61 protein-coding genes, 1 tRNA gene and 2 pseudogenes (2 of these 64 only partly in view) are annotated in these 56,176 nt (G+C 47.1%); 7 read left to right on the top strand and 57 right to left on the bottom strand.

Annotated elements, in window-relative coordinates; translation table 11 throughout:
* The 18 genes from moaA to PGS38_RS04985 all read right to left on the bottom strand — a co-directional run.
* Window positions 1-524, bottom strand: partial view of a GTP 3',8-cyclase MoaA gene (gene moaA, locus PGS38_RS05070; protein WP_119188494.1) — the 5' portion only. 448 nt of this gene lie to the left of the window's left edge; only the first 524 of its 972 coding nucleotides appear in the window; its start codon is at window positions 522-524; its stop codon lies off the left edge, out of view.
* Between the two features lie 3 nt (window positions 525-527).
* On the bottom strand, window positions 528-1,553 hold the full coding sequence (locus PGS38_RS05065; RefSeq protein ID WP_117802062.1) for a molybdopterin-binding protein: 1,026 nt from the start codon (window positions 1,551-1,553) through the stop codon (window positions 528-530).
* A gap of 29 nt (window positions 1,554-1,582) precedes the next feature.
* On the bottom strand, window positions 1,583-2,428 hold the full coding sequence (gene yqeB, locus PGS38_RS05060) for a selenium-dependent molybdenum cofactor biosynthesis protein YqeB (protein ID WP_117802061.1): 846 nt from the start codon (window positions 2,426-2,428) through the stop codon (window positions 1,583-1,585).
* Between the two features lie 151 nt (window positions 2,429-2,579).
* A complete protein-coding gene (locus PGS38_RS05055) occupies window positions 2,580-2,951 on the bottom strand; it encodes a winged helix-turn-helix domain-containing protein (RefSeq protein ID WP_055227948.1) in 372 nt (123 codons plus the stop codon).
* 15 nt (window positions 2,952-2,966) lie between these two features.
* Window positions 2,967-3,203, bottom strand: coding sequence for a putative Se/S carrier protein (locus PGS38_RS05050; RefSeq protein WP_022462466.1), 237 nt, complete (start codon window positions 3,201-3,203; stop codon window positions 2,967-2,969).
* A 57-nt stretch (window positions 3,204-3,260) separates the two neighbouring features.
* Window positions 3,261-4,409: an aminotransferase class V-fold PLP-dependent enzyme gene (locus PGS38_RS05045; protein ID WP_117509365.1), complete on the bottom strand. Its 1,149-nt coding sequence runs from the start codon at window positions 4,407-4,409 to the stop codon at window positions 3,261-3,263.
* On the bottom strand, window positions 4,406-5,020 hold the full coding sequence (gene yedF, locus PGS38_RS05040; RefSeq protein ID WP_082424948.1) for a sulfurtransferase-like selenium metabolism protein YedF: 615 nt from the start codon (window positions 5,018-5,020) through the stop codon (window positions 4,406-4,408). Before yedF ends, PGS38_RS05045 begins: the two co-directional genes overlap by 4 nt.
* A 26-nt stretch (window positions 5,021-5,046) precedes the next feature.
* Entirely contained in the window at window positions 5,047-6,090 is a 1,044-nt protein-coding gene (selD, locus tag PGS38_RS05035; RefSeq protein ID WP_055220516.1) for a selenide, water dikinase SelD, read from the bottom strand.
* Window positions 6,091-6,111: 21 nt separating this feature from the next.
* The gene (locus tag PGS38_RS05030; protein WP_117804729.1) at window positions 6,112-6,627 is read right to left on the bottom strand and encodes a MogA/MoaB family molybdenum cofactor biosynthesis protein; all 516 of its coding nucleotides are present in this window, start codon (window positions 6,625-6,627) and stop codon (window positions 6,112-6,114) included.
* A gap of 3 nt (window positions 6,628-6,630) precedes the next feature.
* Complete coding sequence (gene moaC, locus PGS38_RS05025; RefSeq protein WP_022462471.1) at window positions 6,631-7,119, bottom strand: cyclic pyranopterin monophosphate synthase MoaC; 489 nt, start codon at window positions 7,117-7,119, stop codon at window positions 6,631-6,633.
* 25 nt (window positions 7,120-7,144) lie between these two features.
* Window positions 7,145-7,930 carry a selenium cofactor biosynthesis protein YqeC gene (gene yqeC, locus PGS38_RS05020; protein ID WP_118640353.1) on the bottom strand — a complete coding sequence of 262 codons (786 nt, stop codon included), beginning with the start codon at window positions 7,928-7,930 and terminating at the stop codon, window positions 7,145-7,147.
* 190 nt (window positions 7,931-8,120) lie between these two features.
* On the bottom strand, window positions 8,121-8,855 hold the full coding sequence (locus tag PGS38_RS05015) for an immunoglobulin-like domain-containing protein (protein ID WP_118640352.1): 735 nt from the start codon (window positions 8,853-8,855) through the stop codon (window positions 8,121-8,123).
* A gap of 5 nt (window positions 8,856-8,860) precedes the next feature.
* Window positions 8,861-9,562 (bottom strand): polysaccharide biosynthesis tyrosine autokinase, encoded by a 702-nt coding sequence (locus PGS38_RS05010; protein ID WP_055227943.1) that lies wholly within the window; start codon window positions 9,560-9,562, stop codon window positions 8,861-8,863.
* 15 nt (window positions 9,563-9,577) lie between these two features.
* Window positions 9,578-10,321 (bottom strand): YveK family protein, encoded by a 744-nt coding sequence (locus PGS38_RS05005; protein ID WP_055228010.1) that lies wholly within the window; start codon window positions 10,319-10,321, stop codon window positions 9,578-9,580.
* 19 nt (window positions 10,322-10,340) lie between these two features.
* Window positions 10,341-11,069 carry a CpsB/CapC family capsule biosynthesis tyrosine phosphatase gene (locus PGS38_RS05000; RefSeq protein WP_055227942.1) on the bottom strand — a complete coding sequence of 243 codons (729 nt, stop codon included), beginning with the start codon at window positions 11,067-11,069 and terminating at the stop codon, window positions 10,341-10,343.
* Between the two features lie 189 nt (window positions 11,070-11,258).
* Window positions 11,259-12,440 (bottom strand): MerR family transcriptional regulator, encoded by a 1,182-nt coding sequence (locus tag PGS38_RS04995; RefSeq protein ID WP_118640351.1) that lies wholly within the window; start codon window positions 12,438-12,440, stop codon window positions 11,259-11,261.
* A 59-nt stretch (window positions 12,441-12,499) separates the two neighbouring features.
* Window positions 12,500-13,522 carry a dTDP-glucose 4,6-dehydratase gene (gene rfbB, locus PGS38_RS04990; protein ID WP_022461570.1) on the bottom strand — a complete coding sequence of 341 codons (1,023 nt, stop codon included), beginning with the start codon at window positions 13,520-13,522 and terminating at the stop codon, window positions 12,500-12,502.
* 148 nt (window positions 13,523-13,670) lie between these two features.
* Entirely contained in the window at window positions 13,671-14,510 is an 840-nt protein-coding gene (locus PGS38_RS04985) for a MerR family transcriptional regulator (protein WP_055227940.1), read from the bottom strand.
* A 184-nt stretch (window positions 14,511-14,694) separates the two neighbouring features.
* On the opposite strand from PGS38_RS04985, the gene PGS38_RS04980 reads away from it, so the two are divergent.
* Window positions 14,695-16,041 carry an MATE family efflux transporter gene (locus PGS38_RS04980; RefSeq protein WP_118640350.1) on the top strand — a complete coding sequence of 449 codons (1,347 nt, stop codon included), beginning with the start codon at window positions 14,695-14,697 and terminating at the stop codon, window positions 16,039-16,041.
* 58 nt (window positions 16,042-16,099) lie between these two features.
* On the opposite strand, the gene PGS38_RS04975 is transcribed toward PGS38_RS04980, so the two are convergent.
* From PGS38_RS04975 to PGS38_RS04960, 4 genes are all read right to left on the bottom strand, one after another.
* Window positions 16,100-16,354: a DUF6171 family protein gene (locus PGS38_RS04975; protein WP_117813736.1), complete on the bottom strand. Its 255-nt coding sequence runs from the start codon at window positions 16,352-16,354 to the stop codon at window positions 16,100-16,102.
* A 61-nt stretch (window positions 16,355-16,415) separates the two neighbouring features.
* On the bottom strand, window positions 16,416-17,918 hold the full coding sequence (locus PGS38_RS04970) for an alpha-N-arabinofuranosidase (protein WP_118595035.1): 1,503 nt from the start codon (window positions 17,916-17,918) through the stop codon (window positions 16,416-16,418).
* A 200-nt stretch (window positions 17,919-18,118) separates the two neighbouring features.
* Window positions 18,119-18,192: transfer RNA gene (locus PGS38_RS04965), tRNA-Arg, on the bottom strand.
* A 153-nt stretch (window positions 18,193-18,345) separates the two neighbouring features.
* Window positions 18,346-18,861, bottom strand: a complete 516-nt coding sequence (locus PGS38_RS04960; RefSeq protein WP_055220692.1) for a transcription repressor NadR — start codon at window positions 18,859-18,861, stop codon at window positions 18,346-18,348.
* Between the two features lie 220 nt (window positions 18,862-19,081).
* On the opposite strand from PGS38_RS04960, the gene sigG reads away from it, so the two are divergent.
* Window positions 19,082-19,867 (top strand): RNA polymerase sporulation sigma factor SigG, encoded by a 786-nt coding sequence (sigG, locus tag PGS38_RS04955; protein ID WP_055220491.1) that lies wholly within the window; start codon window positions 19,082-19,084, stop codon window positions 19,865-19,867.
* A gap of 10 nt (window positions 19,868-19,877) precedes the next feature.
* Here sigG and PGS38_RS04950 read toward each other — a convergent pair whose 3' ends face one another.
* The gene (locus PGS38_RS04950; protein WP_117509373.1) at window positions 19,878-20,681 is read right to left on the bottom strand and encodes an AraC family transcriptional regulator; all 804 of its coding nucleotides are present in this window, start codon (window positions 20,679-20,681) and stop codon (window positions 19,878-19,880) included.
* Between the two features lie 130 nt (window positions 20,682-20,811).
* Here PGS38_RS04950 and PGS38_RS04945 point away from each other — a divergent pair, with 130 nt between their 5' ends.
* Both PGS38_RS04945 and PGS38_RS04940 read left to right on the top strand, forming a co-directional pair.
* Window positions 20,812-21,942 carry a glycoside hydrolase family 27 protein gene (locus tag PGS38_RS04945; RefSeq protein ID WP_118640349.1) on the top strand — a complete coding sequence of 377 codons (1,131 nt, stop codon included), beginning with the start codon at window positions 20,812-20,814 and terminating at the stop codon, window positions 21,940-21,942.
* Window positions 21,942-22,133, top strand: coding sequence for a hypothetical protein (locus PGS38_RS04940; RefSeq protein ID WP_022461561.1), 192 nt, complete (start codon window positions 21,942-21,944; stop codon window positions 22,131-22,133). The genes PGS38_RS04945 and PGS38_RS04940 overlap by 1 nt, the downstream gene beginning before the upstream one ends.
* 64 nt (window positions 22,134-22,197) lie before the next feature.
* Here PGS38_RS04940 and PGS38_RS04935 read toward each other — a convergent pair whose 3' ends face one another.
* The 24 genes and pseudogenes from PGS38_RS04935 to PGS38_RS04820 form a co-directional block, all read right to left on the bottom strand.
* Window positions 22,198-23,040, bottom strand: coding sequence for a metallophosphoesterase (locus PGS38_RS04935; RefSeq protein ID WP_158583742.1), 843 nt, complete (start codon window positions 23,038-23,040; stop codon window positions 22,198-22,200).
* Window positions 23,041-23,116: 76 nt separating this feature from the next.
* Complete coding sequence (locus PGS38_RS04930) at window positions 23,117-24,127, bottom strand: glycosyltransferase family 2 protein (RefSeq protein WP_118640347.1); 1,011 nt, start codon at window positions 24,125-24,127, stop codon at window positions 23,117-23,119.
* Window positions 24,114-24,902 (bottom strand): glycosyltransferase family 32 protein, encoded by a 789-nt coding sequence (locus PGS38_RS04925; protein ID WP_118640346.1) that lies wholly within the window; start codon window positions 24,900-24,902, stop codon window positions 24,114-24,116. Before PGS38_RS04925 ends, PGS38_RS04930 begins: the two co-directional genes overlap by 14 nt.
* Window positions 24,892-26,187, bottom strand: a complete 1,296-nt coding sequence (locus PGS38_RS04920) for an ABC transporter ATP-binding protein (protein WP_117804738.1) — start codon at window positions 26,185-26,187, stop codon at window positions 24,892-24,894. Before PGS38_RS04920 ends, PGS38_RS04925 begins: the two co-directional genes overlap by 11 nt.
* A 10-nt stretch (window positions 26,188-26,197) precedes the next feature.
* Window positions 26,198-27,067 carry an ABC transporter permease gene (locus PGS38_RS04915; protein WP_118600888.1) on the bottom strand — a complete coding sequence of 290 codons (870 nt, stop codon included), beginning with the start codon at window positions 27,065-27,067 and terminating at the stop codon, window positions 26,198-26,200.
* Between the two features lie 16 nt (window positions 27,068-27,083).
* Window positions 27,084-28,295: a Coenzyme F420 hydrogenase/dehydrogenase, beta subunit C-terminal domain gene (locus PGS38_RS04910; RefSeq protein WP_118600889.1), complete on the bottom strand. Its 1,212-nt coding sequence runs from the start codon at window positions 28,293-28,295 to the stop codon at window positions 27,084-27,086.
* 12 nt (window positions 28,296-28,307) lie between these two features.
* Complete coding sequence (locus PGS38_RS04905) at window positions 28,308-29,459, bottom strand: glycosyltransferase WbsX family protein (protein ID WP_118600890.1); 1,152 nt, start codon at window positions 29,457-29,459, stop codon at window positions 28,308-28,310.
* Window positions 29,446-30,438, bottom strand: coding sequence for a glycosyltransferase family 2 protein (locus PGS38_RS04900; RefSeq protein WP_118640345.1), 993 nt, complete (start codon window positions 30,436-30,438; stop codon window positions 29,446-29,448). Before PGS38_RS04900 ends, PGS38_RS04905 begins: the two co-directional genes overlap by 14 nt.
* 3 nt (window positions 30,439-30,441) lie before the next feature.
* Entirely contained in the window at window positions 30,442-31,221 is a 780-nt protein-coding gene (locus PGS38_RS04895) for a glycosyltransferase family 32 protein (protein WP_118600892.1), read from the bottom strand.
* On the bottom strand, window positions 31,218-32,288 hold the full coding sequence (locus PGS38_RS04890) for a glycosyltransferase family 2 protein (protein WP_118600893.1): 1,071 nt from the start codon (window positions 32,286-32,288) through the stop codon (window positions 31,218-31,220). Before PGS38_RS04890 ends, PGS38_RS04895 begins: the two co-directional genes overlap by 4 nt.
* A 13-nt stretch (window positions 32,289-32,301) precedes the next feature.
* Entirely contained in the window at window positions 32,302-33,318 is a 1,017-nt protein-coding gene (locus tag PGS38_RS04885; RefSeq protein WP_055220466.1) for a glycosyltransferase family 2 protein, read from the bottom strand.
* The gene (locus PGS38_RS04880; RefSeq protein ID WP_118600894.1) at window positions 33,311-34,417 is read right to left on the bottom strand and encodes a polysaccharide pyruvyl transferase family protein; all 1,107 of its coding nucleotides are present in this window, start codon (window positions 34,415-34,417) and stop codon (window positions 33,311-33,313) included. Before PGS38_RS04880 ends, PGS38_RS04885 begins: the two co-directional genes overlap by 8 nt.
* A 2-nt stretch (window positions 34,418-34,419) precedes the next feature.
* On the bottom strand, window positions 34,420-35,619 hold the full coding sequence (locus tag PGS38_RS04875; protein ID WP_118600895.1) for a glycosyltransferase: 1,200 nt from the start codon (window positions 35,617-35,619) through the stop codon (window positions 34,420-34,422).
* A complete protein-coding gene (locus tag PGS38_RS04870) occupies window positions 35,616-36,314 on the bottom strand; it encodes a glycosyltransferase family 32 protein (RefSeq protein WP_199671268.1) in 699 nt (232 codons plus the stop codon). Before PGS38_RS04870 ends, PGS38_RS04875 begins: the two co-directional genes overlap by 4 nt.
* A 26-nt stretch (window positions 36,315-36,340) precedes the next feature.
* Window positions 36,341-37,171, bottom strand: coding sequence for a glycosyltransferase family 2 protein (locus PGS38_RS04865; RefSeq protein WP_118600897.1), 831 nt, complete (start codon window positions 37,169-37,171; stop codon window positions 36,341-36,343).
* Window positions 37,168-38,184, bottom strand: coding sequence for an EpsG family protein (locus PGS38_RS04860; protein ID WP_158579550.1), 1,017 nt, complete (start codon window positions 38,182-38,184; stop codon window positions 37,168-37,170). Before PGS38_RS04860 ends, PGS38_RS04865 begins: the two co-directional genes overlap by 4 nt.
* Before the next feature lie 118 nt (window positions 38,185-38,302).
* A complete protein-coding gene (locus tag PGS38_RS04855; protein ID WP_118640344.1) occupies window positions 38,303-39,403 on the bottom strand; it encodes a glycosyltransferase family 4 protein in 1,101 nt (366 codons plus the stop codon).
* A 180-nt stretch (window positions 39,404-39,583) separates the two neighbouring features.
* Window positions 39,584-40,207, bottom strand: a complete 624-nt coding sequence (locus tag PGS38_RS04850) for a sugar transferase (RefSeq protein ID WP_118640343.1) — start codon at window positions 40,205-40,207, stop codon at window positions 39,584-39,586.
* Complete coding sequence (locus PGS38_RS04845) at window positions 40,204-41,706, bottom strand: polysaccharide biosynthesis tyrosine autokinase (RefSeq protein ID WP_158576264.1); 1,503 nt, start codon at window positions 41,704-41,706, stop codon at window positions 40,204-40,206. Before PGS38_RS04845 ends, PGS38_RS04850 begins: the two co-directional genes overlap by 4 nt.
* Before the next feature lie 16 nt (window positions 41,707-41,722).
* Complete coding sequence (locus tag PGS38_RS04840) at window positions 41,723-43,126, bottom strand: polysaccharide biosynthesis tyrosine autokinase (protein ID WP_158576263.1); 1,404 nt, start codon at window positions 43,124-43,126, stop codon at window positions 41,723-41,725.
* Window positions 43,127-43,137: 11 nt separating this feature from the next.
* Window positions 43,138-44,013: an immunoglobulin-like domain-containing protein gene (locus PGS38_RS04835; RefSeq protein WP_118640340.1), complete on the bottom strand. Its 876-nt coding sequence runs from the start codon at window positions 44,011-44,013 to the stop codon at window positions 43,138-43,140.
* Window positions 44,014-44,039: 26 nt separating this feature from the next.
* Window positions 44,040-44,828: a tyrosine-protein phosphatase gene (locus PGS38_RS04830; protein WP_118640339.1), complete on the bottom strand. Its 789-nt coding sequence runs from the start codon at window positions 44,826-44,828 to the stop codon at window positions 44,040-44,042.
* Window positions 44,791-45,903: pseudogene (locus PGS38_RS04825) on the bottom strand (UDP-N-acetylglucosamine 4,6-dehydratase family protein); the annotation flags it as partial. The gene PGS38_RS04830 and the pseudogene PGS38_RS04825, both read right to left, overlap by 38 nt.
* Window positions 45,904-45,966: 63 nt before the next feature.
* Window positions 45,967-46,407, bottom strand: coding sequence for a hypothetical protein (locus PGS38_RS04820; protein ID WP_147399293.1), 441 nt, complete (start codon window positions 46,405-46,407; stop codon window positions 45,967-45,969).
* A gap of 422 nt (window positions 46,408-46,829) precedes the next feature.
* Between PGS38_RS04820 and PGS38_RS04815 the strand changes: the two genes are divergently transcribed.
* The gene (locus PGS38_RS04815; protein WP_158565867.1) at window positions 46,830-47,228 is read left to right on the top strand and encodes a LytTR family DNA-binding domain-containing protein; all 399 of its coding nucleotides are present in this window, start codon (window positions 46,830-46,832) and stop codon (window positions 47,226-47,228) included.
* Between the two features lie 110 nt (window positions 47,229-47,338).
* On the opposite strand, the gene PGS38_RS04810 is transcribed toward PGS38_RS04815, so the two are convergent.
* The 5 genes and pseudogenes from PGS38_RS04810 to PGS38_RS04790 all read right to left on the bottom strand — a co-directional run bounded on the left by PGS38_RS04810 (window position 47,339) and on the right by PGS38_RS04790 (window position 50,527).
* Window positions 47,339-47,998, bottom strand: coding sequence for a YkgJ family cysteine cluster protein (locus PGS38_RS04810; protein ID WP_118640337.1), 660 nt, complete (start codon window positions 47,996-47,998; stop codon window positions 47,339-47,341).
* A gap of 20 nt (window positions 47,999-48,018) precedes the next feature.
* Window positions 48,019-48,159 (bottom strand): annotated as a pseudogene (locus tag PGS38_RS04805) (glycoside hydrolase family 2 TIM barrel-domain containing protein); the annotation flags it as partial.
* A 114-nt stretch (window positions 48,160-48,273) separates the two neighbouring features.
* Complete coding sequence (tsaA, locus tag PGS38_RS04800) at window positions 48,274-48,969, bottom strand: tRNA (N6-threonylcarbamoyladenosine(37)-N6)-methyltransferase TrmO (protein ID WP_118640336.1); 696 nt, start codon at window positions 48,967-48,969, stop codon at window positions 48,274-48,276.
* A gap of 207 nt (window positions 48,970-49,176) precedes the next feature.
* Complete coding sequence (locus PGS38_RS04795; protein ID WP_118640335.1) at window positions 49,177-49,596, bottom strand: hypothetical protein; 420 nt, start codon at window positions 49,594-49,596, stop codon at window positions 49,177-49,179.
* Between the two features lie 319 nt (window positions 49,597-49,915).
* Window positions 49,916-50,527, bottom strand: coding sequence for a DedA family protein (locus tag PGS38_RS04790; RefSeq protein WP_118640377.1), 612 nt, complete (start codon window positions 50,525-50,527; stop codon window positions 49,916-49,918).
* A gap of 576 nt (window positions 50,528-51,103) precedes the next feature.
* Here PGS38_RS04790 and PGS38_RS04785 point away from each other — a divergent pair.
* Window positions 51,104-52,564 carry a DUF1846 domain-containing protein gene (locus PGS38_RS04785; protein ID WP_118640334.1) on the top strand — a complete coding sequence of 487 codons (1,461 nt, stop codon included), beginning with the start codon at window positions 51,104-51,106 and terminating at the stop codon, window positions 52,562-52,564.
* 86 nt (window positions 52,565-52,650) lie between these two features.
* Here PGS38_RS04785 and PGS38_RS04780 read toward each other — a convergent pair whose 3' ends face one another.
* A complete protein-coding gene (locus tag PGS38_RS04780) occupies window positions 52,651-53,082 on the bottom strand; it encodes a cytidine deaminase (RefSeq protein ID WP_117760908.1) in 432 nt (143 codons plus the stop codon).
* Window positions 53,083-53,123: 41 nt separating this feature from the next.
* Window positions 53,124-53,900: a uridine phosphorylase gene (udp, locus tag PGS38_RS04775; protein WP_055220432.1), complete on the bottom strand. Its 777-nt coding sequence runs from the start codon at window positions 53,898-53,900 to the stop codon at window positions 53,124-53,126.
* 206 nt (window positions 53,901-54,106) lie between these two features.
* On the opposite strand from udp, the gene PGS38_RS04770 reads away from it, so the two are divergent.
* A complete protein-coding gene (locus PGS38_RS04770; RefSeq protein WP_118640333.1) occupies window positions 54,107-54,994 on the top strand; it encodes a DegV family protein in 888 nt (295 codons plus the stop codon).
* Between the two features lie 75 nt (window positions 54,995-55,069).
* On the opposite strand, the gene PGS38_RS04765 is transcribed toward PGS38_RS04770, so the two are convergent.
* The 3 genes in view from PGS38_RS04765 to PGS38_RS04755 are tightly spaced (at most 5 nt apart) and all read right to left on the bottom strand, a layout consistent with a single transcriptional unit that may run on beyond the window.
* Entirely contained in the window at window positions 55,070-55,642 is a 573-nt protein-coding gene (locus tag PGS38_RS04765; RefSeq protein ID WP_117509397.1) for a VanZ family protein, read from the bottom strand.
* Window positions 55,643-55,647: 5 nt separating this feature from the next.
* The gene (locus tag PGS38_RS04760; protein ID WP_022462342.1) at window positions 55,648-55,902 is read right to left on the bottom strand and encodes a helix-turn-helix domain-containing protein; all 255 of its coding nucleotides are present in this window, start codon (window positions 55,900-55,902) and stop codon (window positions 55,648-55,650) included.
* Window positions 55,902-56,176 carry the 3' end of a PP-loop family protein gene (locus tag PGS38_RS04755; RefSeq protein WP_118640332.1) on the bottom strand. 925 nt of this gene lie beyond the right edge of the window, so the window shows 275 of its 1,200 coding nt (coding positions 926-1,200); its start codon lies off the right edge, out of view; the stop codon is at window positions 55,902-55,904. The genes PGS38_RS04760 and PGS38_RS04755 overlap by 1 nt, the downstream gene beginning before the upstream one ends.

The following is a 56,176-nucleotide window of genomic DNA, read 5'->3' as shown; positions in this document are numbered from 1 at the left end:
AATTCAATCAGTTCCTGCGCATGCAGTTCTTTTCGATGCACCGCATTCAGCTTCACTAAAAGACCCGCCTCTTTGGCCGCGCAGATGCCCTGCTTTACCTGCTCCAGCGCATCGCGTCCGGTAAGCGCCGCAAACTCTGCCGCATCCACTGTATCCAGGCTCACATTCACACTGTCACAGCCGGCCGCCTTCAGATCCCTCGCACACGATGCCAGGCGCACGCCATTCGTCGTGATCCCAACGGATGCGGTGCCCGGCACTGCTTTTATTTTCTGCACCAGCTCCACGCACTCTTTTCTTACCAGCGGTTCCCCTCCGGTAATCCGGTAATGCGTGATGCCAAGCCCAGCCGCGGCGTGCACAATCTTCAGCATCTCTTCGACGGTAAGCGGTGGATTCTGTTCCGCCTGCTCCAGTGCACAGCCCGCCGCACTCTCCGGCATACAGTACCGGCATCTCAAATTGCACGCGTCCGTGATGGAAATCCGCAGGTAATCTATCGTTCTGTCATACTGATCCTTCATCGTTTATCTGCCTTTTCCAAAACCGCAGTTCGGGAAGGTGCAGACCTTGCAGTTCAGGCAGAGACCGCCCTCGCCAAGACCGGCCAGCTCCTCCGCTGTCACCTCATCATCTGCAATGAGGCGCGGCAGGACAAGATCGAAAATCGTCCGTTTCGAATACATGACGCATCCCGGCAGGCCGACGATCGGTGTTCCGTTTTCGGCATACGCCAGAAGGAACATGGCTCCCGGCAGCACCGGCGCGCCGTAAGAAACGATGCGTGCTCCGGTATTTTTGATCGCCAGCGGCGTCTTGTCGTCCGGATCCACACTCATTCCTCCGGTGCAGAAGACAAGATCGGCACCCGCTTCCATCGCGCGTCGGCATCCGTCTGTGATCTTCGATGCATCATCATCGTAAACCTCATGAAAGATCATCTCCGCGCCGAATTCTGCCAGCTTTTCCTGGATAACCGGTGTGAAGGTGTCCTCGATCCGATGGTAATACACTTCATTTCCCGTTGTCAGAACCGCAAATTTTTTCTTGTGGAACGGCTTTAAGGTCAGGATCGGCCCGTCGGAACAGACTGCCTGTGCCGTCTCCATCTTCTCTTTTTTGATGACGAGCGGAATAATTCTCGTCCCCGCCAGTTTGTCGCCTTTTTTCACGTATGTATCACCGTGGCGCGTCGCAATCATCATCTCGCCGAGGCTGTTTACTTTTTTCAGCTTCTCGCGGTCCACTTTCAAAAGACCGTCGCAGTCCGCGATCAGTTCAATTTTTCCTTCTTTGACATCGGACGGATGCATGTGATCGTTTTTACACATATCGTAAAGAATCTGTGCCGCCTCATTTTCATGCAGCATTGTATCGTCCTTTTCCCAGATGTAAATGTTGTCCTTTCCGACACTTAACAGCACCGGAATATCTTCTTCTGTAATGATGTGGCCTTTGCGGAATACCGCATCTTTTGTCACACCTTTGATAATCTGTGTAATATCGTGGCAGAGCACCTGGCCTACCGCGTCTTCTGTTTTCATCAGTTTCATCTGAAACGCCTCACTTTTTCTATTTGAATCTATTCCAGTTCCCCGCAGATCACTTCCAGCACGCTTCCGGCGATGCACCGCGCCTTATCGGAAATCGTGAAGCAGTTCTGCAGTTCTTCTTTCCGCGGATCGATGTCCGCAATCTTAAATCCCTTCGTCACCGGATAGCCGTCGCGGATCAGCCCGCGCAGCAGACCGGAGAGAGATGCTTCCACAGGTACCGTCCCGTTTTCTGTCTCAATCTCTGCAATCACAGCCCTGGCTTCCACAATGTCTCCGATCGAAGCCACATTCCGCAGAATACCTTCCGCCTGTGCATGCATCACACGCTCTTTTCCGTACCCGCCGATGATGCCCGGAATGCCAGTGTTCGGAACCGCGCTTCCGCTTCGGATCACGCGTCCAAGATTATGACCGCGCTTCGTCTCAATTACAACATCCACATCTTCTCCTGCCGTAAAGCCCGGTCCGAGGGCAATCACAAGCGGCGCCATCTCTTTTGTCGTCCCGAGATTTTTCTTCGCCAGAATCGCATCGACCACGACGGCCGGGCGAAGTGCTGCAATGCTTAGTCCCGCCGGATCCACGAGCACCGGAACACCATCTTTCTTCCAGATCCGCTCCATTTCCTGTTCCAGAAGTTCTTTCCGGTTCTTTTTCTCTGCGAGATCCACGTCCATGCGCACGGCTTCCACGTCCTCTACCCTGGCGCTGCCGGCATATACCGCTTCGCTCAAAGCCACCTGCCGCCGGATCGCCGCCGGGTGCTCTGCTTCCAGAACCAGCAGACGAAAGCCCGCTTTTTTCAGACGATGGATCGTACCGGTTGCAAGATCTCCTGCTCCCCGTACCACGATCAGATCTTTCTTTTTCATCTTCGCTGTCTTCCTTCTTTCGTTTCAGCAGCCGCCGTTTTCTTCCGTCTTCCGCGGTCTGCCTCGTTATTCTCGTGCGAGAATAACGCTTTTTCCATTAATAAAAATACAGGAAAGGACCCGTTTTGTCAACGTGTCCCCGTAAAAAATGTTATTTTTCTTCTGTTCCAAACCACTTCTGAAACGACGCATCGGCGCCTGCGCGGACTTCTTGTTCAAACTTCCGGTACCGCTTCAGGAATTCTTTTCCCTCCGGGGTCAGTACCGTCTGGCCGCCGTTGCTGCCGCCCCGGTTGCCCTGTACCAGCGGGATGCCGAGATCCTCCTCGGCGCGCTTTAAGATTTTCCATCCCTTCGAGTACGCCATCTGCATGCATTTGCAGCCCTTCAAAAGGGAGCCGGTTGCTTCCACATGCTCCATCAGCTCCGCCACACCGGGACCGAAGGCATGATCCGTCCGGCTGACGCGCAGCCGCATGTCGTACCGCAGCTTCTGTCGTAATGTTTCTTCTTTTTCTTCCATTTCCACCTCACACCTCTACAACAGCACACGGTACTCCGCCTCATAGGCAAGTCCCGCCGTCTGAAGTGCCGCAAGGATTTCTTTTCCCTCTTCCGGCGCTGCTTTCCAGGAAAGGCCGCAGCCCGCCGTAATTTCCCGCGGAACGGGGATCATCCTTCCCGGCAGGCCGTGCGCTCTCGCATACTGCTCCATCTGCATCGCCTGCGTTGTCCCCGCAAACGTCAGAATCCAGGTTTCTTTTCGCTGTCTCATATCGTTTCTTCCTTTTTCCAGCTTCTTTTGTATCCCGGATGCCGGCTGCCGCCTCTCTCACTGCTGCATTTCTTCTTCGGCAAACTCCCGCAGAGCCTGCGCGGCAATCCGGACTTCTTCTTCCGTCAGTACATGGGAAAAGCTGAACCTCACGGCTCCCTGCTCCCGTGTCCCGAGTGCTTCGTGCATCAGCGGCGCGCAGTGTGCCCCGCTTCGGACTGCAATACCATAGTTCTCATACAGCCAGTCGCTGACATATCCCGAATCACAGGAGCCGATGTTTAATGCCGCCGTTGGTACCCGCTGCTGCAGATCGTCTGTTCCATATAAAGTAAGTCCCGGGATTCCCTGAATTTCCTCCAGAAAGAGGTGCATCAGCTCCCTCTCTCTTTTGTAAATCATTTCAATCCCCGTCTTCTCCAGATATTCCAGCGCTCCCAGAAGTCCCGCAATTCCGTGGACATTTAAAGTTCCCGCTTCCAGGTGCTCCGGCATCGCCGCAGGCTGTTCTTTTTCATAGCTTCGGATTCCGCTTCCGCCCATTTTGAGCGGCCGGATCGAAAGTTCGGGACGGACGTAGATTCCGCCGGTTCCCTGCGGCCCTAATAGTCCCTTGTGGCCGGAAAAGCAGAGCACGTCGATCCCGCTTTTCTGTACATTGATCGGCAGAATCCCCGCTGTCTGCGCCGCATCGACGATCAGAAGCAGGGAATGGTGTTCCGCAATTTCGCACACCCGCGCAAGATCCGTGATATTTCCGGTCAGGTTGGAGGCATGCGTAACGACAAACGCTTTCGTGTTTTTCCGCACTGCCGCTTCCATCTGATCGTAATCGATCCTTCCAGATACATCCGCCGGAATCACGGAAAGCTCCAGTCCCTGTTTTTCCAGTGCATACAGCGGGCGCAGAACGGAATTATGCTCGCAGACTGTCGTGATCACATGATCCCCCGGCCCGAAGAGTCCGAAAATTGCCGTGTTCAGTGCCTCCGTATCGTTGCACGTAAACGCAATCCGCTCTGGACTCTCCGCGTGAAACAACTCTGCCAGCCGCATTCTCGTCTCAAAGACGATGCGGCCCGCATCCAGTGTCGCATCGTGTGCACCGCGGCCTGCATTTCCACAGCCGCGCAGTGCCTGGATCATACGCTCCTCTGCTTCTTTTGGATGCCACAGCGACGTTGCCGCCGAATCGAGGTAAATCATGGCTTAATCACGCGGTCTGCGCTGCTCATGCGCTCCACGATGTCATACATGTTGGTCACACTGCCGACCTGCAGCTTTTCAGTGATGCCGTAGAAGTTCAGGCATGTTCCACAGGTCAGAATTTCAACGCCGCGCGCTGCCAGATCTTTCAGATCCTCCAGGGACTCGGAACCCTCGCAGGTCAGCTTTGCACCGCCGTTGTAGCACAGAATCGTATCCGGCAGCTCATCCTGCTGGGTCAGTGCATAAAGGAAGCTCTTCATCAGAATTTTACCCAGCTCCTCGGCTCCTTCGCCCATATGGTCTGCAGAAAGAACGACGAGTTTTGTTTTCTTTGCCGCCGGTACGAGGCATACGGTTTTCTCTTCTGTTTCAGCCGGCTCTGTTTCCGATACGGTGAACTCCACATGATACTCTTTTTCTTTCTTCTCTTTTACCAGAAAGCCATATCCTTTCTGCTGCGCCATTTTTTCCAGGTTCTGCACGGCGATTTCATTATCCACCAGAACCTCCACTTTTCCGCTTCCCGCAAGTTCTGCAATCGCATTTTTTGCCTTTACCAGCGGTACCGGGCACACATCACCCATTGCGTTTACTGTCTTTTTCTCCATCTCTGCCATTTTTCATTCTCCCTGCCTTACCATTTCCTGCTCTGTGTCACATAAATTTCGGTTCCTGCCGGCTCTGTGATTTTTCCAACGATTGCTGCCGGAATCCCCTGCTCCAGCAGTTTTCTCTGCATTTTTTCTGCATCCACGGCATCCACGGCCATCAGAAGCCCTCCCGATGTCTGCGGGTCAAACAGCACCTCCTGCATGCCGAACGGTATATCCTTAAAGGTCACATGCTGCTCCAGATGATTCCGGTTCCGCTGGCCTGCCGCAGTGATCAGAAACTCCTCCGCCGCTTCCACAGCCCCCGGGAACACCGGAATCTGATCCGCCCAGATATGGCAGGACACGCCCGACTCCATCATCTCATGCAGATGTCCTAGGAAACTAAAGCCCGTTACATCGGTACAGGCATGAATGTTATACTTCCGTGCCGTCTCCGAGGCGTACTTATTCAGCGTCATCATCGATTCCACTGCCTTTTGAAATCCCCCCGGGTTTTCCTCCCCGACGCGGTGCGCCGCACAGAGAATGCCGGTTCCGAGCGGTTTCGTCAGAATGAGCAGATCACCCACGCGGCCAGTATTGTTCTGCCAGATCCGGTCCGGATGCACGGTTCCCGTGACAGAAAGGCCGTATTTTACACTGTCATCCGCAATCGAATGACCGCCGGAGAGCGATCCGCCCGCCTCCTGCACCTTTTCCGCGCCGCCGCGCATGATTTCTCCGAGGACATTCAGATCCATCTGTTCCGGAAAGCAGACGATATTCAGGGCTGTCCGCACCTCTCCGCCCATCGCATAGATGTCGCTTAAGGCATTCGCCGCCGCAATTTTTCCAAACGTGTACGGATCCTCCACCACCGGCGGAAAGAAATCCAGCGTCTGGACCATCGCAAGGTCGTCCGTCAGCCGGTAGACGGATGCATCGTCTTTGCTGTCATAGCCCACCAGCAGATTCGGATCCTTTTCCCCTTTCGGCAGCTTCTCCAGAATATGTTCGAGCACGCCTGCCCCGAGCTTTGCCGTACAGCCGCCGCTCTTACAGAAAATAATTTTTTCTTCTTCCATCGTTACCTGTTCCCTCTTTTTTCAGCTTCTTCCGCACTCTCCGTCCGTTCCGCGCAGAAGTCCCAACGCATGCGGCAGGGTATCAAGTACAAATCCAAGACTCTCTTCCACCGCCTTCGGGCTTCCCGGCAGATTGATAATCAGCGTCCGATGACGGATTGCACTCACTGCCCGGCTCAGCATCGCCCGTTTTGTGATCGCCATGCTGCCCGCGCGGATCGCCTCCGCGATGCCAGGTGCCACACGGCCGGATACCGCCAGAGTTGCCTCCGGTGTCACATCCCGCATGGAAAATCCCGTGCCGCCTGTCGTGAGGACAAGATCGCACTGCTCCAGATCGGCAAGCCGGATCAGTTCCTCCTCGATCATCGCCCGCTCATCCGGCAGAAGACGCATCGAAACGACCTCATACTGCTCCGCCGGAAGCAGCTCTTTGATCCTTGGGCCGCTCTTATCCTCGCGCTCGCCCTGATATCCTTTGTCACTTAACGTTACAATTCCCACCCGGAAAACCGGGAAATCTTTCTTTTCTGTCATGCTTTATTTTTCCTCTTTCTGATAGATATAATGACCGCTCTTTCCGCCGTCCTTTTCCAGAATGTGGATATCACGAATCACCATGCCGCGGTCCATCGCCTTGCACATATCGTAGATCGTGAGCAGCGCTGTGGAAACGCCAGTCAGCGCCTCCATCTCCACGCCGGTCTTTCCGACACATGATGTGGTGCACACGGCCGTAATAGAATTTGTATTCTCGTCCGTGGTAAATGTCACTTCGCAGTTCGTCAGCGGCACAATGTGGCACAGCGGAATCAACTCCGCATTCTTCTTCGCCCCCATGATGCCTGCCAGCCGTGCAACGCCGAGCACATCGCCTTTTTTCGCCGTATGGTCCCGCACGGCTGCAAATACCTCCGGGCTTACCTGTATGGTTCCCGTCGCCGATGCTGCCCGGTACGTGTCAGGCTTCTCATGGACATCGACCATGACGGCGCTGCCGTCTTTCTTAAAATGGGTAAATTCCGCCATCTGTCTCCTCCGTTCTATTTCCGTTTTATTCTCCGGGTTCCCACTCTTCTTCCGCTTCACGCACGGGAAGCTCTGCTCTCCCATACCAGGGATTCGTGTTCTCACCGCTTTGTCTTCTGTTTCCTGTCGCGCACGTAACCAGAACATGCTCGATCCCCTGCCTGCGCAGCAGCTCCACAAGTTTCTCTGCGGCCGCCCGGTGTTCTTTTTCCTCATACTGGTGCAGTACCGCATAAAACGTTCTGCCTTTCAAATCCTTCTGCTGTCCCTGTTCCGATGCGATCAGCCGTGCCAGATCTTCTTCCGTGATATGGTGTTCCATCGTACAGCCAAGCAGTTCCGCCGCCCGTTCTGCCCGAAAGCAGCCCTTGCCAAGCGGCTGTCCCAGTGCCGAAAGACCTGTCACACCAATCACAAGATCTGAAGAGGAAAGCAGCGCCGGTTCATGTTCCGCCGGTGCCTTGCACGGCAGGTGCCTCGCGCCGTCCGCCTCGATCAGCGTCAGATCGGCCTTTTTGCGTGCCTCTTCAAATAGTTCCGTTTCCGGCATGGAAAGCTTTTCCGGATCCCGGCAGGCACTCCCGATAATCGCTGCGCGGCCTGTGCGAAGTTTTCTTTCGACCGCTTCCAGACTCTGGTCATGCCATTCTTTCGGCGGACGGTAAATGTGCGTCGAAGTTGTCACCAGTACCTTCTGATCGTTTTTTACGCAAAAGCCTGCCATCTCGTACAGTAGCGTCGTTTTTCCGCCGCCGCCGATGATAGAAACTACATGGTTCTTTTCCTTTAAAAATGGGAACGCCGTTCCCATTCCTACCGGCTCCAGCTTCTGTTTTTCTGTTTTCTGCCAGATTCAAAGCATCTCCTCTGCCCCCCTTCTGCCGTCTTTCTTTCTCACTCTACCATACTCATTTTGGGCTGTCAAATTTTACTCGCGCCGTAAAAACTTGAAAAAAGAACTGCCCCGATCGGGCATCCCCATCAGAGCAGTTCTTCTATTCTTACTGAACGTGTACGGTAAGCACCGCTGCATTTGATCTGTTTCCATCGCTGTCCGTCACATGATACGTCAGCGTGTAATCTCCCGGCACTGCAGTATCCACATCGCCGTCGATCTCAATTTGGTTAAAGAGTGACTCCTGGCTGTCTGCATCATCGGTCATCTCTTTGATATAGCTGGTTTTGTCCAGATTGTTTCCGGCTTCCACTGTTACTTCATACGTATTCAGGTACAGTTTTGGGCTTTCCGCCGGCAGTGCTTCGATTTCCATCTGCGCATCTGTCTCATTTTTTGTGCCCTCTGTGTCATTCTTCTGCGGCTCCTCTGCTGCCGGTGCAGACTCATCTGCCGCCCCACTGTTATCCGTTTCCTGCGTAGCCTCATTTTCCGCCGGGGTATCTTCCGCTGCAGCTTTATAATTCACGCGGCGTGTTGCTTTTGATACATTATTGTGACTGTCCTTTGCCGCATAGACAACCGATGCACTGGTATGGTCATCGTTCGGGAAAATGTTTTCAATCACCAGCGAATCTGTCACATCTCCGTCTTTCTCATCCGTTGCAGTAACACCTTCCAGCAAAGGCGCTGTATCACTGCCTTCCGCATACGTTACATCCCCATCAGCTGGAAGCTCGATTTCCGGGCCTTTTCGGTCGTCCGTCACTACGACAGCTGCTGTACCGGCTCCTAGCGCCACGCACAGGACAATCAAACCTGCAACAATCCCTTTTTTCATGGCAGTTAATCGTCCTCCTCCTGGCCGTAATCTCCATATTTGTACTGACCGTATTTTCCGTATTTCCCATACGCCTGTTTCTGCATATCCACCTTGTTCAGGACAACGCCAAGCAGCGGGCAGTTACTTCTCTCGAGCTGGCTCTTTACTTCCTGTGCAAAACGATAGCTGATCACACCGGACTCAATGACCATGATTGAACCATCACAGATTTCTGCAACGATTGCACTGTCGATAACGCTTCCAAGCGGAGGAGTATCCACAATCACATAATCGTAAACTTTACGAAGTGCATTTAAAAGACTTCGGAAGTTCTTTCCCCCCAGAAGCTCTGCCGGATTCGGCGGAAACGGGCCGGAATAAATCATGTAAAAGTTCTTTACATTGGTAGAACAGATGACATCCTCCAGAGTTGCCTGACCGGACAGGAAGTGTGCCAGTCCGCGAACAGATTTCTGTGTTTTCGTTCTTCCAAGAAGAACCGATTTCCGAAGATCGGCATCGATCAAAATCACTCTTTTTCCGCTCTCTGCAAGAGAAATGCCGAGCTGCATAGAAACACTGCTCTTTCCCTCATTTGGTGTACAGCTTGTAACCGCGATTACTTTCTTATCTTCTCCGCAGAACTGAAGGTTGGTCCGAAGAGATTTGTAGGCTTCCACAATCTGATAGCCTGATTTTTCCTGTTTTACTACTACCTGATTCACGTTCCGTATCCTCCCTTATTTCTTTCTTCCACGGCCGTTTTTGTTTTTCTTCTTGCTCTTTTTCTGTCCTTCTGCAAGAGGAATTATGCCGAGTGTACTGACACCCAGATAACGTTCTACATCTTCGGAGGTCTGGATGGTGTCATTTGTCAGATAAACAATAATGATGATGACAATCGCGATAAATGCACCTGCTATTGCACCGATCAGCCCGTTTTTCTTAATACTTGGGCTTACCGGCTCATCTGGAATATTCGCCTCATCTACCACATTTACAGCTTCTGTGTTCATAACGTTCTGAATATGATCTGATGCTGCTACACGGATTGCATCCGCCATCTGGCTTGCTACATACGGATCTTCGTCTTTTACTGTAATCGAAAGGATACGCGTATCGTTCTGTGTAGTAACAGTAATTTTGTTCAAAAACTCCTCATAGGTAAGATCCAGATTTAACTGTGCAATAACGGTTTCAACAACCTGACGGCTCTGAATCAGCTCCGCATAGTCTTTGGTTAAAAGAGAACTTGCCTGCAGATCTCCACTTGTTACAGTACTGCTGCTGTCCTGTTTTGACAGTACATACATTTTTGTCGTCGATTCATACTGCGGCTTCATAAATACTTTGCTGACCAGTACCATCAGAAGGCCAAGTGCCAATGCAGCTAAAATCACATAGCCAATTTTGCTCCAGAGCACACGAAGCAGTTCCAGTAAATCGATTTCAATTTCATCCTGATTCTGTTGATTCGTTTCCATCTTCTTCTCCTGACTTTTTTTAGATTTCTCCGGCATCCCTTAAGATTTCCATCGGATTATCGTGGAAAATCCTTTCGGCATATGCCTCTCCCATTTTTTTTGAAACATAGGCAGCGCCTGCTCCTATGTTGGGAATACGTGTTTTTGTGTTGTGGGAATCGCTGCCGACAAAACCGAGCAGATCTTCCTTCATCAGTTTTCTGCAGTAGCGTTTTGCCCCCCACGTATACTTTCCAAGTATACTTTCCACATTCACCTGCAGTCTTGCGCCCATATCCACCAGATCGCTGGAAAATCCGACGCTCTTTACCGTTGCCTGATAGCGCTCCACATGCGCGATAATCGGTTCATAACCGCAGGACAGTACATTGTAGACTCTCTCACGGATATGCTGTGCGGAATCTCCCTCGGAAAATTCCAACAGAACATAGGATGAACCGGCCATGGTCACATATTTCCGTTTTTCCAGGATATCCTGAAGATCCATGTTCGAGTGAAGTTCACACCCGAGATAAAGCGACATATCCGGATATTCCTTTTTTGCCGCTTCCTGCAGTTTCAGAAACTGCTCATGTACCTTTTTTGCCGGTGTTTCAAACATCCGCCGCCGATAATGCGGTGTGATGATAATCTTCCTGACCCCGTCCTCGTGCTGCATTTTCAGCATCGCCAGCGACTCTTCCAGGTCAGCTGCACCGTCGTCTACCCCCGGGACCATATGGCAGTGTACATCAAATAATTCCTTCATACCTTATCCCTCTTTTTGTGTTCTTTCTTCAAGTCACGCATACTTAGACATTCTACTTTAGTATACATCCTTTTGTGATCTCTGGCAATACAAAAAACATACTCTGTATTTATTTTTTAACATTTTTGTCAAACTTGCCTAAAATGAGGGATAAAAAAGAGACCTCCATTTTCATGTCGGCCTCTCCCGTTATTTTCTGCAGATGAAAACCCCTGCCTCTTTTGTGATCGCAATTCCGCCGTGTTTCTGAATTTTCTTTTCCAGAAATTCTTTGAATTCCCGCTGTCTCGGATACAGATACTCATTCTGATTTCCATGGCAGGAAAGGATATAGTCCAGAAGCGGCTCCGGCCGGTCGACCCAGAGACTGTCCTCGTAGATTCTTTTCTCTACGCTGCCAAAATAAGGCTTTAACTGCTTTTCTCCGTGATCCAGACCAAAAATAGTATACAGCGCCACCTCCGAAAGATTGATCTGCGGATCAAACTCCTGTACCAGATCGGTAATCTCTTTCATATGGCCTTTTCCATACGTACTGCAGTAGAACACGCCGTCATCTGAAAGCACACGGCTGATTTCCTGCAGACCGCGGGACAGATTCTGGACATAGAACAAAACATGATTTGCAATAATCCGGTCGTATTCCGCATCCGGAAACGGAAGCTTCTGGCAGTCCAGTGTCCGGAAATCAAAACAGAATGCCTTTTCTTCTCCCAGATTTTCCGCCGCATCCCGGATCATGCCGTCCGACAGGTCAGACAGACAGATATACTTTCCTTTCAGCACGGATGGCTCCGCTTTTTTCCAGAGCTGCCCGTTTCCGCAGCCGATCTCCAGAATCCGGCGCGCACCGTCAAAATCCATCTGTTCCAGAAGCCACGGGAACCATCCCTTTTTATTTTGGGAATACTGCTCGTGCAGCGAAATACGGATATTCAGGTTTTCCCCGTTTTTGTACTGCTCCACCAGCATCTTTTCCATATCGGTCAGATGAATCAGGTTCAGAATACCGGTCCAGTCGATCTGGTTCGTCTCCTCCAGAATCTGCGTCGTATTCTGCAGCGCCTTTTCCATCTGCTCCAGATTTTCCATCTTCTTGCGCACAAGTCCGATCTGCATTTTCAATGACTTCAGAATATCCGCGCTCGTATCGTGAATCGTCATGTTTCCGATCTCATTCAGCGAAAATCCGAGATATTTCAGCGATAATATTTTCTGCAGCTTCAGAAAATCCTCATCCGAATACATCCGATAACCGGATTCGTTGATAAAGCTTGGCTTCAGCAGCCCTTTTTTGTCGTAATAGCGAATTGTCCGAATGGTCACATGGGCCATCCGGGCAAATTCACCAGTGGTATAATATTGATCCATATCCACCACTCCTTCGCAAAAGCCGCTTTTTTGCGGCCTTTGCATTTCACTTTTCTCTCTTACAGACGGTCTTTGTACATCTCAGCAAAGTAGTTCTGATACTCACCGCTGATGATGTGTTTCCACCAGTCTTCGTTATCCAGATACCACTGAATTGTCTGTGCAATTCCGGTATCGAAGTTGTATTTTGGTTTCCATCCAAGCTCAGTCTCGATCTTGGTCGGGTCGATTGCATATCTTCTGTCATGGCCCGGGCGGTCTTTTACGTATTTGATCAGAGATTCCGGTTTGTCCAGAGCTTTCAGGATGGTCTGTACTACCTGAAGGTTTGTTCTCTCGTTGTGTCCGCCAATGTTGTAAACCTCGCCTACTTTACCTTTATGGATAATCAGGTCGATTGCTTCGCAATGGTCGGATACGTGCAGCCAGTCTCTGACATTCTCACCGTTTCCGTATACCGGAAGCTCTTCGTCTGCCAGTGCGCGGCTGATCATAAGCGGAATCAGCTTCTCCGGGAAGTGATACGGGCCGTAGTTGTTAGAGCATCTGGAAACGGTAACCGGGGTACCGAAGGTTCTGTGGTAAGCCAGTACAAACAGGTCTGCGCTTGCTTTGGATGCAGAGTACGGGCTGGAGGTGTGGATCGGGGTATTCTCTGTAAAGAACAGGTCCGGGCGATCCAGCGGAAGGTCTCCGTAAACCTCATCGGTAGATACCTGATGATATCTCTTTACGCCGAATTTTCTGGAAGCATCCAGCAGTACACGGGTTCCCATTACGTTGGTCTGAACAAAGATGCCCGGATCCTCGATGGAACGGTCTACATGGCTCTCTGCTGCGAAATTGACAACAACGTCAAATTTCTCTTTTTCAAACAGATCCATGATGAAAGCTTCGTCTGCGATATCACCTTTTACAAATTTGTAGTTCGGTTTGTCCTCAACCGGTTTCAGAGTCTCCAGGTTTCCTGCATAGGTCAGCAGGTCCAGGTTTACGATCTGATAATCCGGGTATTTGTTTACCATGTGATGTACGAAGTTTCCGCCGATAAATCCGGCTCCGCCTGTTACTAATACTTTCATGCTTTTTCTCCTTTTTGGTGTGTTTATCGTCTCAGTTTTATGTCAATTCAACTTGTTGTACCCTCACTATAATGGGTGACGTTGCGTCATGGTCAAGAGGAGAATGAAAAAAGTTTGTGAAAATCTTGTTTTTTCCCCTCCTACCTGTCTATCTTAAAATTTTTACGGCGATTCTCGTAATATACTGTTCCATTTCCTGACTGGTCAGCGCGTCCACCATATATTCCTCATAAAAGCGGTCATCCAGCAAAAATTTCTGTTCCGTGGCATATCGGAACAGCTTCCGGTACGCCGCTTCAATTCCCTGCCATGGTCCTTTATAATAATAGCAAAGATACTCTCCCTCCGGCCGAACCGTGTATCGCACTTTCGCCGGCACACGATCAAAAATCAGATAGAAATCACGGTAATCCAGAAAATTCCCCGTTTCCAGTGTTTCCCGTTTCTGAACAAACCCCACATTATACGAACTTCGATTTCCGTATTGCCCGCAGTAAGCATAGAGCTCTCCGATTTTCTGATTGACTGCCAGATTATCCGCTGACTCGCTGTGATTCGTGACAAGATACTGCAACGGCAGGGTATGAATTCCCACAGGACAGAAGGGATCTTTTTCAAACGCCTCACGGCATTCCGCCGATGCCTGTGCCAGAAACCGCTTCTTTTCCCCAATCCAGCGCTGCATCTCGCGGAGCCGCTGCATTTTTTCGCGCACCACCTTCTCCTCCTGTTCCAGCAGTACTCCGAATTTTTCAGGACTTCGCTGTTCCAGATAATTTCGAATCTCTGCCAGCGGCATGCCCAGCTCCCGCAGCATTCCGATCACATCAAACGTTTCCATCTGATCCATCGCATAATACCGGTAGCCGTTTGTCCCTCTTCTTTTTGGTACGAACAGCCCAATCTCATCATAATGGAAGAGCGTTTCCTTTGTCGTGCCTACCAGCGCTGCAAATCGCCCCGCGCTTAAATACTCCTGTTTTCCCATTTCTGACTCCTTTTCCTGAATATGTGCTCTCGGAATTTTTCCTGTTTTTCACCTTTTTTGCACTTGACTATAGGGTTACCCTATCCTTTATAATAGCAAACGATTCAAATTTTCACAAGAAATCTTTCCCATCTAAAGCGTGTCTGAAAAAGGCTTTTCACACATAAAAAGGAGGTTTTTGATTATGAGCCAGTCACTCGCCAAGGATTTCAACTTCCGCTCTCTGCTGAAGTTTGCGTTTCCATCGATCATCATGATGATCTTTATGTCTCTCTACAGTATTGTGGATGGCTTTTTCATCGCACAGTACGTGGACAGCATGGCGCTTTCCGCCGCCAATATCGTCTATCCTGCCGTCAGCATCCTTCTTGCCGTCGGCATCATGTTCGGTACCGGAGGCAGCGCCGTTGTCGCCGCAAAGATCGGACAGGGAAAACTGGAGGAAGCCAACCGTAACTTTTCTGCCCTTACCCTTACCACACTGATCATCGGTATTCTGGGCGCAGTGCTCGGCAACCTGTTTTGCCGTCAGATCTGCAGTCTGCTCGGTGCAACGCCGGTGCTGATGGATTACGGTACCGCCTATCTGCGGACGATCCTTTCCTTTGCCCCGGTCTGTCTTCTCCAGGCGCTGTTCCAGTCCTTCTTTGTAACAGCAGGGCGCCCGGGACTCGGACTTTCCCTTACGGTGTCCGCCGGCATTACCAACATGCTTCTGGACTATCTGTTTGTCGTTCCGCTCCATCTTGGTGTTGCGGGAGCGGCCCTTGCCACCGGCCTTGGCCAGTGTATCCCGTCCGTTGCCGGTATTTTATACTTTACCTTTGCCCGAAAAGGCCTTCGTTTCACCAGGCCGGAGTTTTCCAAAGGCCTGCTCTCCACAAGCTGCTTCAACGGTTCCTCCGAGATGGTCAGCAATCTTTCCGCAGCCGTTGTCACTTACCTTTTCAACATGCTGATGCTGAAATTCGAGGGCGAAATCGGTGTTGCCGCCATCACGGCGATTCTGTACGGACAGTTTCTCTTTGTTGCGCTGTACCTCGGCTACAGTATCGGCGTTGCACCTGTGTTCAGCTTCAACTACGGCAGCCGGAACAAACAGCGGCTGATCCGGCTTTACCGCATCAGTATCCGCTTCGTCGTGGTAAGCTCTGTGATCATTGCACTTGTGGCTGCCTTCGGTTCTCCTGTTATTTCCGCCGTTTTCATGCAGAAAGGCACCTATGGCTTTGAACTGACCCGCCACGGTGGTTACCTGTTCTCCATCGCCTATCTGTTCTGCGGTACGAATATCGTCGCCTCCGGCATTTTTACGGCACTGTCAGACGGAAAGACCTCTGCTTTGATTTCCTTTTTGCGAACCTTCGTCTTTATCGTTCTTTCCGCGCTGCTTCTGCCGCTCGTGCTTGGCACCAACGGTGTGTGGCTGTCAATTCCGGTCGCTGAGTTTCTGACGCTGTTCATCTCCGTGCCGAAGCTGTCCCGCTATTTCAGAGATCCAAAAGTCGCACCGCAGACAAAAACAAATTGATTCACAAAACCCCGCAGTGCAATCGCCTCTGCTCCGGCTTGATTACAATCCGTTTCGGTCACCATTTTTTCCCCGGGCAGTCCCGCAGTGCAATCGCTGCCCGCATCTCCACGTAGCAGCCGCACATGCGGCACATGCCGGACAGCAGCTTTTCGCATTCCTTACAGATCGAAAGCCGCCGCTCGTATTCCTCCCCCGGCGTTTTATCGTCCGCCGGAATTCTTGCAATATAATCGTACATATTCTGAAAAAAGCCTGCCTCGTCCATCTCACGAAGCAGGCATTTTTTACAGATCCTGGTATTTCCGTCCATCAAACTCCTCCGGAACCGAATCTTTTTTCATCCCAAATATCTTCTGGTTTTTATGGTTTCCCTATTTTACGGCGATATGAAGCACACTGCATGCCGGAATGGTAAAGGAAATTCCCTCTTTTGTTGCCTGCACACCGTCAAAGCCCTGAACGCCAACCGTCTCCGGCGCTTCAAAGGTGTTTTTATCCTGCATATGGCCGGTTACGATCTCGGCTTTGATCTCGCCGACTTCTTTTCCAAGAAGTACCGCCTCTACCAGATATGCTTTCTCCAGATCCACATTCGTCATCGTAATATGAAGTACACCGTTGGCATCTACCGAAACAGATTCCGTCAGATTCGGAACCATGTATTCGTCTTCCAGACCAACCTGCTCCGTTTCCAGAGAGCTTGCCAGAAGATCATTTTCCTGATGTACCTGATACAGATCGAAAACATGATACGTCGGAGTTTTGACCATCTTTTCCCCCTCTGTCAGGATCATCGACTGCAGAACATTGACCATCTGTGCGATATTTGCCATCTTGACGCGGTCGCTGTGTTTGTTGAAAAGATTCAGGTTGATCCCTGCGACCAGTGCGTCACGCATGGTATTCTGCTGATACAGAAATCCCGGATTCGTTCCAGGCTCCACATCATACCAGGTACCCCACTCATCCACGATCATGCCGACCTTTTTGTCCGGGTCGTACTGATCCATAATGGCGCTGTGACGGCGGATCAGCTCTTCCATGTACATCGTCTTTTTCATGGTCTTATACCAGTCTTTTTCCGCAAATTCCGTTGCACTGCCCTTGTGATCCCAGGTTTCCGGAACCGTATAGTAATGAAGGGACAGTCCATCCATCATGCCGTGCTGCTGCGGGGAGGTTCTGCGAAAGCATGCTTTCATCACTTCCTGCGTCCACTCATAATCATCCGCATTGGCGCCGCAGGCAATCTTCCGGATCTTTTTGTTTCCATCGTAATCACGCACAAAGGTCTGATATCTGCGGTACATATTTCCGTAGAATTCCGGATTCATATTTCCGCCGCAGCCCCAGTTCTCATTGCCGACGCCGAAGAAATCGACGGTCCATGGCTTTTCGTGCCCATTTTCCGCACGAAGGTCTGCCATCGGAGATACACCGTCAAATGTCATATATTCAACCCACTCCGACATCTCCTGTACAGTACCGCTTCCCATATTTCCGTTGATATAGGTTTCACATCCGATCTGACGGCAGAGTTCAAAAAACTCGTGGGTACCGAAGCTGTTGTCCTCGACAACACCGCCCCAGTTGGTGTTGATCATTTTTTTGCGGCTTTCTTTCGGTCCGATACCGTCTTTCCAGTGATATTCATCTGCAAAACATCCGCCCGGCCAGCGCAGTACCGGAACTTTGATATTTTTCAGTGCTTCAACAACATCGGTACGCATTCCGTTCACGTTCGGAATATCGGAATTTTCTCCTACATAGAGTCCTTCATAAATACATCTTCCCAGATGCTCCGAAAACTGTCCCTGGATTTCCTTATTGATTTTTGAAAGCTTTCTGTTCGCATCAATTACTAACTTAGCCATAACTTGTCCCCTTTCGAGATCTTAAATTTGGCTTTATTATAGGAGATGTATCTCACTTGTGTCAATGAGCGTACAAGTTGTTTCCCCATGATTTTTTCAAAAAGTGCGGCCGTCTGGCTGCTGACCAAAAGGCCGCTTGTTTTATTTTTCATTCTGCATACGAAAAAACCGCCCTGGTTTTCACCAGGACGGTTACCGTCCGTGCGTTAGAGGATTCGAACCCCCGACCTTTTGGTCCGTAGCCAAACGCTCTATCCAGCTGAGCTAAACGCACATTTCTTTGTCGCTTTAGAACTCTTTGTTTATCACTCGTTCCCGCTGACATCATGTATATTACACTATCCTAAGAGAAAAGTCAACACCTTTTTGAAAAAAATTTAAAATTTTTTCGAATAACAGTTTTTTGTGAAAATAAGGGCTTTTTCCCCTATTTCACAGTCCGCACCAGGTAGTCTTTCTTTCGCAGTTCCTCTTCAATCAGATCCAGGGTCTGCGCAGAGTCTGCCGATACGGTATGAAAATGTTCCCCTGATGTGATATTCTTCAGCGGCCGTGATTTTCCCTGCCGGATTTCTTCCATAAACAGTGCCACCTTATTTCGTGAACTGATATTAAGTTCCGCCCGCAGTTCTCCGTAAACCTCGTGACGCACAATCACATCCAGCACAACGCCGCCGAAATCCACAATTGTATTCAGCTCGTCCTGCATCTGCTCATCCGTGTGATTCACCTCAAAGACCCGCGTCTCTCTCACCGGGCTGCTGCAGATGTAGCCGCGGTTTGTCGCAATCACATCGTATCCGGCAGCGCGGATCAGGGCAATGTCCTGGACAATCACCTGACGGCTGACTTCACAGCTCTTTGCCAGCGCTGCACCGGAGACCGGCGTCTTACTGTTTGTTATTCTTTGAAGAATCTCTTCTCTTCGTTCCTTTCCACTCATCATAAAACAAGACCTCGCATTTCGTACACTTCCCTTATCTTATCACACTTTCCGCCGTTTCTACAATAGCAGGAAATCATTTTCCAAAAGCTTTGTCAAGGACTAAAACTTTATGAAATTTTCCGGGCTCTCGTATATTCGTCCCGCCAACTGCCAATCATGAACGTATAACAGTAACGAACGGTAACCATACGTTCCATGTTTCAGGAGGATGCATACCATGGCGATCAATAAAGTTGAACTGTGCGGAGTCAATACATCACGCCTTCCCGTACTGAATGCCGAAGAAAAAGAGACTCTGCTGAAAAAGGCCCGCGAAGGAGATGCTGCTGCCCGCGAACGCTACATTCAGGGCAATCTGCGCCTTGTCTTAAGCGTGATCAAGCGCTTCTCCAACAGCAGTGAAAACGCCGACGATCTCTTTCAGATCGGCTGTATCGGCCTGATTAAGGCGATTGATAACTTCGACACGACCTTAAACGTCCGTTTCTCCACCTATGCCGTGCCGATGATCATCGGTGAAATCCGGCGGTATCTGCGTGACAACAATGCGATCCGCGTCAGCCGTTCCCTCAGGGATACTGCCTACCGCGCCATCTGCGCCCGCGAACTTTATCTCAAGCAGAACCAGAAAGAGCCTTCGATCGAGGAAATCGCCGCTGAAATCGGCATTGGAAAAGAGGATATCGTCTATGCCCTCGATGCAATCCAAAGCCCAATGAGTCTGTATGAGCCCGTCTACACGGAAGGCGGCGATACCCTGTATGTCATGGATCAGTTAAGTGATAAGAAAAATAAAGAAGAAAACTGGGTGCAGAACCTCGCCCTGCAGGACGCGGTCGCCCGTCTCAATGAGCGCGAACGCCAGATCATCCGCATGCGTTTCTATGAGGGGCAGACCCAGATGGAGGTTGCCCGGGAAATCGGCATCTCGCAGGCGCAGGTCAGCCGGCTGGAAAAGTCCGCCCTGCGCTCTATGCGGAATTATCTCTCCGACGAGCGGTAACGCCCGCCGTTCACTGAATTTCTGCAAACTCCAGCCGGTAATCCGACGGCGGCATTCCATAGTGTTTCCGGAACACACGGGAATAGTAAAAGGGATCTTCAAATCCGCACGACAGCGCCGTCTGTTTGACCGTCATCCCCATCTGCAGCAGCTTTTCTGACTGCTGCAGCCGATATTCCAGCAGATACTGTCCTGGTGACCAGCCGATTTTCTTCTGAAACAGACGGTTCAGCGTTGTGCGGCTGACCGCCATTTTCCGCGCAATTGTCTCCGCGCAGAACTCACTCCTGTGATACCCTGCGGCAATCAGAGCCATCGCTTCCATAATCCGCGGATCCTCCTTCTTTCTCTCCTCCCGCTGCGGCTCCGCCAGATCCTGGTACACGCCCAGAAGCGCAAGCAGCACACCGACGGCCTCCTGGCTGTTCCGGCGATAGAGTTCCATCTGGCAGAGACGCTCAAAATACGGCAGAAGCCTTTCCTGACGGAGAGGCGGCGCCGCCGGCTGCTGTGGGTTCAGTACCGACCGTGCCAGAATCTGCCGGCATTGTTCCCCGACAAAATCAACCCACACATATTCCCACGGCTCGTTCTCATCCGGCGCATACTGCACCACCTGCTCTGGACAGATTAAAAAGCTCTGTCCGGCGGTAAGTGTGTACGTCTTTTTCCCGCAGGTAAACGTTCCCTTTCCGCTTATAATATAATGTATAATATAGCACTGCCGTACACCCGGCCCCCAGGAATGCAGATCATGGCAGTCCTGCCGCCCGGCATCGACAGGCCGGATCCCGTTCATTTCTGATACAAGCATATTCTTTCCTTTTCCCGTATTTTATTCTTTATGAAGCAAAAATCCATGCTTTTGTCTTAAAATTCCATGGTTTTGCTCTGGAAATCCATCTATACTCAAAGTACATCAAAACTTACGGGAGGTCAATACTATGATCAAACTTACACCGCCGATGGGCTGGAATTCCTGGAACACCTTCGGAGAAAATATCAATGAAAAAATGATTTTTGAAACTGCTGATGTCATGGCCGAGAGCGGCCTGCGCGATAAAGGATACGAATATCTTGTCATCGACGACTGCTGGTCTTTACGTGAACGCGATGAAAACGGCCATCTTGTGCCGGATCCGGAAAAATTTCCGCATGGTATGAAAGCCGTTGCCGATTACGTTCATTCCAAAGGGCTGAAATTCGGTATGTATTCCTGCGCCGGAAACATGACGTGTGCCGGCTACCCTGGCAGCTATGAGCACGAATTTGTCGATGCGGAAACTTTCGCATCCTGGGATGTTGATTTCTTAAAATACGACTACTGCTACCACAGCCCGATCCTGCACGGAAAATATCTGTACCGCCGCATGGGACTGGCACTCGAGAACTGCGGCCGCGACATTCTCTTCTCTGCCTGCTCCTGGGGTGCTGATGAAACGCATGAGTGGATCAAAGAAACCGGCGCTTCCATGTGGCGTTCCACCGGCGACATCTTTGATACCTGGGATTCTGTCAAAGATCTCGTGGCACAGCAGGAAAAACTGCATCCGTACAACGGCGTCGGCTGCTTCAACGATATGGACATGCTGATCGTCGGCATGCATGGAAAAGGAAATGTTGGACTGGCCGGCTGCAGCGATGTCCAGTATCAGACACACTATGCACTGTGGGCATTCCTTGGCTCCCCGCTGATGATCGGCTGCGACATCCGCGAGATGAGCGACGAAACCCGCCGCATTCTCATGAATGACGAAATGATCCGCATCAACCAGGATCCGCTCTGCCGTCAGCCGTATAAAGTGAAAAACCATGCATGGAATGACAAGGTTCTGATCTATGTGAAGGCACTCGCAGACGGAGATCTCGCCATCGGTATGTTCAATCTCAGTGATGAAAAATCACGTGCAGCCATGAATCTCGATGAAATCGGCCTTCCGTTCTCCACTGGCCGTACTCTGGAACTTACTGAGGTCTGGACCTGCGAGAACCTGTGTGCAAACAATGCATCCCTTGTCACAGAGCTCGAGCCATTTGCATCAAAAGTATACCGTGCAAAGGTCGTAAAACTCTGATGGCACGCTGTATGCAGTGCGGCAAAGAACTCACACATAACGAGATCGGCGCCCACCGTAAATTTATCAACCGCGGCGCAGAACAGTTTTTCTGCAAGCAGTGTCTTGCCGAGCATCTCGGTGTAACGCCGGAGCTCATTGACGAAAAGATCGAACAGTTCAAGCGACAGGGATGTACCCTGTTTGTATAAGGCCGCTGCATGTAACGCACAGAGTCAGATTTCCATGCATCAGGAATCCGGCTCTGTGTTATTTTTATGTTTTATGAAGGTTTCCATCCGGAATCAGCTCCACGCAGACAATCTCGGGAATGTTATTGAACCGCGGAACCAATTCCGTATTTCCAAGTCCGGACGACAGCACCAGATGCCGTTTTCCATCCTCCGAATCAAAAATCCCCTTCAGCTGTCCCGGAAACCATCCCATGTCCGGCGCATAAACACCGCCAATGCCAGGCAGAATGACCTGGCCGCCGTGAAGATGGCCGGAAAATACGCAGTCAATGTCCCACTCCTCCAGCCCGTCATTTTTCAGCCAGGCAATCGGAAGATGGCTGAGCAGGATTTTGTAACGGTCGGTGTTCTCAAAATCCCACAAGAACTTACACTCTCCTAGATCCGCTTCGCCAGTTTCCAGATATTTATCCGGGAGACAGTAACCGTAAATGCCGCCGATACGGAGGGGCTGGCTGTTGATGGTGATGTCTTTATATTCATAGTTCAGGACGGTGGCGCCGGCAGATTCGTAGAGAGCGGTAATGTCTGTACCGTAGTTCTGCTCGTATTCCAGTTCATGGTTGCCGAGGGAGACGTATGTTGGGGCGATTGCAGATAATTCTGCCAGCAGCGTTACCACAATATTATTATCTGGCTCATTTGCATTTAGAAGATCACCGGTGATCATAATCAAATCTGGTGACTTCATTGCTGCTTTAGAAATCAGATGTTTATTATCCGAACCAAAAATGCTGTTATGGAGATCTGTTATTTGTATCAGACAAATTTCTTCCGAAATTTTCTTCGATTGCAGTATATATGTTATGCTGTTTAGATTATATTTCGATTTTATAACACTTTTTCCTGTTATGCACAGAAGCATAACAACCAATATGCCCACTACCCTACGCAGCTTGTACCCGTTTTTACATCGTTTTCTCATTCTATTTCTAACCATCTTATATTTTAGATCGAATCATTCTCAGCAGATTCTGCCATTGTCTTCTCACTCTAAAAAAGTTGACTTTCTCAGGATATGCTAATACATAAAAATCATAATTATTTTTAAAGCGTACAATCCCCTCTTTTTCTGCCTGCTCCAGTGCTTCTCTATACTGCTGTTGAAATTTTTCTCCTCGTTCTTTATCAAAACCTTCTTTCCATTTTTGGCACTTTATCAAATCCCACTGCGCTGAATTCAGCAGTTTTAACAATGCCGCCTGATAAAGTTCTTTACACCTTTTTTTCTTAAAAAATTTTATTCTTTCTTCCTGTGCATCATATTCATCAAATCGTTTATTGAGCGTCAAATTTTTTGTTATTCCACACGGATTTGTAAAATAGAAATAAAATACAATATCTGTTACTGCTATTCTCTCACTTCTATAATACAATTGATACGTAATATATTCATCTTCAAATAACCTCCCTTGCGGAAAACGGATTCCATTAAATACTGTTTTCTTAAATAATTTTCCACAACAGGATATATATTTTTCCACGTTTTGACCACAAAAAAGTTTGCTTTCAATTTCCAATCCAGACTGGATTTCCACACAATTCTTGATTTGTAACTCAGCGCATGTATCTACTTCTTCTATCTCAGCAAAATGTTTTAATCCGCAGATAAAGATATCCGCATTTTCCTCTTTCAAAACTTTCAGCTCTGTTTCAAGCATTTTACTATGCACCACATCATCCGCATCAATAAACATTACGTATTCCCCTGATGCAATTTCTAAGCCCGCATTTCTAGCAGAAGAAAGTCCCCCGTTTTCTTTATGAATCACCGTTATTGTCTTCTGTTTTTCAGCATATTCATCACATATCTCGGCCGAACCGTCAGTTGAACCATCATCCACTAAAATAATTTCATATTCCTGACAACTCTGTGCCAGCACACTGTCGATACACCGTTTTAAATAGCTTTTCCCTTGATAAACCGGAATTATAATACTAACCGTTATCATATCTGATCCATCCTTTTATTTTCAAGTAGATTTTTTCTCCCAAAAGCTTTTTAATCATACGATTCGGAAGATATTTCCAATCATTTTTCTTTTCCTCTAACAATGCCTGACGATGTTTTTTATGATACTCTTTTTCTGCTCTTTCCATCCAGCTTGCATGAAACCAATGAACCGAAATTGTTTTTTTTGATTTTCTTCTATATCCTGTTTCAAAATCAATGGGGCACATACAAATGGATGGTAAAATCATAATATTTCCCTCTAAAATCTGCTGCTTATCCTTTTGTTCCAGTCCGTGTTTCAAAAAGATTTCTGTATTAATAACCGGGCATGTCTTCTTATTTTCTGATCCGTCCTCTAAAATAAACGGGATCGTTTGATACATCTCCATCATTTCATACAACAAACCGCATCCCCGTTCAGCGCCAAATCCAAGCCCCGTAGAAATATATTTTTTATTTTCAAATCCAAAAAAAGCACTGTATTTTAGCAGAAAATCAATCTTTTTCACTAATTCTACATCTGTATCAAAATATATTCCTCCATATTCATACACAACCCGGAGTCTTACATAATCTGTAACAAATGCCCACTTTTTCCTATGATATGCGTCAATTACATACTGCGGGCATTCTTTTATATTAAAATTTTTTTCATTCCATTCTACAATAAGATAGTCTGGACAAAACTTCTGCCAGCTTTGCATGCATCGCCTGACCGAATCTGGAATTGGCTTTCTCCCAAACCAGCAATAATGTATTTTTTTAGGAATCATCTCTTTCACCCACGCATTTCAAATCGTCTAATCGAATTTTTCCCCAGGCATTTACGTTCCAGTTAATCTTTAAAGCATGTTTACTATCCTGAATTTCAAATGTAAATGCTGGAAACACTGCATCCAGGTCATCGTAAGTTCCCATTTCGTTTACATTATAAATCACCAGCAATACGAAATATTTTCCCGGTACAAGTCCACGCAGCAGCAATTCCATTTCCAATATTTTGCTTCTTCCTGCAAAAAAGGATGTAAATTCCTGCAAAATTCCCGCCGCAACAGATCCTCCATCTGCTGATCTTATTTCTGCCCTCACGGATAGATTGGAAATATTTGTTTTGGCCTCAACCGACAAATCAAATTTCAGCTTTTCCTCAAATTCATATACCGGTACCTGTTTGTCCACAAGATGCACATGTGTCATTTTCGCCTTAATAACTGGCGGCAGATGTGCCATTCTCTTATTTTTCAGATCAATATCTACACTTCCGTTTTTAACAGCTGTATCCATATACAAATCAATTGCTCTTTCTACCCCGCCGTCAAATATCAGTTCGCCGTGATCCAGTACAAGGCAGCGGGTGCAAAGCTGACGAATGGTATTCATATTATGACTCACATAAAGAATCGTTTTTTCTTCTGAATTTGCCGCCTTTCCCATCCGTCCAAGACACTTCTGCTGGAATTTCATATCTCCGACAGCCAGAACCTCATCCATAATCATAATTTCACTATCCAGATGAGCTGCCACAGAAAATGCAAGTTTAACATACATCCCACTGGAATATCGTTTTACAGGCGTATCGATAAACTCTCCACATTCGGAAAATGCAATAATCTGATCCAGTTTTTCTCCGATTTCTGCACGGCTCATCCCCAATATTGCCCCATTCATATAAATGTTTTCACGTCCCGTTAATTCCGGATGAAATCCCGTTCCTACTTCAAGCATAGATGCCACACGGCCATTCATTCCAATGCTTCCTTTTGTTGGTGCCGTTACTCTTGACAGCAGTTTCAGCAATGTCGATTTTCCTGCTCCGTTGTGTCCGATAATCCCTACTGCTTCTCCTTTTTCTACCTCAAATGAAATATCCTTCAGCGCCATAAAACGTTTTCCATACTCTGGTGTTTTCTGGCCTATTTTCAGTGTCGGATCTTCTTTTTTTCTTATTTTTGCATGGAATCGTTCCAGATCTTCCCGTAATGTTGTTCCCCCGATTGCACCCAGTCTATATTCTTTTGATACATGATCTATTTTGACCATAATCTGTTTTTCTGCCATCCTGTTCTCCTTAAATGGTATCCATAAATGTTCTTTCCACTTTATTGAATAACACAATTCCAAGTACAAATAAGATCATTGTGTTTCCCCACCCCACTCCATAGTATCCTGCATGAAAATATCCTGTTCCGAAAAAAATATAGCGGAATGAAGTGATGATCGGCGTCATTGGATTCAGCATATAAATCTTCATATATTTTTCAGGTACAAGCCGCAATCCATATGCAACTGGCGTTCCATACTGCCATAATTGTAATCCAAAGCCTATCAGCATCGCCAAATCACGATATTTTGTTGTAAGCGCTGAAACAATAATTCCAACTCCCATCGCCAGCATCATCATCTGAATGATCAATATTGGAAATAGAAAGAGATACCCGGACAATCGAATTTCCATTTTCCCTTTCCATATAAAATACAGCAAAAAAATCAAAAACATGGCAAATTGAATACCGAAGGAAATCAAATTAGATATGGTTGACGCTGCCGGAGATACCAGCCTTGGAAAATATACCTTTCCCATAATAGAACTGTTTGTTATAAATGTGTTTGCCGTACTGCTGACCGTCGATGAAAAATAGCTCCAGCAGATCGTACCTGCCATATAGAACAGAAATGCCGGAATTACGGTTTCTTCTGTCGCTTTCACATCCAGCGTAGTCAGGTTTGCCAGTGAACCAAAAATCACAGTGAACACTATGGTTGTTAACAGGGGCTGTATCACCGCCCACAAAGGCCCTAAAATTGTCTGTTTATATTTTGAAACAAAATCTCTTCTCACAAATAAAAAAATCAGGTCTCTATACTCATATGTTTCCTTTAAATGAAGATTGATCCATTTTGAATTTGCCGTAATAACTGTTTTAAATTGTTGTTCCATCTTTTTCTCTCTAACCTTAAACTTTGATTTTTCTTATAAATATTTTGATTCTTTTCGGTATCATGAAACGAAGTTTTCTCACAAACAGAATTCTGTTTCTTCGTTTCTGATACCACCGTTCCACACATGCATAGTTCTGTTTTTGCAGTTTCATTACTTTCTCCCGCTGCCGTTTCAGTACAGACGGCTGTACCAGCTGTGCATTATATTTTGCTGCCCGCTGATAAGATGACGGATATTTTATAATGTTACTTCCATATTTCGCAAGCATAGTCCTTCCCTGATCATTATTCACAATCAGACAGGAGACTCCTTTTTCTTTCTCTATTTCACCTCCATATTTTTTCAAATATTCCGGGTGCACCAGCTCTATCCCCCAATAATCTCCTATGGTAATATCACCCTGACGATATTCTGATGCAAACGGACAAAAATAGCAGCTTTTCCGGTATGTGTATCCATTTAAAAACATTTGATAATAGGAGCTTTCTTCCGGTTCAAAATATCTTTCTTTCTGACTTCCATCCCTGTTCTCCAATATCATTTTTCCGTATAACTTCCACCCGCTGCTTTTATCTCGAAAATAAAATCCTGCTATTTTTTTTCCTTCTTTCGATTCTATGTATCCTAAATAATTCTGGAATAATTTTGCGCTCGGTACACCATGACATATAATTTCTATTGTATATAAATTTGCATACGTTCTCTGAAGGTATCCTCTCAGTCCTGCTATCTGACAAGGCGTTCCACTAAACAACACAGTCTCGTTATGTTCCAGATGCCGCTTAATTTCAACATATACATTTTCCAAATTGCTTTGTACATATTTTGAATCCTTTAATTTACAAAGTTCCTCTATTTTATCTATCCCGATATGTTTTATTACTAAGTTTTGGTTTTCATAAAGCATAGCACATCCATAGACAATTCCTTTTCTTTTTAGCACTTCCTGCGCCAGCACGGTAAAGATTCCCCCCGAAGCATTTTCTTCCAGATCAGCGTCCTTTGCCTGTGCCGCATACGTTTCTTTTCGTGATTGCTCTTTTTTCTCAAAACTGCAGACTTTTAAACATTTTCCGCACTCCGTACACTTCGATTCATCTATTTTAGGATAATCAAAACCATTTTCATCCTCTTCCATGTAAATCGCATGTCTGGGGCAGCATTTACTGCAGGCTCCACATCCACAGCAATTTGTCTCATTCTTTTCGGAAATTATATTTCTCATTTACCCTTTTCCCTATTCTAATGCTTCTTTTATTGCTTCAAGCTTTCGATACTGATATCTTGTGTCCGGTTCCAGAAAAGCACCTTCTCCCCATTCATTCCATGCATTAATAAATATTACCGGCTTTTCCTCTTTCCGTGCTCTTTGTACCAGTATTTTCATATATTCAGCAAACTTTTCTACGGAAAATCCACTGACCATAACTCCATGTTTATTTCTTGGCGTATTATCCCAATCCACAAAACACCCCGGCCAAAAATTTTTCTTCCATTTCGCATTTAAAATCAAATCCCATATCTCATCGTAAAAATACATTCCCAGACTCTGCTCTTTCTTCCAATACATTCTTCCTTTCTTCTTTCGACATTTTCGATAAAACGACACCATTTCCTCTCCACAAAAGTTTCTGATCAAAGAAATTTTTCTGCTTGTTCCAGGCAGCTCCTGGCTTTCGATATTTCGTGAATATACAGGCTCAAATTCAATTTGATAATCAAAAATATCGTTTCTGTAATACATATCTGAATAATACGCCGGAAATTGAAATGCCAGACATAAATCCGGAAAGCCTTCTTCTTTTGCTCTTCTTCTAAAATACGATGCCATCTTATAAATATCGATCATTTGTTCCGGCTTATAAACAACGAGCAATGGGCACCCATCTACTGTTATATATCGTTCATCTTGAAAAAAATTCAGCAGATACTGAAAGTGCCGTTCCCACTCTTCTTTTCCGCCATAATCCTGCTCCATGATGATTTCCTGATCTCCACCATCCCAGTTCTTACTCCAGTTTTCATTGGCCCAGCAAAAGCAAAATGGGATCTCTATTTTTTTGTTTTTCAGCATTTGTTCCGCCGGTTTTTCCAACAACTTCTCACCATGTTTAAACCAATAATGATAATAGCAAAATCCGAAAATCCCATATTTTTTTGCCAGATTACTCTGCCAGATCTTTACCTGATCATCCATTAAATCATAATAGTTAAGGTCCAGTGGGATTTTGGGCTGATCATGCCCGGAAAATAATGCTTGTGCTTTTCGTACATTTGTCCATTCGGTAAACCCCTTGCCCCAGCATTGGTCGTTCAATGGTATTGCATGAAACTGAGGCAGGTAAAATGCAATCAGCTTAACTCCTTTCCCATCCTTAACTTCTGCCATTTTTCTTCCCCTCACCTTCTGTTTTTTCCATGATTTTTTCAAAACATTCCAAAAGACATCTCAAACGAGTTTCAAACTGAAAGCTCACACCGCTTTTCTTCTGAATCTCAGCAATTTTTTTGAGTCTCTGATATCTTAATGCACGAAATTTATAAAATTGATATATGCCTTCTCTCCCATATCGTTTCCAGAAATACGTCATCGTTCCATTTATTCGAAGGGTGAATTGTTTTTCATTAAAATCATGCTGTTTCTCTAAAGTCGCTCCCTCCAGATGAATAATCTTTGCCTGTGGTATATTATAAATTTTTTCACCTCTTTTTTTAATTCTCCAAGACAGCTCTTCCTCCTCTGCATACATAAAAAAATCCTCATCAAATCCTCCCAACTGCTCAAAGAGTTTTTTCTTCACCATCATGTCTGCCCCAAATATATAGGCAACTTCTATCTTTTGATTCGTATCGTTAAAATCTTTTCTTCGTATCTGCAATGCAAGATGTTTTCTGTATAATTTTTGTTCTGCTTTTGACAGCATCAAATACCGCCAGGATGCATATCTCTTTTCCGTTCCCAAATCATCAAACCTTAAACAAAAAGACGGACACGGCATTCTCTCCGGTGTATATAAATTTCCGCCTGTACATCCCATATCTGGATTGTTTTTCATCTCTTCCCATAAAATTTTTACTGCATTGTTCATCAAAACCGTATCGGGATTAAGAAAAAATACATAATCCCCCGCTGCGTATTTTGTTCCCAGATTGTTCGCTTTTCCAAATCCAAGATTTGTTTCTGTCTCTATCATCTTAACGCTGTTTTCAAATTCCGCCTGTAATCTTTCTGCTTCTTTGTTCTTTGATGCATTATCCACGATAATAATCTCAAATTTTACATCCGCAGTTTGTTGAAATATTGAATTGACACAATCGATTGTTAAGTCTATGGAATTGTAATTAACAATAATAATTGAAACATCCATACGCTATCCTTTCCATTTTATTTTTTCCTTTATGCTCTCATACCTCTCTTTTCCTAAAATACTTCTGCATATTCTGTTCGGCAGATGAATCATACAGTCCATATTTCTTAGATATTTTCTTTTTTTCTTTTCTTTTTCTGTAAGCCATGATGCTTTAAAATGATGAATCGAATATGTATTATCTGTCAATTCACACTTATGACTTTTCCAATTGATCGGGCAGAAATACTCTGCTGGATAAATATGAAACTTACAAATTTCCTGTTCCACATTTTCTTTCTTCATTCCCAGTTTTACCAGTGCCGCTGTGTTATAATAAGGACACGTTTTTAAATTTTCTTTTTCCTGCTCAACAAAATCAATCTCTTTATAAATATCCATCATCGCCTTCACGACCGGATGAAAAGCAGATGCGCCAAACCCCTGTCCCGTATTCACATAAACCTCATCACATTCTTCATCCACTTTCTTCTCAAATCCGATATAGCCATCTGTTTCTAACAAATCATCCAGTGATCGAATTAGTTCAACATCCGTATCAAGATAGATTCCTCCATACTGGTAAATAATATCCAGTCTGGCATAATCAGATACAAACCCCCAGCGTTTTGCCTGATACGCCTGCTCCATATATTTATTTTTATGAACATCATAATTCTTGCTGTTCCATTCCATAATTTCATAATCCGGACAATATTTCTGCCAGCTCTTAATACATTCAATTACCAGCAATGGTTTTTCGTTTTCCCCAAACCAACAATAATGAATTTTTTTCGGTATCATATAAACTCCTGGCAATAAATAGAATATTTTGCATAATCTTTATTTAAAATTGCTTTTGCAAGAAAATAATATCTGTCCTTTTTTTTCAAATACTCTTTAAAATTAGTACAGACAAATTCACATTCCCCTGCAAATACAGCCTTTTTTATTTTTTCCGGCAGCATAACAATCCTCCGGCAGGTAAATACAATCTGTCTCATTACCCTTTGATAATTCTCGTAGTCAAAAGGAATCTCCATTTTCTTTTGAATCTCAGCCATTAACAGCATAATCCAATAAGAATCTACTCTTTTTGGATTTTCATCATGCTTCTGTGTAATACTCTCTCCATGAATTCGATATGCATACACTACATCAGACAAACAATCCACTTTATTCGCCATTGGAAAAATCACAGCTCCGATAATTGCATCCTCATACCAATAGCCCTCCGGAAATTTCAATTCTTCCCACAGTTTTGCTTTCATCACCTTTAAACAGGGGCCTCCCCAATATTGATTTCTTTCTTTTGGCAAATGTTCTTTTTTTATCATTCCAAGAAAACCATTTTTATCAAAGCGATAGCCATTTCCCTCTACAATATCCGCATCTTCCAGATACGCTTTTGACAGCAAACACTCTATTGCATTCGGTAATAAAACATCATCCGAATCAACAAACATAATGTATTTGCTTTTTACTCTTTCAAGTCCTGCATTTCTTGCACCCGAATACCCTTTATTCTCCTGCCGAATAACTTCTACACATGGATTTTTTATGTATTGATTTAAAATTTGCCCGCTTCGATCCGTCGATCCATCGTCAATTGCAATTATCTGAAAGGAATATTTTGTTTTTTGCAGGACGATCGACTCCATACATTCCTTCAGCCAGTTTTCCGAGTTATATACAGGCACTATAATCGTGAGATCATATCGAATCTCTCTGCTCCTGTTTTCAGAAAATACATCCGGCGACACGGGCGGTGCAACATCCATCAGTATTCTCTTCGCATCCTGTGAAGAAAGTGTAATCTTTTCTTCCCGTATCTCATAAGCAATCCATGCCGCTATTCTTTTAAAAATCATTTTCAACCTCCCTTTAAATCAGGCTGAATATCCACCACCAGTTTTTCTTTATCATATACAACAATATTTTTTGTTTTTCGGGCACATCAAATTCCTGTATTTTTAATGGACATCTTCTCACTACAGGATCGTTCAGTAGTTTCCTACAATACACTTTTCTCTCACTCCTGTCTGTCATTTTACCTCTTTCCTTCAGTCCAACTAATATAACAAACCATGTCAGCCAGTTCAATTGCTGCTCAAAACAATACTCTTTTCTATTTTTGAATTCTATCTCTGCATGTTCTATTATTTTCTTACACGATTCCCATCTTCCCTCTCGAAATGATTTCGAAATAGAATCTGGATTATACCAGTAATGATAAATTCCGGCTTCTTCTTTATAGTAAAATTTTTGTGTACATAAAATCACTTTTGCACTGAAAAGGATGTCTTCACTAAACTTAATCTCTTCGAAAAAAAATATCTGATTTTTCTTCAAAAAATCCGTTCTATACAATGCTCCCCATGCCCCAACAACAGGTCCCAAAGTTAATTGCCTCGTAGCCAGCAGTCTTGGATATATTTCTTGTAAAATTCTCTTTCTATCATAAATTCCTCCCTGCATTTCTCTTACTGTTTCCACTCGACATGGAACATTTCTTTCCATCCCTGGCCATTCTGTCCGAAATGCTCTATATCTGACGAAATCTACCTGATATTTCTGCGCCAGCTCATAGAGCTGCTGCAGACCGTCTTTTTCCAGCCAGTCATCACTGTCCAAAAAGAAAATATATTTTCCAGTTGCCACTGTTATTCCCCTGTTTCTTGCAGACGCAAGTCCTCCATTTTTTTTATGAATCACTCGCACTCTTCTATCTTTTTCCGCATATTGATCACATAAAACCGGACTCTGATCCGGTGATCCATCATCAATCAATATGATTTCTATATTTTCTACCGTTTGATTCCGCACGCTGTTTACACAACGTTCTATGTAGGCTTCGACGTTATAAACGGGGATAACAACAGATATTATCGGCCTATTCATTTTTCTTTTCTCCTGTTATTTTCGCTAAATATTCTTCTGCTTCTTTCCTCTCTTTCTGCAGGATGAACTCGATCCTTTGCCAGTTTATCTTTTTTGCTGTCTGCAGTTTTTTCACATGATCCATCTTCCTGTCCTCCACTCCAAATACTTTCAATAAATCATTCACCCGCGTATTGATACGTTCTTTTCTTTCGATCACAAAAAATTCTTTATGGAAAATTATTGCAAACACTGTTGCATGAAATGAATTAGAAACTACAGCTTCCGCATTTAAAATTAAATTTACAAATTCCAACGGCCCAATATCTGCACATACTTTGTCACAGATTTCTGTTTTAAAAACCGACCAGATCTCTGTTTTTGTTTTTTTAGAAATTTTTTCCGCAATTTCCTCTGCCACGCAGTTTTTATCAAAATCATAAAGCAGCACATACTTTTTATTCGTCTCTGTTTCCGGCAATATTTTTTTCCACTGACACTGTTTCAGCAAAAAAACGGGATCACAATTTCTTTGAGACTGAAGTCCCATTTGCTTCACCAATGCAGCTCCTGTCTGCTCTCTGACCGAAACAGCATCAAAGGATTTAAGCCATTCCTTCATACGCTGTCGGTCTTCTTCTTTTAACGCATCAACTGCAAAACTCGCCGCATACGATGCCCTTCTTCCCTTTTCCGTAAATTGCAGAAAGAATGCAGGATCTTTTCCATTTGGAAAGATTGGATTCCATATCTGATCGCTCCCTGCCAGATACAGGTCTGCTTCTTCTATATTTTTTAGTTCTTCACACGTTCTATATGTTGTATCTGTCAGTTCTAACGCATTTTTCCGGAAAGCATCAAATCTATATTTTCTTTTACTGAATAATTTTTTTATTCTTCCTGGCATCTTCACCAGCAAATAAATCTCTCGAATTCCTGCCCTGTCATATTCTGGATTATTTACCGCTTTCAGACTATAATGCCTGCTTAGGTAGTCCGGCTTATAGTCAATAATTTTCACCTCATGACCGCAGTCTTTCAAATATTGCATTAATGCATATGCCTGTAAGCTTGCGCCTGCATTATATACATCATAGCAAGTGATAATTCGTATTCTCATTTCTATCCTCTGCAAATACACTCTATTTTGTTGATTTCCTGCCTGTTAGAATAATCCTTTTTCCTGCACTCCTGCACCAGCTTTTCAAGCCGCTTCGGTTCCCGTAATATTTCACTGATTTTTTCTCCACACGCTCTGTTTTCCAGCGGCACTATGATTCCATCTATTCCGTTTCTCAGCTGACTTTCTGCTGTTGGATATCCCGTAATAATCACCGGTTTTCCAAGCATTTGAGCTTCCCTTACAGCTACACAATTCCCCTCATATCTTGATGGCTGCACATAAACATCACACGCCCTGATATATGGATATGGATTCTCTTTTTTCCCCAGAATTTTTACATATTGTTTCATTCCTGTCTCACATATTCTTTTACGGATTTGCTTTTCATTTTTTCCAAAACCAATTAAATACCAGGTTACTTCCAATCCATTCTGCCTGATTTGCCGACAGATATCCGGCACATTATCAAAATTTTTAGCATAGCAGAACCTGCCAATTGACAATATTTTTATCCCCGATGCATTCATTTCTTTTTCCACCGAAAAACTTTCTGCCTGTCTTTTGATGAGCTGTTCCGGCAAAATATTTTTTATCAATATAATTCTATTTTTTAATGTAGGAAATTTCTTCAAAAATTCTTTTGTAACTGCCTCTGAGATAGATGCGATATAATCATATGCCTTCCACATTTTTGTTTCGGATAAAATATCAATCTGCACCTGGGAATAGTCCGTATGGATCCATGCGATCTTTTTCTTGGCATTTACTTTCTTCGTTACAATATAATGTGGTGTCAGAAAACTTACCGCCAGATCATACTCCTTTTGGGGTTGTATTCGCGGCATAAAAGGGCTGGTATATTTATAGCTATATTCTAAGTTCACATCACTGTCTCGGTAATTATGCTTATGATCATAAATCACCGCCGCTGTTTTTCCATATAGCCTTGCCATTGTTAATAAAACATGTCCCTCTTTTAAAGTTGCCTTCATTGGGTGCGCCAAAACTGTATACGCAGCTTTTTGCGGAAGCAGATGGACTTTATCCGGAATCGCATCCATTAATTCTCCTTCCTGACGAAGCAAAAAAAGATCTATTTCCCATTTGCTTTCATCCAGTGCTTCTAAAAATCCTATCAGACTTCTTTCCGCACCACCCAATTCCAATGCATGTGATACAATTAACATTGTTCTCTTCATATTCGAAACCTCTTAAATACATCTACTCCCCAAATCCTATGAATCGGTCTTGTTATCTTCCCTCGTAATTTTTGTGCTGTGTTCATCCAGGATGCCGCATACCAGTGAATAGAAACCGTATCTGCTGTTTTTTCCAGCTTTCCCGTTGCACTGTCATATGGATTCAAAACATTCACCGGATACACTGCCGCTTCCCATATTTTTTGTTTCTGCCCATTCTGTTTTAAGCCTAATGCGGTCAATGCTTTTGTATTCAGTTCCGGACACATTCTTACTCCATTCTTTCCATCCAGCAGCACATCATATTCCTTCAGCATCGCCCGAAGCACTGCTCCATGCGCAGCGGATCCAAATCCCAGTCCCGTATTTACATACCGCTTATTTTCAAATCCGAAATATGCATCTTCCTGCAATAGCTTTTCCAGTGGCCGAATCACTTCCACGTCTGTATCCAAATAGATCCCTCCATACTTTTCCACCGCCCAAAGTCTGACATAATCGCTTAAATATGCATATTTTTTTTCCGCATAGCACATTCGTGTATATCCATTCATGTCTATGTCAAAATTTTCTTCATTCCATTCGATCATTTCATAGTCCGGGCAATACTGATGCCAGCTTTCTATGCACTTTAAAGCCAATCGGGATTTCTTCCCTTTCCCAAACCAACAATAATGTATTTTCTTCGGTATCATGTATCCATCCCTTTCTATCACATCTTTTATTCACTGGCTATCATTCCTGCATTGCTTTCTAATTTTCTTTTATGAAAATAGTCATAGACTTTCTCTGGCAAAATTCCCACAAGAATTGGCCGCATCGTATATAGGTATCCGCTTATCGGCAGCCCCAGTTTTCGGACCGCTATTCCTTTTACGTAGGCCTCATTTATTCTGTATCGAAGCTTTCTTCTCTTATATGCTGCTCTGTCATCCCGCATGAGATAAAGCTGTTTTGGAATATTTTTACCTCTGTATCCCGCCTCATACATTTTTATCCATAAATGATAATCTTCTACCCGTAAAATACTTTTTTTCTCTGTGTATCCATCCACTGCATCGTATGCTTCTTTTCTTACCATACATGGTGCATGGCAAAACGGAGATCCATACAGAAAATCCTTTTTCTTTGGATATTCCGGATGACTTATCTTTCCCCATATTCCTGTTTGATCAAAATATCCCATATCTGTGCTTACGATTGAAATTGTTTTCTCTGTTTCCAATGTTTCATATTCAGCCGCAAATCGTTCCGGCAGACAGATATCATCCCCATCCATTCTTGCAATGTACTTTCCTTTGGCCGCTTTCAGACATCGGTTCAAGGTATAATTAAGTCCCCTGTTTTCTCTGTTTCTCAGTAAGATCATTTTTTCCGGATATCTTTTCCTATAAAGCTCTGCCACTTCGTACGTTGCATCGGATGATCCATCATCGCACATAATCAACTCCCATTCTTTCATTGTCTGGTTTAAAATCGATTCAATTGCTTCTGACAGCGTATCCGCACAGTTATACATTCCCATAATTACACTGATCTCTGGATTTTTCATATAAGCCCCCATATAAAATGCATCTGATAATAAAAGAATCCAATATATCCCAAAACAGCAGCACTTTTTATAATTTTCGCCGAATTCTCTGTAAAAATATTTTCCATTTCCCAGGGAAGCAAAATGGACGCAGAATACACAGATCCATAAGAAATCAGCCGTCCTATGAATATACCGGAAGTTTTCATCGATACAACTGCAATTCCACTTGTTAGGATTGAGAAGTTTGTCATAATGTTAACTACCGGGTTATCCGCTTCTTTGATCTGCCTGCGTCCAACCACAGAAAAAATCATAGGAATAGAATAGACGAATACTCTGATTGGATTGGTTCCATTATCCTCCCACTCTTTCCAGTCCGTTACCATATTAGAATACTGTGTATTTGACAGCGCATCGTTCATCCCATCTGTAAACCTGTTTACAAATATCAGTATTAAAATGCATCCTAAAATACACAGCACACTCTTTTTATTCCATGCTTTCCCCTGCACAATAAAGATAATCGGTACCATAAGAAGCGCTGACGCATGGAACGTTGCCCCTAACAGGATAATTACTGTCAGTGATACATATTTTCTTTTCAGAAGCAATGGAAATCCCGCCATAATAATTGCAATTGCCAAAAACTGGCGAATACCATTCTGACACCAGGACATGTAATCCGTTCCTGCAACAAAAATAAATATACTCATCCAATAGTTTTCACTATATTTCCGGTAGATAAATGCCATGCATAACATTTGTATTGCAGCTATGATCAGAAAAAAACAAACAGATGAATTTCCAATAAAGCTTTTTAAAACCACCATGAAAACGGAAAAACCTTTATCTTTTTTTATTCCCTGAAGATAGAATGGGAGCTCAGCTAGCCTATTCGGTGCTTCGCTGAAAACTCTCCGGTATGCATAGGTGTCTCCAAAATTATCAGATCGTAATGCTGCTGCTATTATGTACGGAATCACCAGCAGCACCGCCGGTGCCATCTGCCATCTTTCTTCGATCCTTCCCATAACGATCTCCTGCTTTTTCGGCAGAAATCTTGTCAGAATTATCCCTGCTGTCAAAATCCAAATTAATTGAAACCAATAGTTCGTTATGGACATCTTTCACATCTCTCCTTTTGTTTTACTAAAAGTCTCTTTTTTCATCCCCTCGCAGACTCTGCACTGTTTTCTCCACCACAACTTCTTTCCGAAACTCTCTCTCCATCTTCTCTCTCCCCGCCTGTCCCATCTGCTCTCGTTCTTCTCTGCTGCAATGCAGCATCTCTTTCATTGCGTCATACAGCATCTCTTTATTTTTTACCTCAACCAGCAGACCGCTTTTCCCATTTTCTACGCTCTCCCTGCACCCCGGAATATTGCTTGTGACGACTGGGCGGCCTGTGGCGGCGGCTTCTAAAAGGACATTACTCATTCCCTCATGGTAACTGGGGAGCACTACGCAGTCTGCTTCTATGTAAAACGGACGTGGATCCGACTGAAAGCCGTAGAAATGGGCGATGCTGTGTTTTTCCAGTTCTTTTACCTGCTCTTTGTATTCATCTTCAAAAAAACCAACCAGATCAAGGACAAAGTTTTCGTTTTCTTTTTTCAGATGCCGGACAGCATAAAACAGTTCGTCGATTCCTTTTTCTTTCATAATTCGTCCAAGATACAGGAAATGGATTCGTGTGTGCTTCGGATAAGGCTGCATTTTGTATCTTTCCAGATTAATTCCTGCCCCGGCCAGGACGATCTGGCGATCGGCGGATATGATTTTTCTTTTACAAAATTCACTGGCATTTTCTTTGTTTTCAAAAAAGACGTATTTCACTTTTTGGAACGCTTTTCGATATAAAATTGTAACAAGCCCAGTTAAGACTGGTTTTTGAAATGCTGTTCCCAACCTCTGTACATTGGCATAATACGGAATTTGCTTTTGGCCGCTGAGCAGGCCTATGTAGATATTCGGTTTTATGGAATAGGTGAGTATAAGATCTGGTTTCACTTTTTTCAGCAGACGCTCATAATCCCATAGCAGCTTTGCTTCCGTAAATGGATTCACCCCACGGCGGTTCATGGATATTGGAATGCACTGGATTCCCATGTTCTGGAAATCTTCTTCATGCCCGACAAATGGCATCGCCAGAATCACTTCATACTCTTTCTGCAATGCTTCCGCCAGTTCTCTTCGAAACTGCCAGAACATATACGAATGGTTTGTTACAATCAGAAGTCGTTTTTTCATTGCTCTTTCCCGTTTCATGTAATATCCCGCATCATTTAATTACTTATTTCATTATTTCTTTTGCAAATTATATCATCTTCCCATTAATATGCAATTACTTTTTTCATTATTTTCCAGTAATTTTCTTTCGTTTTCGACAGCCTCCACTCTGCTTTTACTTTTTTCTTCTCTCTTCCCCATTTACTGCCATCTGTTTTCCATCATTCCCTCATGAATTCCATCCTGCCGCAGTACCGCGCCGGCTGTCTTACAGAGGCATTCGAGATCCATTCCTAATGCAATGTGATGCACATAATATCCGTCCAGTTCCGCTTTCTCCCGGATCGGAAGTTCATCCCGCCCATGGATCTGTGCCCAGCCGGTGAGGCCCGGACGGACGCTGTTTGCGCCGTACCGCTCCCGCTCAGAGATCAGATTCTCCTGATTCCAGAGCGCCGGACGCGGACCGACGAGCGCCATGTCGCCTTTTAAAATATTGAAGAGCTGCGGCAGCTCATCGAGGGATGTTTTCCTGAGAAAGCGTCCGACTCTTGTGATAAAGAAATCGGGATGGTTCAGCAGATGTGTCGGCATATCATGCGGCGTGTCGATACGCATCGTGCGGAACTTGTATATGTAAAAATACTGCCCGTTCCGGCCCACCCGCTTCTGCCGGAACAGCACCGGTCCCGGAGAATCCAGGCGGACTGCAATGCCGACTCCCAGCAGCAGCCACGATAATGCTGCCGTTCCCACAAGCGCCAGCAGACGGTCCAACAGATTTTTCAGATACTTTTGATAAACTCCTTTTTTCTTCTCCCTCATGCTTTTCCTCCCTGCTCCCTTGCTGTCCGGTCACTGTTCCGGCGTTCCTTCTCTTTCCCATAGCCGTACTTTCCGTAACCGTAACCATATTTTCCATACCCGTAGCTGCCATAGCTGCTGTATCCGTAGCCCGTCGTGCCCTCCTGCACGCCGTTCAGCACATAGCCGCAGACCGGAATCTGCGAATCCTCGAAAAATTCCAGCGCGCGCCGGACTTCCCGGTCTTTCGTTGTTCCCTGATGTACCACGAGAACTGCTCCGTCGGCAATTCCGCCGAACAGTGCCGCATCCGAAAGCACTCCGCACGGCGGCGTGTCGATGATCAGAAGATCGGCCTCTTCTTTCAGGCTTTCGATCATGGTCTTCATCCGTACCGAGCGCAGCAGCCCTGCAGGATTCTGCGTGCTTCCCGCTCCCGGCAGGATTTTCAGCGTCAGATCCCGGCAGTCGGTAAGTGCCTCCTCCCAATCCATCTGTCCCTTCAGCACGGCAGCAATTCCACGCTCTTTCCGTCCGATCAGTCCCATACACTTCATCACCGAAGGATTCCGCAGATCTCCGTCCAGCAGTACTACGCGGTATTTCTTCTTCGCGAACGCCTCCGCCAGGTTCACGGCAACCGTCGTCTTTCCCTCCCCCGGCACGGCACTCGTCACAAGAAGGACCGGGCAGTCACTTTTTCCGATTATTCTGTCCTCCATCCTTGTCCGGATCAGCTGCACCGCCTCTTTGAAGGCATCCGGCACTTTTGGATTGCAGATGGTAATGGTCTGTTCCTTTACGCTGCTTCTTTTTTTGATCTTCGCCTGCGGCAGATTTCCAAGGAATGCCGCATTCGTCAGCTTCTTAATATCATCCGCCCAATGGATGGTTTTTCTTGTTCTCACATAGAGGAACAGCAGCAGGAAGGCCGCTGCAAGTCCTGCTGCTGCACCATACGTGCCGGCCCGCAACGCATCCTGGCTGTTAACCGGCACTGCCGGAACACCGCTTTCATCCACCACCGTCAGTGTCGTCGCACCAATGATATACTCTGCCACCTCCGGATAATTCGTGATAACGGATTTCATCACCCGATACGCCGTCTCCGGTGACGCGTCCCGCACACGGATAGTAAAAAGATTGGTATTTTCCATCACGCTCGCCTGAATTTCTGATGTCACCGCCCCGATTCCAAGATCCCGCGCTACAACATCCTTCAGTACGCCGCTTGTCACAAGATACGGAAAGGTCTTTCCAAGCTGCTCTGCCGTTACATTATCGTAATAAGAATAACCGACCGCACGGTTCGATCCGACCACGAACGATGTATATGCCTCATAAACCGGCTGATACCGCAGCTTTGCCGTCAGAAAGGAGCCGCCTCCTGCAAGGATTACAAGTGCCAGCACACCAAAGAAAAATTTCTGGAACGCCTGGAAATACTCCGCCAAAAAGGCGATCAGATCTATTTTCTCTGGTTCCGCTGCGGAATAGGTTTCATACGTTTCTCTGTTCATGCTCTTTTGCTCCCTCTCATCGTTCTGCCCTGCTATAGGCGCCGTATCCGTAACCGTAACCATAGCTGCCTCCGATCCGCTCGCCGAATCCCGGATAAACATTGCCGAACACACAGCCGATGACCTTTTCTTCTTTCTGGTTCAGCGCGTCGATGGCATCGTTGATGTCCCGTGTCAGCACGCCGTCCTGCCGAACGGCAAGAACCGCACCATCAGCCAGCTCCACAAGCTCCTCCGCATCCGCGGCCGCGCCCATCGGCGGCGTATCCAGAATAATATAATCCATGTTTGTCCGGCACGTATCCAGAATCCGCCGGAAAATTTCACCGCCGACTGCTTCCGACGGTTCCTCCAGCCGTTCCCGGCAGATGCCCATGTAAACATTCGTATCCTTGTATTTTTCAAAAACGCTGGACGCCGACTCCTTTCCGACTGCTACCTGTCCGAAATCTTTTCCGGCCTTTTGCGGAAGTTCAAAAATCTTATACAGCGCCGGCTGACGAAAATCACAGTCCAGCAGAAGGACACGGTTCTGTTCCTCTGAAAGGGCAAGCGCCAGATTGGCGGCAAGCGTTGACTTTCCTTCATTTTCCGCCACACTGGTCACCAGCAGCACTTTTCCCCCTCTCCGGTCGAGTCTTCCGCGCACACGGGAAGCAATGCGCTTCAGGGATTCCACATAGGGAAAGCTCCGCGCCGGATTCGTGATCAGCATGGAGCTGTTTTTCCTCTTTTTTTCATGGTACACGGTTCCCAGCAGATCCGCATCAATCTTGCGGCCAAATTCCGTTTCATTTTTGACGGTATCCCGCAGAAAGGAAAAGAAGCCCACCAGCGCCGCCGTACCAAGCGCTGCCGCCAGAAATGCCATTGCAGCGTACTTTTCCGTCGGAATCCGATTCGACGGATTGTCGGAAACCTGCGGCTGCTGCAGTGTCTCCAATACTACATTGGGAATAATATAATCTGAAATGGTTGTGTAATTCTTCAGCACCGACCGCAGTACCCGAAAGGCTGTTTCCGGCGAATCGGCTGTCACGGAAAGCTCCATTAAATTGGATTCCGGCACAATTGAAGCGCTCATGTCCGCCGGAAAAGATGAGCATCCCAGCTCCTCCATCACTTTTTTCTTTAAAATATTGTTTTCCAGAATCGCCTGAAATTTCTGCGTCATCTCATACGTCGAAGAAAGGCTCGATGCTGCATTTGCATTCTCGCCGCGCCCCATCACGGCAAACGTGGTTTTCACCGTGTACTGATCCCGATGGACTGCCGTCAGCACCGTGTAGGTTATCATCGCCGCCGAACAGGCAATCAGAAGGATGATCCACCAGTTTTTTGCCATATCACACAGAATGCTCCGAAGATCCCAGTCTGCTTCGCCGTTCTGTCCGTTTCCTGTTCTGTCGTATTCTCCCATCTGGAACCTCCTCATTCATTGACGCAGACAATCAGGCGGATGGAGCTTGTCTGTCCCTCCTCCGATGTCACAGTATACGTTACTTCATAGACACCTTCCTTTCCGGTGTCAACCGGATTCTCTATGGAAAGTTTTTCTTCCCCAAGGATCTTGTCTTCCGCGGAAACCGCGTGAAGTTCATCGTCCTCTCCTTTTTCATACATCATCTGATCCACATTCACCTGCTCCAGATAATCCTTCGGATCAAACGCCTGCTGCAGTTCCAGATGGATCAGATACTCGCTTAAAGTAATCTGCGGCTTTCCGCTCTCCTCGGCCGGATCGTAGAGTTCCACCGTCACCGGAAGACTCGTCACATCCCCGGCACGGTTGGCAGCAGAATACGTTACCTGATACAGCCCGGGCGTGCTGCTGATCTCATCCTGATACGAGAGCCGGATGCGGTCCGTAATCGTTCCGTCCAGACAGTCCTCTGCGGAAAGTCCTTCCGTCAGGTCATCTGCATTCACACTGAACCGGAGCGGCCCATCCAGGGAAAAGACCGGCGATGTATAGTCGTTATAGACCATTTCCCGTTCCGCGTGGGTGACATTGTTGTCCGAATCAAAGGCAACGATGCTGATTTTCCGCCGCCCTTTTTCGATAAAGTTGGAAATATGTTCTACCGCAAGCGAATCCGTCACATCGCCGTCCTTCGCATCGTACGCCGTCACGCCGGACAGAAGCTCCGCCTCATCCGCGTGGATACTGACCGAAATTTCACTGTTATCCATCGAAATCTCTGGCCCTTTCCCGTCTTTTCCGGTTCGCTGCCGCATCAGGCACCCGCCAAACGCGAGCGATGAGGCAAGAAATAAAATCAGAACAGCCGCTCTCATTTTGTGCATATCCTTTTGATGTCTCCTTTCGTTTTTCAGACAAACCAGCGTCTTTTCCGCCTTCGTTCCGGAGACGGCTCATACAGAACCGGCCGGTTCTCCAGAATTCTCCTCGGATTTACCTTCAGCAGAAGCTCCGCATACGATTCACCGTACCACTCCGACAGAAATTCCCGGATCGGTCTCATGTTCGGTGTCCGGTAATTGACGCGGTGGGCATCGCTTGCCGCACAGCCTGCCAGACGGTTTTCCAGCAGATACTGTGCTGTCCGCTCTGCTTCTTTTCCAAATCTTCCAAATACACTTCCTTTGTTCATCTGCAGAACTGCGCCCATTTCCCGGAACTCATACAGAAGCTCCGGCGAATCCTGCACGCAGAAATACCGCTCCGGATGTGCCAGCACCGGGATCTTTCCCATGGCCGGAAATTCCATCAGCCGCCTTCTGATCCCGTCCGGTGCCATGTCAAACGGCACCTCGATCAGATAATAGCGGCTTTCATGAAGCGGTATCAGCTTTCTCTCTTTGATTTTTTCGTTAAGCGGCCCGATGCTCATAATTTCCATGCCGCGCACCAGGCTGATCGGGATGTGTTCCTTCCGGATTTCCTGTTCCAGACGGTAAAACAGCTCCAAAAGCTGCTCCGAATCGTAATTGACATACCCATCCTCCACGCCCTCGATTCCCGTCTGGTTTGCATGCGGTGTCACAGCAAGGATACACACTCCGCTCTTTGCCGCAATTTCCGCCATCTCAAGGGATGTGGACAGATTCGGGGAACCGTCGTCAACCCCCGGCAGAATATGTATATGAAGGTCCGTCATGCTTCTTTTCTCCTTCGTACTGATATTCCGGCACCATTCTCTTTACCCTCTCGCAGATGTCCGGACATTCGTTTTCCGCCGCCCGCTCGAGTTCTTTCATCTGTTTTCGGAATACCGTCTCATCAAAAGCAATCTGCCGGCCGATAAAAATGCGGGTGTTTTCTGTCGTCTGCATCCCCTCCTCATTCATCAGCAGCTCCTCATACAGCTTTTCGCCCGGCCGCAGGCCAATGTACTTGATCTCGATTTCCACTCCCGGCTCATACCCGGAAAGGCGGATCATGTTTTTCGCAAGGTCCGCAATTCGGACAGGATCTCCCATGTTCAGGACAAAAATCTGGCCGTTTTTCGCATACGCGCCCGCCTCGAGCACCAGACTGACCGCCTCCGGAATCGTCATAAAATAACGGATGATGTCCGGATGCGTCACCGTCACCGGCCCGCCGTGCTCAATCTGGCGGCGGAACAGCGGAATGACGCTGCCGTTGCTGCCAAGTACATTTCCAAAGCGCACCGCCGCAAACTCCGTGGTGCTGTGTTTTCCAATCATCTGGATCACCATCTCGCAGAGCCGTTTGCTCGCTCCCATGATGTTCGTCGGATTGACCGCCTTGTCTGTCGAAATCAGAATAAATTTTTTTACGTGATACCGGCTTGCCGTGCGCGCCGTCTTTAAGGTTCCGATCACGTTATTTTTGATCGCCTCGTTCGGACTGTCCTCCATCAGGGGCACATGCTTGTGCGCCGCTGCGTGAAAGACGATATCCGGCCGGTAACGGGAAAACATCGACTGCAGCCGCCGTTCATCCCGCACCGAACCGATCAGCACCGTCATGTGAAGCCTCGGGAACTCCCATTCCAGCGATTTCTGGATCTGGTATGCATTGTTTTCATAAATATCAAAAATGATCAGATGACCGACACCGTGGCCAGCTAACTGTCGGCAGATCTCGCTGCCGATGGAGCCTCCTCCTCCCGTCACAAGAACTGCTTTCCCCTGGACATAATCGAGAATCGCATCGAGATCGACGCGGACCGGATCCCTAGGCAGCAAATCCTCAATTTTAATTTTTTTTCTGATCTTTTTTTCTTCCTTCATAGCTCCCGCTCTCATTCTATTCGACATCTTCTCCCGTTTTCAGGCATCCTGCTCCCGCAGACAGTCTTCGAGCAGATACAAAAGCTCCAGCGCCGAACGGAAACCGGCTTTCTGCTTTCCGCAGATCAGAAATCCCTGCAGACTGCAGTGCTGGCGGAACTGAATCTGAATGCTGACCATCCGCTCGGTTCCGGCCGGAAGCGTGGTCTCCTGCCGGTTTTTCATATCCTCCGTAAATTCCCATTCGTCTTTTTCTTCTTCCCGCAGGCTTCGCATACAGCTTCCCGCATCCGGCATACCGAGCAAATCATAAATCCGGTTCATCCGAAGCAGCATTTCCCCGTATCCCGCAAACGGAACATCGTAATGCAGAAGCGGCAGGCGGATCACACCTTTGGAATGGCTTCCGTTCAGCTCCTGAAAACATAAGAATAATGCTGCATCTGCTGTTGTATGTACCTTTTCTCTGATTTCTTCCATTTCTTTCCTCATAATCTTCTCCATCTGCTCTTTGTGTTTCTTTTTATAGTAATGTTATATGTAATATTTATTTTTGGAATATTATACCAAATCTATCTCACATCGTCAATCTGCTTATGCCTCCTTTTCTTTCGATTTTCACTTTCTTTTCTGTGTTTTTTCTACATGGAGTTTACTTTTTTGATCTTTTTCGAGTTCTGGTGTCGCGGTGCGTCACTGTTCGTCGAACGATTTTATCAGAAGTGAGGCCTTTCGGCTTGAATGAAATCCTGTGGATGTGCTAAACTACAGTTTGTAATCGTATGATCGTTTCTGTAATGATTTCATAGTTACAGTATCATGTTTTCCTGCGCCGGACAACCGCTTCGACGTGAACGGCTGCACATCGACGCAAACGGTAAGTAATTCAGAAGGTGGTAATTTTGTATTCAGAGTTGATTTTTCCATTGAATTCCAACGATCCGGTTCTTCTCGAAATTCCGGTCATCATCACACAGGGCGCCTCAGAACGAATCCGGTTTCCGCTGGATGATCTCATCTATGTGGAGGCCTGTCAGCACCGGCTGATTCTGCATACCGTTCAGGGTGACTTTTCAACCCGGTGCACATTTGCCGGCCTGACGGTATGTCTTGCCTCAACCGGCCGTTTTTTCCGCAACGGAAAAGGTCTGCTGATCAATTTCTCCCACGTTGCGCTCGTGCAGGCAACCGGCGAGGTTCTGCTGAAAAACGGACAGACCGTCTTCTGCAGCCGCAGACGGAAGCGTGAAACCCGCGAAGCCTTCCTCGCTTATGCCAGAACACTGTCCCGCCGCTTATAATATGATTTTGATTTTCTATGTCCTGCAGCCTTTGATCCACCGATACAAAGAACAGCAGCCTCTGGTTCTGTTTTCGAACCAACGGCTGCTGTCCTGTTTCTGTTTATTTTTCAGTTTTTCCCTGCCGCTTCCATCCGCGCCGCAAACTGCGCATAGAAATCGGTCTTTGTGTCATACGGAAGCAGATAAAACAGCTTCAGAATTCCCATGCTGATCTGCTGCTGCAGCGCGTCATCCTCTGTCCGGCGCGCCTCGTTCTGTTTTTCTTTCAGATAATAATGCCATTCGTTCGTAAACGCTTCATACTTTCCGAGCTCCGGCGTGTCGAGCCAGCGGCGGACTTTGACTTTTGTCTTATTCTCCTTCGGACATTCGCTGACCTGAAGAAAATAGGAAAACGTTCCGTTCTCATACAGCCGTCCCAGCGGAAACATCCGGCAGAAGCCCGGCCGCGCATCGTGAATGCTACACCGGCCCTCATCATTTAAGAAACTGCACTGGTCTGACTGCTCCGTCATTTTCAGATGCGGCAGAATCACACCGTCCACTACGCGGAGTGAAATATATCCCGCCGTCAGAATCTCCTCCATCGTTTTGCCGAGTTTTCTCTCGAGCCGGTAAAGATCCATCGGGTCGAGCACAATCGAGTCGCCCATCCCGCGGCAGCAGGCGGAGCATCCGCGGCAGTCGTCGCAGCCCACTTTTACCATGTCATTCGCTCCATATCGTTTTCCATCTGAAATCTTGTCTATATCTACGTTCCGTTCCATACTTTCTTCCTGTCTGTTCTTTATTTTTTATACTCAAAATCCGGAATCTGATGCCATCTCTCCCGGAAATAATGTGCCGCCAGTTTCGGCTTGCGGTCACGGGTGAAGATTCCCTTCTTGTTGCCCTGCACGCGCAGGAGACTCTGGCTCGTCGCAAAGTCCCAGATGCCCGAAAGGTCACTGACAAACCGGGACGGTGTCATACTTGGATATAACATACTTTTGTTTCCTCCTTCTCCATTTTTCTTGTATATCCCCCTGTTTTTCCTGCCGGTTTACGTTCCGGCGCGCTCTGCCCCCACGACATGCAGCACCTGGTCCTTTACCTGGAATTTGATTTCCATTCCCGCAAAGGAAAGTCCGTAAACGCGCTCTTCACTGTTCTGATACGATGGGCGCGGGTCCTGCTCCAGCACTTTTTTCAGTGCCTCCCGGCGGTCCGCCGGAATTTTTTCCAGCAGCTCATCCGGAATTTCAACGGGAATAAAGTATTCCTTCGTCTTTTCCGTAAAGCTGCCAAATGCCTCCGCATGGCTGTCCACATGCGGCAGATACGGTTTGATGTCCAGAATCGGCGTACCGTCCATCAGATCTGCCCCCGACAGATGAAGCACCGGCCCGAGTGCCGGATGCTGCTCCACACGCTCCAGCTTTACCGAAGAAAGCCCGATCGGATTGGGCCGGAACGGAGAGCGCGTTGCAAATACACCGACCCGCTTGTTTCCGCCAAGCCGCGGCGGCCGCACCATCGGTGACCAGGTGTCGCGCACAGCCTCGGAAAACTCCCAGATCAGCCAGAGATGGGAATATTCCTCGATGCCGCGCAGCGCATTCGCATCGCGGAACTCCGGTTCAAAGACGATCGTACTCTTTAATTCTTCAATCAGCCCGCTCTGCCGCGGAATCCCGAACTTTTCCGGGAAATCCGTGTGGATCCGGGCAATCACTTTCACTGCAATTTCTTCTGCCAAAACGTTTTTCTCCTTTATCCTTACCAGACTCTGAATAGGTTTATTCTAACATTTTGCCGGAAAAAAGTCCACCTGCCAGCCGGCGGTTGGCGGAAAAGTGTCAGAAAAGGACGGATTTCTCATAATTTGCAAATCCGTTTTTCTATCCTATGACCGAAAAAAAAGAACAGGAACCGTTTTGCTGTTCCGATTCCTGTTCTCTCCTCTTTATGCTCCAAGTTCCCGCATGCCTTTCAGCAGTCCTTCAATCTGTTCTGCTATTTCTTTTACTTTCGCTTCCAGTCCCAGCAGTTCCTGGCGGTACATCTGATTTTTCTCTGTCGTATCAAAAGTATGTACCGTCTGAACCAGAAACGCTCCCGCCTTCGGCTGAAGTTCATCCGGCAGGTGCGTTTCCTTTAAGCGGATCCGAAAGCTTTCCAGGTCATTCCCTGCAGCCCTTAAATACTGATTCATGTGGATCCCTGTGTGGCGCATCATCGCTCTGCCCTCGCCGCGTACCTTTGCGTACGCTCTCTGGCTTTTGGCTGCGTACAGTGTCATCTGTACATACATCAGACTGGTCAGTGCCTTTTCTCCGGTCATTGCTGTTTCGTATAATTCTTTTTTCACTCTCTCGCTGCTCATACATTCCTCTTTCCGCCACTTTTGTTCCGCTGGCAACGGTTTGGATTGCTCCGGCAGTTCATGTTATCTTTGGTATTCAGGAGCATAAAAAAAGACTCCTATCATGACGACTGCCACAATAAAAGTCTTGCGTTCTCATTTGATACGGACGTCTCTCGACATCGGCTGACGATTTCAAACCCACCCGGGATGCGTTTTTGTTTCCCGCGGCGTTTCGCTACTCCCTTTTACTTGTTGATGTGTATATTAGCACACTTCCTGTCGAATTGCAAGTATATTTTTTGCATTTTGTCCCTCATTTCATGCAACTTACGTTTTTTCATTTGTGTTTCTTCCTATATAAATGCACCGCCGGAAAGCATACCGCTCCGGCTGCCAGCACGAGAAAAACGATATCTGCATACATCTTCACATATCCCGCCGCCTGCTCCCACGCCACACCGACCGCAGCACCGGTTCCGACGAGAAGAATGTTCCACACCGTGCTTCCGATGATTGTAAACAGCAGAAATTTCGGCATCTCCATCCGTGCCATCCCGGCGGGGACGGAAATGAGGCTTCGGATGATTGGAATGCACCGGCCGAACAGAACGGCCCGCTGGCCTTTCTTCTGAAACCATGTAATCGTTTTCCAGGCATCCTCCGCGTGAAATCCGAGAAACTTCATCGGGCGGCTGTCGAGCAGTTCACTAAGGCTCTCCGGGCTGACAAGCGTTCCCGCTCCATAGAGAACCAGCGCCCCGAGAAGCGATCCTGCCGTGGATGACAGCACAACGCCCGCCGGATGCAGACGGGTGCATGTCGTCATAAAACCGCCGAACGTCAGAATCACCTCGGAGGGAATCGGCGGAAAGACATTTTCCACGGCAATCAGAATCAGGACGCCGACATATCCAAAACGGTTGACCATATCCAGGATTACGTTCTGCAAGCTTTCTCCGTTCCAGCAGCTCCGCACCGTTTTGAGACCTGCGGCGTTTTCCCGTCTCTGCTCCGCGTCACGGAATCGCTGCTTTTTCCTTCTTCCCCTGCATTCTATGCACCGCTGCCCCTCTGCATGACCCCTTTTTCCGCCAAAACTTTCCTCTGTTTACGATTCCGTCAGATTTTCTTTGTTTTGTTTTCATCTTCTCTTCAGAAAAGCTTTATCTCATGTACACATTCTGGTCACAATTTTTCCGTATACTAATCTCATCAACAACGAAGGAAACAAACACAAACCTCCATCGTTTTTCTATAAATTTTAACCAGGAGACAGCAAAGCACCCTTGGAAGCATGTCTCCAATGCCAACCTTTCTAATAGATAGATTTCTTTTTCATACCGCCGGGGCCCTAACAAGTCCCGGCCTCTCTCCTTTTTAGGAGATTTTTTTATTTTCAGCTCTTTTTTTCCTTAATTTTCTAAAGTTCCCACGATAATTTTTTCTTGCACAGGACTTTTCCGTATAGTAAAATGAAAACAGTTGTTTTTAACAGACACCATGGATAAAAAGGGAGAAAAATACCATGAAGATTGGATTTGACAATGAGAAGTACCTGAAAATGCAGTCTGAGCATATCCGCGACCGCATCAACCAGTTTGACAACAAGCTGTATCTGGAATTCGGCGGAAAGCTGTTCGACGATTTCCACGCATCCCGCGTTCTTCCGGGCTTTGCACCGGATGCCAAACTGCGCATGCTGATGCAGCTCTCCGACCAGGCTGAGATCGTAATGGCGATTTCCGCAGCCGATATTGAGAAAAACAAAATCCGCGGCGACCTCGGCATCACCTATGACAGCGACGTGCTCCGTCTGATTGATGAGTTCCGCGGACGCGGCCTCTATGTCGGCAGTGTTGTCATCACGCAGTATTCCGGACAGCACAGTGCAGACGCTTTCAAGAAGAGACTGCAGAAGCTCGGCATCCCGGTTTACATTCACTACACGATTCCGGGCTACCCGCATAATGTGCCGCTGATCGTGAGCGATGAGGGATACGGAAAGAACGAGTACATCGAGACAACCCGTCCGCTCGTTGTCGTTACCGCACCGGGACCGGGAAGCGGAAAGATGGCAACCTGCCTTTCCCAGCTCTACCATGAGCACAAACGCGGTGTCCATGCCGGTTATGCAAAATACGAGACCTTCCCGATCTGGAATCTGCCGCTGAAACACCCGGTCAACCTGGCTTACGAGGCTGCTACCGCCGATCTGAACGATGTCAACATGATCGACCCGTTCCACCTCGAGGCATACGGCGTGACAACCGTCAACTACAACCGTGATGTTGAGATTTTCCCGGTTCTGCGCGCGATCTTCCAGCAGATTTTCGGCGAGAGCCCGTACAAATCCCCGACAGACATGGGTGTCAACATGGCCGGAAACTGCATCATCGATGATGAGGCATGCCGCGAGGCTTCCCGTCAGGAGATCATCCGCCGCTACTACACTGCTGTGGACGGTATCGCAGACGGCTCCCGCTCCGAGACTGAGGCTTACAAAATCGAGCTTCTGATGAAACAGGAAAACATCGTTGCCGCAGACCGTACCACCGTTTCCCCGGCTCTTGTTCGTGCCGAGGCGACCGGCGCACCGGCCGCTGCCATGGAACTTCCGGACGGACGCGTCATCACCGGAAAGACCGGCGATCTGCTCGGATCGAGCGCGGCGCTTCTGCTGAATGCATTAAAAGAGCTCTCCGGCATCGACCATGACGTACATGTTCTCTCACCGGAATCCATCGCTCCGATCCAGACCCTGAAAACCAAATACCTCGGAAGCAAGAACCCGCGTCTTCATACCGACGAGGTTCTGATTGCGCTGTCTGCTACTGCTGCACAGAGCGAGGATGCACAGAAAGCACTCTCCTGCCTGCCGCAGTTAAAGGGCTGCCAGGTGCACTCCAGCGTTATGCTCTCCGATGTGGACCGCAAAATGTTCCAGCGTCTGGGATGCGATCTGACCTGTGAGCCGAAATTTCAGTAAATAATTTTTCGTATATTAAACAAAAAAGTCCAGGGCATACGGTACTTTCCGTATCTGCCTGGACTTTTTCTATTTCCGGCTTCTGTTTATAAATTTTCTTTTCCGAATCCCATTGGCAGCAGCTCCTCGAGTGTCATTTCTTTCCAGGAACCGTCGCCCTTGCAGAGAAGGACGAGAAATTCGTTCGGATCAACGAATTCCCGCAGCACCTGACGGCAGACACCGCACGGTGTGCAGAAATCCTCCGGCTCTGCCTCTCCCGGGCCGCCGCAGACGGCGATCGCGTCAAATTCCGTTATGCCCTCGGATACGGCTTTGAAGACCGCGGTGCGCTCCGCGCAGTTTGTCGGTGTATACGCCGCATTTTCAATGTTGCAACCGGTATAAATCGCTCCATTCTTTGCCAGAACCGCCGCGCCTACGCGGAATTTCGAATACGGCACATACGCAAATTTCCGCGCTGCCAGAGCCTGTTTTACCAGCTCCTGTTTTATTTCTGTACTGATTTCCTGTTTCATATCCAGCATCCCCTTTCCAGTATCCCCTTATTTTTTCTTTCTTATTTCTGATCTTCCCGGATCAGAATCCGCAGTGCCTCGATGGCTACCTGAATCGCACCTTCCGTATCGTGCGTAATGTGGTTCTCCATGCCGCGTTTCACTCTCTCCTGATTTCCCATCACAAGAAAATCCGATCCGGCACGGACGCCGCGGGCACTTGCCACGATAAAGAGTGCCGCCGATTCCATCTCTGACGCTTTGCATCCAAGCTTCATCCATGCATCCCATTTTTTCAGCAGCTCATCGCCGACCGGCATCTGCTCCGGGTCGTGCTGGCCGTAGAAGGAATCCTTGCACTGTACCACGCCCGCATGCCATTTTTTCCCAAGATTCTTTGCCGCCTGCACCAGCGCATTCGTCACGGTAAGGTCTGCGACTGCCGGGAACTCGATCGGTGCGTATTCCTTTGACGTTCCCTCCGCACGGATCGCTCCCGTTGCCACCACGATATCGCCGCCCTCTACATCGAGTGCCATACCGCCGCATGTTCCGACGCGGATAAACGTATCGGCGCCGCACTGGATCAGCTCTTCCATCGCGATGGAAGCCGACGGACCGCCGATGCCGGTAGATGTAACGGAAACCTTTACACCGTCCAAAGTACCCGTATAAGTCACAAATTCCCGGCTGTCTGCGACGAGCACCGGGTTCTCAAAGTAAGCTGCAATTTTTTTACACCGTTTGGGATCTCCCGGCAGAATCACGTACCGTCCCACATCGCCTTTTCGGATCTGCAGATGATACTGCAGCCCTTCTTCTCCTGAATAATTCTGCATATGCAAAAACCTCCTTTGTATTTTCGTATTCTCATAGTTCTATTTTACCACAGGCCGTACCGCAAATACAAGGCTTGACACCATTTCACCGCCCCTTTCATTACGGATATAATCACGTTCCGCAGTTGCCTTTTCCCATTCGGGATGCTACAATAGGCACAGAAACCAGAGTTCTTACTTTCATTTTTACAAGGAGGGATTATTTTATGAGTTCCTATGTCATCAGCTGCTGCTCTACAGCAGACCTTACCGAAGAACATTTCTCCAAACGGGAAATCTCATACATCTGTTTCCATTACAAATTAAATGACACCGAGTACGCGGACGATCTCGGCAAGTCCATGCCGTTCGATCAGTTTTATGCCGCCATGGCCGCCGGCGCTTCCACAAAAACATCCCAGGTGAATGCCGATGAATTTGAAGCCTATTTTGAAACATTCCTGCAGGACGGCAAAGACATTCTCCACGTCTGCCTCTCCTCCGGCATTTCCGGTGTCCTGAATTCTGCGATGATCGCCAAAGCCGACCTTGAAGAGCGCTACCCGGAACGGAAAATCCTCATCGTGGATTCCCTCGGCGCTTCCTCCGGCTATGGTCTTCTGATGGACCGCCTTGCCGACCTGCGCGATGAAGGAAAACCGCTGGAAGAGGTTTACGATTTTGCGATGAAAAACCGCCTCAAAGTCCATCACTGGTTCTTCTCCACGGACCTCACCTTCTACGTGCGCGGCGGCCGCATCTCCAAAGCCTCCGGCGCAATCGGCGGCCTCCTCGGTATCTGCCCGCTGCTCAACATGGACAACGAAGGCCGTCTGATTCCGCGGTTTAAAATCCGTACGAAGAAAAAAGTCATCAAAAAAATCGTCGACCAGATGGAAGAAAACGCCGAGGGCGGCCTCTCCTACTCCGGCAAATGCTACATTTCCCAGTCCGCCTGCTACGACGATGCGCGGGCCGTTGCGGATCTTATCGAGGAACGCTTTCCCAATCTGAACGGAAAAGTCGAGATCAACAACATCGGAACCACCATCGGCAGCCACACAGGGCCAGGAACCGTGGCATTGTTTTTCTGGGGGAACGAACGGGTGGATTAACTCTCCTGCACTTCCATCTAAAAACAGGGAAGAAAAAAGCTCTGTCCATTTGGGCAGAGCCTTCTTGTTTTCCTTCTATTCTTCTATCTTCCCTCTCCAACACTTCCGCACCAGTGCAAACACCAGATACCCGATGGCTGCTCCAAGCGTATTCGTCACAACATCATCTAACTGGCAGAAGCCGCGCTCTGTTAAAAGCTGCACAGTTTCCAACATCATGCTCGTGGCAAATGCCGCATACACACAGTACCACCATCTCCGAAGAAACGGCACCGCCGCCGGCAGTAATACACCGAACGGCAGAAACAGCAGAATATTTTCCACAAAATACCGGTCCGGCAGACACTGGTTTCCCCAGGTTTCAAATAGCTTCAAATCCACACCTGTTCTCGAACCCGGTTCTCTCGAAAGCAGTGTAATCGAAATCAGCATGGCAAAATAGACGGCTACCAGAAACCACGCCAGAAGCTGCCCGCCGTGCAGCGCACGGTACTGCTCCAGCCGTTTCCGTTTCTTCTGGATCTGCTGATTTTTCCACGCCGCCGCAACCGTCACAAAGCCGACACCGACTGCAACCGCATGCGGCAGATACCGGAATGTATCAAAAATATCCTGTTCAATCGTTGTCAGATAAAGAGGAATTGCCATTTACATCACCTTCCGTATTTTCGCGGCTGATCGGAAACACCCGCGAGATAATCGAGACTGCAGTCATACAGCTTTGCCAGCGTAATCAGACAGTCCAACGGAATCTCACGGATGCCTTTTTCATACCGGTTGTAGGTGTCCGGGTGACTGAAAATCTTCCGCGCTGCCTGTGTCATCGAGTAACCGCGTTCCAGACGGAGCTCTTTCAGCCGGATCAGCATTTTCTCCCGCTCCGGCGTTTCTTCTATTTTTCTGTGCATTACTTTCCTTCTTTTTCCTGCTCCGTTTCCGCCGCTGCTTTTTCTGCCTCCGGCACATAACCCGGATTGTCGTCGTATCCTTCCAGGAAATTGTGGCGGATGCCGTGCTGCTTGTAGCCGACCACGGTGTCAATGTTGACATTTTCGACACTGCGGAAAATATTGCTCTCCACGAACGGATTCACCTTTTTCAGGTTTTTGATCAGTTCCTTGATCTCCACGCGTTTCGAACGATTCTCCTCGTTATTGCAGGTCGTGCAGGTATCGGTAAACT

The sequence above is a fragment of the Fusicatenibacter saccharivorans genome, assembly GCF_027667425.1.
Lineage (GTDB): Bacteria > Bacillota > Clostridia > Lachnospirales > Lachnospiraceae > Fusicatenibacter > Fusicatenibacter saccharivorans.
Note: the sequence above shows the minus strand (reverse complement) of the source record. Positions and strands in the feature narration are given on the sequence as shown.

Coding starts and splice junctions, on each gene's coding strand:
- PGS38_RS05015 (WP_118640352.1), bottom strand. CDS start 8,855: ATGAAAAAAGGGATTGTTGCAGGTTTGATTGTCCTGTGCGTGGCGCTA.
- PGS38_RS04870 (WP_199671268.1), bottom strand. CDS start 36,314: ATGATACCGAAGAAAATACATTATTGTTGGTTTGGGAAAGGGAAGAAA.
- PGS38_RS05005 (WP_055228010.1), bottom strand. CDS start 10,321: ATGGAAACGAATCAACAGAATCAGGATGAAATTGAAATCGATTTACTG.
- PGS38_RS04860 (WP_158579550.1), bottom strand. CDS start 38,184: ATGGGAAGGATCGAAGAAAGATGGCAGATGGCACCGGCGGTGCTGCTG.
- moaC (WP_022462471.1), bottom strand. CDS start 7,119: ATGGCGGAATTTACCCATTTTAAGAAAGACGGCAGCGCCGTCATGGTC.
- PGS38_RS04935 (WP_158583742.1), bottom strand. CDS start 23,040: ATGCTTCTGTGCATAACAGGAAAAAGTGTTATAAAATCGAAATATAAT.
- PGS38_RS04905 (WP_118600890.1), bottom strand. CDS start 29,459: ATGGCAGAAGTTAAGGATGGGAAAGGAGTTAAGCTGATTGCATTTTAC.
- PGS38_RS04940 (WP_022461561.1), top strand. CDS start 21,942: ATGGCACGCTGTATGCAGTGCGGCAAAGAACTCACACATAACGAGATC.
- PGS38_RS04835 (WP_118640340.1), bottom strand. CDS start 44,013: ATGCACAAAATGAGAGCGGCTGTTCTGATTTTATTTCTTGCCTCATCG.
- PGS38_RS04810 (WP_118640337.1), bottom strand. CDS start 47,998: ATGGAACGGAACGTAGATATAGACAAGATTTCAGATGGAAAACGATAT.
- PGS38_RS04890 (WP_118600893.1), bottom strand. CDS start 32,288: ATGATTTTTAAAAGAATAGCGGCATGGATTGCTTATGAGATACGGGAA.
- PGS38_RS04770 (WP_118640333.1), top strand. CDS start 54,107: ATGAGTTCCTATGTCATCAGCTGCTGCTCTACAGCAGACCTTACCGAA.
- PGS38_RS04970 (WP_118595035.1), bottom strand. CDS start 17,918: ATGGCTAAGTTAGTAATTGATGCGAACAGAAAGCTTTCAAAAATCAAT.
- PGS38_RS04930 (WP_118640347.1), bottom strand. CDS start 24,127: ATGATAACGGTTAGTATTATAATTCCGGTTTATCAAGGGAAAAGCTAT.
- PGS38_RS04820 (WP_147399293.1), bottom strand. CDS start 46,407: ATGGAAGAAATCAGAGAAAAGGTACATACAACAGCAGATGCAGCATTA.
- yedF (WP_082424948.1), bottom strand. CDS start 5,020: ATGGAGAAAAAGACAGTAAACGCAATGGGTGATGTGTGCCCGGTACCG.
- PGS38_RS05030 (WP_117804729.1), bottom strand. CDS start 6,627: ATGACAGAAAAGAAAGATTTCCCGGTTTTCCGGGTGGGAATTGTAACG.
- udp (WP_055220432.1), bottom strand. CDS start 53,900: ATGCAGAATTATTCAGGAGAAGAAGGGCTGCAGTATCATCTGCAGATC.
- PGS38_RS04780 (WP_117760908.1), bottom strand. CDS start 53,082: ATGAAACAGGAAATCAGTACAGAAATAAAACAGGAGCTGGTAAAACAG.
- sigG (WP_055220491.1), top strand. CDS start 19,082: ATGGCGATCAATAAAGTTGAACTGTGCGGAGTCAATACATCACGCCTT.
- yqeB (WP_117802061.1), bottom strand. CDS start 2,428: ATGAAAAAGAAAGATCTGATCGTGGTACGGGGAGCAGGAGATCTTGCA.
- PGS38_RS04865 (WP_118600897.1), bottom strand. CDS start 37,171: ATGAAAAATCCAGAGATCAGTGTAATTATGGGAATGTATAACTGTGCG.
- selD (WP_055220516.1), bottom strand. CDS start 6,090: ATGGAAGAAGAAAAAATTATTTTCTGTAAGAGCGGCGGCTGTACGGCA.
- PGS38_RS04910 (WP_118600889.1), bottom strand. CDS start 28,295: ATGAGAAATATAATTTCCGAAAAGAATGAGACAAATTGCTGTGGATGT.
- PGS38_RS04795 (WP_118640335.1), bottom strand. CDS start 49,596: ATGAGCAGCGAGAGAGTGAAAAAAGAATTATACGAAACAGCAATGACC.
- PGS38_RS04855 (WP_118640344.1), bottom strand. CDS start 39,403: ATGAAAAAACGACTTCTGATTGTAACAAACCATTCGTATATGTTCTGG.
- PGS38_RS04840 (WP_158576263.1), bottom strand. CDS start 43,126: ATGGGAGAATACGACAGAACAGGAAACGGACAGAACGGCGAAGCAGAC.
- PGS38_RS05050 (WP_022462466.1), bottom strand. CDS start 3,203: ATGAGACAGCGAAAAGAAACCTGGATTCTGACGTTTGCGGGGACAACG.
- PGS38_RS05045 (WP_117509365.1), bottom strand. CDS start 4,409: ATGATTTACCTCGATTCGGCGGCAACGTCGCTGTGGCATCCAAAAGAA.
- PGS38_RS04760 (WP_022462342.1), bottom strand. CDS start 55,902: ATGCACAGAAAAATAGAAGAAACGCCGGAGCGGGAGAAAATGCTGATC.
- PGS38_RS04845 (WP_158576264.1), bottom strand. CDS start 41,706: ATGAACAGAGAAACGTATGAAACCTATTCCGCAGCGGAACCAGAGAAA.
- yqeC (WP_118640353.1), bottom strand. CDS start 7,930: ATGGGAACGGCGTTCCCATTTTTAAAGGAAAAGAACCATGTAGTTTCT.
- PGS38_RS04920 (WP_117804738.1), bottom strand. CDS start 26,187: ATGGCAGAAAAACAGATTATGGTCAAAATAGATCATGTATCAAAAGAA.
- PGS38_RS04945 (WP_118640349.1), top strand. CDS start 20,812: ATGATCAAACTTACACCGCCGATGGGCTGGAATTCCTGGAACACCTTC.
- PGS38_RS05055 (WP_055227948.1), bottom strand. CDS start 2,951: ATGGAAGAAAAAGAAGAAACATTACGACAGAAGCTGCGGTACGACATG.
- PGS38_RS04850 (WP_118640343.1), bottom strand. CDS start 40,207: ATGAGGGAGAAGAAAAAAGGAGTTTATCAAAAGTATCTGAAAAATCTG.
- PGS38_RS04895 (WP_118600892.1), bottom strand. CDS start 31,221: ATGATACCGAAAAAAATTCATTATTGTTGGTTTGGGGAAAACGAAAAA.
- PGS38_RS04830 (WP_118640339.1), bottom strand. CDS start 44,828: ATGACGGACCTTCATATACATATTCTGCCGGGGGTTGACGACGGTTCC.
- PGS38_RS04880 (WP_118600894.1), bottom strand. CDS start 34,417: ATGAGAATACGAATTATCACTTGCTATGATGTATATAATGCAGGCGCA.
- PGS38_RS04975 (WP_117813736.1), bottom strand. CDS start 16,354: ATGGACGGAAATACCAGGATCTGTAAAAAATGCCTGCTTCGTGAGATG.
- PGS38_RS04985 (WP_055227940.1), bottom strand. CDS start 14,510: ATGGGAAAACAGGAGTATTTAAGCGCGGGGCGATTTGCAGCGCTGGTA.
- PGS38_RS04915 (WP_118600888.1), bottom strand. CDS start 27,067: ATGGAACAACAATTTAAAACAGTTATTACGGCAAATTCAAAATGGATC.
- PGS38_RS04875 (WP_118600895.1), bottom strand. CDS start 35,619: ATGAAGAGAACAATGTTAATTGTATCACATGCATTGGAATTGGGTGGT.
- PGS38_RS04980 (WP_118640350.1), top strand. CDS start 14,695: ATGAGCCAGTCACTCGCCAAGGATTTCAACTTCCGCTCTCTGCTGAAG.
- rfbB (WP_022461570.1), bottom strand. CDS start 13,522: ATGAAAGTATTAGTAACAGGCGGAGCCGGATTTATCGGCGGAAACTTC.
- PGS38_RS04960 (WP_055220692.1), bottom strand. CDS start 18,861: ATGAGTGGAAAGGAACGAAGAGAAGAGATTCTTCAAAGAATAACAAAC.
- PGS38_RS05000 (WP_055227942.1), bottom strand. CDS start 11,069: ATGAAGGAATTATTTGATGTACACTGCCATATGGTCCCGGGGGTAGAC.
- PGS38_RS04900 (WP_118640345.1), bottom strand. CDS start 30,438: ATGGATGTTTCAATTATTATTGTTAATTACAATTCCATAGACTTAACA.
- PGS38_RS04925 (WP_118640346.1), bottom strand. CDS start 24,902: ATGATTCCTAAAAAAATACATTATTGCTGGTTTGGGAGAAAGCCAATT.
- PGS38_RS04885 (WP_055220466.1), bottom strand. CDS start 33,318: ATGAATAGGCCGATAATATCTGTTGTTATCCCCGTTTATAACGTCGAA.
- PGS38_RS04765 (WP_117509397.1), bottom strand. CDS start 55,642: ATGGCAATTCCTCTTTATCTGACAACGATTGAACAGGATATTTTTGAT.
- PGS38_RS04785 (WP_118640334.1), top strand. CDS start 51,104: ATGAAGATTGGATTTGACAATGAGAAGTACCTGAAAATGCAGTCTGAG.
- PGS38_RS05065 (WP_117802062.1), bottom strand. CDS start 1,553: ATGAAACTGATGAAAACAGAAGACGCGGTAGGCCAGGTGCTCTGCCAC.
- PGS38_RS04995 (WP_118640351.1), bottom strand. CDS start 12,440: ATGGATCAATATTATACCACTGGTGAATTTGCCCGGATGGCCCATGTG.
- PGS38_RS04950 (WP_117509373.1), bottom strand. CDS start 20,681: ATGCTTGTATCAGAAATGAACGGGATCCGGCCTGTCGATGCCGGGCGG.